The organism is Coprococcus sp. AF99-45 (assembly GCF_027663865.1).
GTDB lineage: Bacteria > Bacillota > Clostridia > Lachnospirales > Lachnospiraceae > Allocoprococcus > Allocoprococcus comes.
In genome coordinates this window covers 57672-115342 of record NZ_JAQDGZ010000003.1, presented here as the reverse complement: position 1 = coordinate 115342, position 57671 = coordinate 57672, and the positions used below count along the sequence as shown (strand labels likewise).

The window sequence follows — 57671 nt, the reverse complement described above, 5'->3', positions numbered from 1 at the left end:
CAAAAAAGCTCATGCTAATTCCTTTCTGATTTTATGAATCCTTTTCTACTCCGAGTGGATTATGACAGGCTACAAAATGTCCCGGTCTCATTTCCACAAGTTCCGGTGTAATATGCTTACAGATTTCTGTACAGTATTTACATCTTGTATGGAACTTACATCCTTTCGGCGGATGAACCGGACTTGGGATATCTCCTTCAAGCGGGATCATCTCTCTGTTAGAATCTACGTCTGTCGTCGGAATTGCTGATAACAGCGCTTCTGTATATGGATGTGTAGGGTGATCAAACATTTCCTGTGACTCTGCAAGCTCTACGATGTTTCCAAGGTACATAACACCAATTCGGTCACTGATATATTTTACAACACTCAAACCATGTGAAATAAATAAGTATGCAAGATTGTCTTCGCTTCCGAGATCTTTCAGAAGGTTGACGATCTGCGACTGAATGGAAACGTCAAGTGCGGAAACCGCCTCATCGCAGACTACGAATCTTGGTTTCAATGCAAGTGCACGTGCAATACCGATTCTCTGTCTCTGTCCACCGGAGAACTGATGTGGATAACGATGGATCATATATGGTGCAAGTCCACATTTTTCCATGACTTCCATAACATACGCCTGCATTTTTTCATCATTTTTCTTAAAAATGCCATGTGCAAGAAGACCTTCTCCGATGATCTGTCCAACTGTCATACGTGGATTCAGTGATGAGTATGGATCCTGGAAGATCATCTGCATATCTTTACGAAGGAAACGCATTTCTTGTGTTTTCAGTCTCGCAAGATCTACTCCATTATCACGGTATGATTCGTATTTTGTAAAAGCTTCATCATTTTTATATTTGCTGCGGAGTTCTTCTAACTTCTTCTCCGCTTTTTCAAGTTCCACTTTCTTCTCTGCGATTTCTTTTGTCTTATCGACACCTTCCATCTGGTTTTCTTCATTTAAACCGCTGATCACTCTGGCAACTTTGAATTTTTCAAGCAGTAACTGTTCTGCTTCTTTTGTGTCATCTAAGCTATAGAATCCACCAATGATCTGAACAAGATTCAGGAATTCCATATTACATTTCTTCTGGATATTTTCATATTCGGCCTGTTTCTGGAATTTTTCCGCAGAATCTTCCATTTTTTCATATTCCGCTTTTAATGCTTCTGCCTTCGCTTCTAATTCGGCAATTTTCTTTTTACCAGAAGAAATATTTTTGATTGTTTCGTCTACATAAAGCGGTGCCATATCGGTAAGAGTTCTGCCGTAATACATTGTCTTACCTTCTGTCTGTTTGTAGATCTGAAGTAAAGTTCTTCCAAATGTTGATTTTCCACATCCGGATTCTCCAACAAGACCAACTGTTTCTCCTTCGTAAATATTCAAAGTAATTCCGTCATTGGCTCTTACATACTCCTGCTCTTTCTGGAATAACTTTGTTTTCTTAAGTGGAAACCACTGTTTCAGATCCGTGACCTTCAAAAGCACTTTCTTTTCATCATTATTTGGCATGGCGTGCCTCCTTATCCGGGTAGAAACAACGAATCAAGTGATTGTCTTCTGCCAACTCTAATTTTGGTTCTTCATTCATACATTTCTCTGTTGCATATTTACAACGCGGAGCAAATTTACATCCCTTCGGAAGATTGAGCGGATGAGGTACTGCTCCCGGAATTGCCTCAAGTCTTGCTCCGACCGGTGTATCCAGACGTGGAATTGAAGTCATAAGTCCTTCCGTATATGGATGTGAACAGGTTGTCTCTTTTGCAAAGATAGTTCTTGCTTTACACATTTCCACAACCTGACCACAATACATAACTGCCACTTCATCTGCCATCTGGTTGATAACTCCAAGGTCATGTGTAATGAACAGAATAGAGGTCCCTTTTTCCTTTTTCAGTTCATTCATCAGCTTTAAGATCTGTGCCTGAATGGTAACGTCCAAAGCAGTAGTCGGTTCGTCAGCGATCAGAAGACTTGGTTCGCAGGCAAGAGCCATGGCGATCATAACTCTCTGACGCATTCCACCTGACAGCTGATGCGGGAACTGTTTCATAACAGATTCCGGATTCGGGATCTTAACAGCTTTTAACATTTCAAGTGATTTCTCACTTGCTTCTTTTTTTGTGATTTTCTGATGGGTTAAATAAACTTCATTTAACTGTTTTTCGATCGTATATACCGGGTTCAAACTTGTCATCGGTTCCTGGAAAATAACGGAAATCTCATTTCCACGAATCTGGTACATATCATTGATTGTACACTCCGCAAGATTTCTTCCCTTGAAAGTAATTGTACCGCTGTCGATATATCCGTTTCCATCCAAAAGTTTTAAGATACTCATTGCCGATACACTCTTTCCACTTCCGGATTCTCCTACGATACCTAATGTTTTCCCAGGCTCTACTCGATAGGAAACACCGTTGACCGCTTTTACAATTCCTTTTTTTGTCTTAAAAAATGTATGTAGATCATCTACTTCCAATAAATATGCCATCGTTATTCCTACCTTTCATTTGCTTTCGGGTCAACTGCTCTACGAAGTCCGTCACCAAACAAGTTGATACTTACAGTACAAAGTCCTAATACAACTGACGGGAATACCCATCTCCACCAGTACTGTGAGATAACTTCTGAAGAACGACAGTTGTTCAGCATATTTCCCCATGAAGGAATTGGCTCTGCAACACCGAATCCTAAGAATGATAATCCGGATTCTGTCAGCATACAGGTTGCAAATGAGATTGTTGCCTGTACGATAATGATCGTCATTACGTTCGGTACGATATGACGGAAAATAATATTCTTTTCTTTTACACCCAGTGCTTTTGCAGCGACAACGAATTCTTTGTTACGTTCTGCAAGCACCTGTGCACGGACAAGACCTGCGATACCGGTCCATCCGAGGAAACCGAGGATCAACATGATCATGATGATTCTTCCGACATCAGATACTTTATTTCCGATCAAAGCAGAAAGGATCAGTGCCAGCGGGATAAACGGAAGGGATCCGACAACCTCTGCCAGACGCATAAGAAGGATATCCACAGTTCCACCGTAGTATCCGGAAATACCCCCTACTAAGATACCGATCGCGAACTGGATGATAACAGCGATGAATCCGACTGTCATAGTCATCTGTCCACCCTTTAAGATACGGTAGAATACGTTTCTTCCAAGATTATCTGTTCCAAGTAAGTAACCTTTCAGTCCCCATGTCACAACAGAGCCGTCTTCTTTGATAATACAGTTCTGATAATAGCCGGAAGCTAATTTTGCAATATTGGTTGCCTTAGCAGGAACCTTTGCCTGATTATTTTCATTTCCGCCCCAGGCTACTGCGTTTCCATCTTCTGTCACAACAACAAGATGGTTACGTCCACCTGAAATATCCACTGCTTTGCCCTGCACTTCTTCCGGTACGGAGAAAATATGGTTGTGATTGTTTCCCCAGACTTTTACAGTACCATCTTTTAATACAGCTGCTGCTGCTTTATCTGTTAAAGCGATTTTTTCTACTTTTCCCTGAATCTCTTCCGGTACATTATCTAAAGCAGTTTCTTTCTTTGCAAGCGAGATGACTTTTCCATCCTTTGTAAGGGCAATGGCTGTCTGAATATTTGCTTTTACTTCTTTGACTTTTTCATCCTTTACATTAGCTGTAGAAATATCAACTGCACTTGTATTTCCCCATGAAACAACTTTTCCGTCTTCTGTTACAACAACGGATACCTGATATCCTGCTTCAATGTCAGCAATCTTTTTGCCTTTCAGTTCCGGCGGAATCACATTAAGACCCATTCGGTTGAAGCCCCAGGTGTATAAGGTACCTTTATCGTTGATTGCCAGCACGTGGTCCTGACCAACTGCGATATCAACAACTTTTCCCATATCAGCCGGAATTTTTTTCAGGTTTTTCGTTAACTGTCCCCACTCATAAACGTAACCGTCTTTGTCTACTCCTACACCATATGTCGGACCAAATTCAATCACTTCGGCATTGTCTTTTAAATCTGACGGAACCGAAAGGAATGAAAATCCCGGTGCGATATTTTTCTGTGTTGGATCCTGATAGTTTAAATCCTGGTGAAACCAGATCGGAAGGATGAAGCACATTGCAAAAATTGATACAAATACGATCAATCCTCCCATAGCCAGTTTGTTTTCCAGCAGATTTTTTATAATCGTACGAAAAGGACTTTGCATCTGTTCTTCTTCAAGAACGGAACGCTGCTCTTTTTCTTTCTTCTTTCCAAATAACATTTGTCTTCCTCCTAATCGAGTTTAATTCTTGGATCAACGATACAGTAACATAAGTCTGTGATCAGGTTTGCAGCAAGTCCTAACAAAATGTAAAACATCTGCATGGACAGTGCGACTGTATAGTCATGCTGGTTCAAGGAATCGATCAGAAGTTTTCCGACACCTTTCCATGAGAACAGAGTCTCAATGATAACCGCTCCACCAAAGATACCTACGATAGAGCCTACGATCCAGCCTGTGATCGGGATCATCGCGTTACGGAACGCATGTTTGTAAATAACAGTTTTTTCTTTCAGACCTTTGGCACGGGCTGTTCTTACATAATCCATAGATAATGCATCAAGAAGAGCTCCTCTGACATAACGGATCAGACCACCGATACCTGTCAGACATACAATAATAGGAAGTGCCATATGATATAAATAATCTAAGAATGCACGGAAGCCTGTAAAATTTGCACCCGTTGTGACCATTCCACTGATTGGAAAGATCGGAATTTTAATTGCAAACAGGTAGATAAAGATCAGCGCCGAAATAAATGAAGGAATACTGATACCGATCATAGTTGCTACCTGGAGTGATGTATCAAACACCGTGTCTTTTTTTACCGCACATTTGATTCCCAGCGGAATTCCGATTGCGAAAAGGAAAATATAATATACAACGTTCAGGGCGATTGTATTTTTCATCGGAGGTCCGATCAGTTCTTTAACCGGAATACGATATACGGTAGAGTAACCGAAATCTCCCTGTAAGATATTTCCCATCCAGCTTAAATACTGAACCGGAATCGGTTTATCAAGTCCGAGACGTACTCTTGCCTGTTGATAAAGCATCTCATACTGTTCCGGTGAAACACTCTGCTTTTGTCCCTCGACCATAAGTCTGGCAGGGTCACCAGGTACCATTTTAAAAATACCAAACAGTAAGATGGAAAGCAGGAAGAATACTATAATAATATAACCAAGTCTTTTCAATATGTATTTTGCCATAATGTAGTTTTCTCCTTCTGGATGAAATAGTTATTCCTGAATTATTCATGACATGTGATTCTGTCTGAACCATTACCATAATTTTGTTTTCGTATAAAGAAAAGATACGGGAAGACAGAACATTTGCCTTTGTTCTGTCCTCCCTGTTTTGTCATGCATATCAAAAGTTAATAGAATTGATCTATTCTGATGAATCCTTTATGCTTATTCTTCAAAGTATGCATCTAATACCATTGCTCCCCATCCCACATGAGCTCTAGGAACGAAATTCTTAAGCTTCGGATTGAAGAACATATAAGAAACTCCTGATCCCATTGGAAGACTTGGAAGTTTTTTGTTGTATGCCAGCTGGAATTCTCCATATAATTTTCTGAATCCGTCAATGTCTTCAGGATCAACTTTCTGCATCTCTTTACCGATTGCTTTTAATTCCGGATCGGAAATGTAGTTAACATTCCAGCTTCCCATTAAACTCGGATCGTCATCGAAGCAGTTCCAGTAGAAGAGAATTTCCGGAATTCCGATACTACTGTAGAAAATGTTATATTCTGGTTCATCGATACCCTGGCGATTCAAATGGTTGATCATAAGTGCAAAGTCCATAGATGTGTATTTGTATTCCATACCGATCTTTTCTGCTTCCGGTGGGATTACTGTGTTGTAAAGTTTTGAGTAGTCATCTTCACAGCATGCTACTTCAACTTTTAATTTCATCAATTCACCATCTACTTCTTTATAACGGTATTTGTCTGTACCTTCTTTGTACTCTTCACCTTTTTCGTTCAGTGTCCAACCACCATCGATGAGTTCCTGTTTTGCTTTATCAAGGTCATATGAGTAGTGAATCAGTTCAGATTCAATATCATCTTTGATTGCTGCAAAATCTGTTGTAGCATCTGTTGCATAACAGTCTACCACTGTACCGTATCCGCCTGTTAACTGTTTGTTGATTTCATCACGGTCTACGATATAAGCGATTGCACGTCTTACTTCTTCAAACTGTGTCGGTCCAAAGTCACACATATAACGCATCTCGTTGATACGTGTTCCCGGTACAAGACCATAGTTTGCATCTAATTTTCCTTCTTCTACTTTTGTTAAAGCAGCTTCGATCTTTTCTCCTGTACCTGCCGAGTAGAAATCAATTGTTCCTTTTTCAAATTCGTCACGGATTGTTTCATCTGCAACCGGTTTGGAAATAATTGTCTGGATATGTGGTTTTGTTCCATCATATGTTCCAAGGTATTCTTCGTTGATTTCAAGTTCAACAGTTTCAGTTGTAAGGTCAACACTCTTTAATTTGTAAGGTCCGCATACAACCGGTGCTTTGTAACGGAATCCTTTATCCGGATCAAGCAAGGTTTCTCTGATGAGATCTTCTGTAAATCCGTCTGTAAGGTATGCTCCGTTTCCATCATCTTTCACGTCGCATCCAGGAGCGATTGCTGCAAGCGGTTCCGGTCCATAGGCAACATTTGCCATCTCATAATAGTTCGGAAGCTGATCTGCACTGATTGTCATAGAAAATTCGTAATCCCCAAGAAGGTTAACACCTGCGAATTCTTTTGTTGTTCCCTGTACATGATCGTTGTATCCAACTAAAGCCCATCCGTATGTTGCATCACCTTCACAGGCTGCAAATTCCGGAGAAGAATGAAGCAGAAGACTGAATACATAATCTTTTGCTGTAATCGGAGAACCGTCACTCCATTTCAGGTTATCATTGATTTCAAAACGGTATGTCTTGCTTCCGTCATCGTTTTCGATTACTTCGTGATCTTTAACAACAACCGGGTCCCAATCAAGAACATAATCACGATTGTAATCAGCGAGGGCGTAACCACTCATCAATCCAATGAATCCGGAGTTTGTTGCATTGTTTGACCATCCGCCGTACATATCCGGTGATAAGGTACCTGGTGAGATCGCAACTACAACCTGTCCTCCTACAGGTGCATCTTCCGGCGGTGCACTCTGCATGTCCTCGGTTACCTCAACTCCAACCTGTTTGCTTTCACCATCATCCTGATTATTCTGGTTCTTGCTGGAAGCTCCTCCACCGCCACAGGCTGTGACCGAGAGTACCATGATACCAGCCAGCATGAGGGCTATCATTCTCTTTTTCATTTTGCATTCCTCCATAAATGTAAACTTTGTGTTAAGACAATTATAACATTTTACCAATTAAACATCTATTATCGTTTTCGTTTTTGTGCATTTTTGTGGAATACGACGTATTTTTATTGTATACAAAAAAAACAAGTCTTTCGTGGACGGATTTTACTACATATATGAACGATATCTGTTTTTCATTCACACACATTCAGATTGTTAACAGTCTACAATTTGTGCATTTTTAACAAATTGTTAAATGTTGACATTTGACTAAAAACAAAAAAAATCTTGTTGCAACAAAATCATTTCAATATCGTTTTTTTATTAAATTAAAAAGTCTATCTGCAGTATCCGGTCCTGTTTTGCCAGTTTGCTTTGATTGATTAACTCCTACAAATGAATTCTTCGAAAGCCTTGTTGCAAACACAAGATAATCCTTAAACAACTCGACAGCTTCATTCTGAATAACATTTGCAGCGATAATAACGTCAATGCCTGGATTATGATTCTTTAACTCATCAATAATCCTCATTATTGATTTTCCAGTATTAATCACACTATCAACAATAACTACTCTCTCTGTATTAATCACAGGAGCATCATCTTGCTTCGGGTTCATCGAATAAAAAATGCCGCCTGCTCCCATATATACTCCGTCACCAAAAAACCTGCCACCTCGTTCCAAAACTAAGATTGATGTATTTTTCTCTGGGAATACGGCAGCAATGTGCCTTCCTATTTTTTCTCCTAAACGCACATGTGCTGCTGCCAGCCTACTTCCACTTATTCCTGAATTCGATTTGCAGATAGCAATATCAGCTTGTACTTCTTCGTCCTCATCAGCCAATATCACCAAAGAATGATCGTAAATCGGCACCAAGCCTGATAAGCTTTCATTCTTCAATGATCTGCTTATTCGCTTACCAATATACAGAAATCCTTTATCAGCCTCGCGTAACATATATAAATCAATCTTGCTATCTCCATAGGCAAAAATAGTGTATCCATGTTCTCGCAATTGCTTTACGACATAATACTTAACATCTGCACTTATGTATGGACTAGCAAATATAGTTCCAAGATTCTTAGCATTAGCAATATCGCTCCACAAATCTTTTATTCCAGAAGAAAGTACAACATAATTATTCGATGCAACTATGTCATACACTTCATTATTAATTGTTATCTCTGCAATTTTAGATTTGTCAATAGACGCGGTTTGTAATTCCTTTTCAAAAAGAAATGATTGATAGCCAGTATAAAAATCTCCATCGAAGATCTTTGTCTTGCCATTACAACAGAACCTATATGAATCTTGAATAATAATGGTTTTATCTCCGTCAACTATATACAAGATATCCTGCTTGTTGAACTGCTCCATTATTTGATTACAGATATCTGTCGCTAAATCGTAGGAGCTGAAACCTTCTCGAAGTAAAGATAAGAAATCAAAAAACTTATTCTGTTCTTCTTCATTATCACTGACAACGTAAAAGTCCTTATTTCGCCTATGACATTCCTCTCTAAGATTATTTATTTCAAATTCCTGCCATTGTCTTAACGACTCAATGGACTCGCCAGCAAACTTACCATTTTTCTCTGACAAAGCATATCTTTCCTTAAGATTTTCCGGAGAACAATACAGATAAATAAAGATATCGTACAACTCTCCGTCAGCCTCAGTAAATGCAACAGTTTCCATAAATGAATAGTGTCCATCTGAAACAATTACTTCATCATTCAAACCATTAATATATTCTGTGTATTTAATTCTAACTTGATGTTTCTCTTCTTCTGATAGTTCCAAAAAGGAACCACCGCAAATACGTCTCAACTCCTGGCTGCCATTAATAACCTTTGCATCAGTGATTCTATCCATCAATGTACTTTTGCCTGCACAAGGCATTCCATATAATGCTATCTTCAACCAGTAAACACCTCCTTGAAACAACAGCTTCTGTCAAAATCGATAACGTCAAAACTGACCTCATTTAGAGGTGTGTCGTAAGGCATTGAAAAAGGTAAATCGATACAATTACCACATATGAATATCTTTCCATTTGCGTAAAAAATATTATCCATTCCTGCACCACACATACCACCATACATGGTACAGTCGTAGCCACCAGTTCTAACATTCAATCGTTCCATCGCCTTATTCAAGAACGCATTAAAATCAGGTAACGATATCCCCTGTTTTCCAATCATCCTAGAAAACGTGATCCTATTACCAAATTGTTCAAAGAACCCTATGGTCGCTTCCGGATTATCAATGATCTCTTTTCCAACAGTACAATTCATAGAAGGATACTTTCCATTCACTTCTTTGTATAAAGCTATATTTGCCATCACTCGCTCATGAGTTCCACATCTATACTTGTCGTGAATAGCAGAGATTCCATCTACTGAAAAGCCAACATTTACATTGTATTCTTTGAAGAATTCTAACTTCTCACGATCAACTAAAAGACCGTTTGTAATGGTGTATGCAGCAATTCTTCCAGATTTCAAATAATCTCCAATATGAGCGATATACTGCTTAAATTTTTCATAATCTAACATTGGTTCTCCATTACCCACGAACCCTAACTTAAACAAATCAATATCGTTGTCTTCAATATGCGAAGTAATAATATCAAGGATAGTAATTACATCCATATTGTCCTCTTGAATGTAATCCTTCTTCTCATGAAAATGGCAATAAGTACAATTGAGATTGCATCGATTATTTATCGATATACAAGCTCGTGTTACCATCTTCTATTCCCCCTCTTCTGACTATTCGTATTGTTACCTCTATTAAACTGCTTTCTTGTAGGACCAGATTCATGATACTCACTAACCCAATCAGCAGCAGTTTTACCATCAATGTCAACGATCTTCTGATCAGCTCCTGCATCAATGAGTATCTTTCGAATATCCCAAGTATGCTTTTCCTTATTATTTTCAAAGTGACCATTCATGCAGGCCTTCATGAGCGCAGTAAATCCATTAGCGTCCTGCTGGTTAATACTGGTTCTTTCATCCTCACATAAAGCAATTACAAAATCCTTCTTTCCCTCCCAGGCAGCAATCATTAATGGCATATTGCCCTCATTCTTCTGGCGTACTTTTCCGGCATCAAAAGGATTTCTACTTCCAACATTAGGATTTGCCTTACACTCTAAAAGCAAAAACATAAACATCTCATAATCCTTCATCTGCACTGCATGCGATAGAGCAGGGAAATATCTACGACTGCAATCACGCTTATTAACATCTGCACCAAGCTGAATGAGCCATTTGATTTTTTCTTTTCTTTGCTCAATTGTGACCCTATTATTTCTTACAGCAGAAATAATAAGGGTATTTCCATCCTGAAGATATGCATTAACTTCGTCTGCTGTCGGTTCTTCGCATTCCTCATATGAATCTGCGTAATAAGCGTCAATTCTAGCCAATTTAGTCATATTGATAAGATCCTGCTTAGTAGCCATATATTCTCTAAGATGTAATGCTGAAACGGATTCATGCCCTTTAAGATATGCTGAATAATCGGTGTCCTCTGTTATGATATCTACTTTGCAGTGATATGTATCAGAAGCCTCCTGTGCAATATATATTATTTTGCAATCTTCGTTATCTTCATCAGCATCGCCATTATATTCCATAAGAATTGTACGAGAACCATAGCTAATACCACGAATAACTTCCCAAGCCTTTCTCCCAAGAGAACCTGAGTTCTTATTCTTTATATTATCTAATTCATCAACAACTACCTTTGGAATAACTACCTTGCTATATTCCTTGTTCAGTTCATCAATTAACTGTGAATTCTTAAGTAACGCTGAAGTATCTGGAACTGCAGCCTTCTCCCCTCTCAAAAATTGTTCGGTCTGTGATTCTGACATTCCAAAAACCTTACAATATTTTCTTGCCATTTCCAATAGAGTTTTTTCTGCAGTTTTTCCACCTTCAACACGTGAAATAGACGACTTGTTCATACCAGTTCCTGGTTCCAAGCCCTCTAATACATCAATCTTCTTCGCCATGTCAGCCATGGTACAGCCATTCTTTTCACGAAACTCCTTCAATCTCGAACAAAGGAAAGCTATCTGATTATCATTTGCCATAAGTAACGCCCCTTTCACAGGTATGTATGTAATTTGATTATTGGCTTTATCTCATACTCTCATTATATACATCGTTGCATTTTTCACAACGAAAAGGGGTGTTTTTGCAACAAATATTCAAAAGGCGCAACTCATCACTTCATTTACTTAATATATGCAACTAAATGAAGCTACTTGCAACAACACAAATGTGGTTTTTTTCAAAGTTCCGTTTTTCGGATCAACGAAAAACTCCACAATGAAAACAGGTCCTTGGCCTAACAAAAATAACCTTCTGGCGTACCACTGGAACAAGTACGCCAAAAGGCTTTCTGGTGTTAAATCATTTTCAATTTTTCATCACACGCACATATTTTTCCGCACTATTTTGTGAATATGTTTATTAAAATAGTGCTTTCAAACCCGCTTAAACTGGGCATTTCTTTGAAAGGAGACAGACTGTTTCAACGTGTTCCGTAAACGCAAACATTTCCACCGGCTGTATCTTTTTTACCTGATATCCTTTTTTTGTCAGATACTTCAGATCTCTTGCCAGTGTCTCCGGATTGCAGGAAATGTACACGATCTTCTCCGGTCCCATCTTCACTGCAGATGCCATAAATTTTTCATCACTTCCGGCTCTCGGCGGATCCATAAACAGCACATCCATACTATTTCCCTCTGCTGCCATCGTCTCCATAAACTCCCCGGCATCTCCCTGGAAAAATCTCACATTCCGGATCTGATTCTCTTTTGCATTTAATATTGCATCCTTCACGGCATCCTTATTAAGTTCCACACCGACTACTTCTTTTGCATGTCCCGATGCGATCAGACCGATCGTTCCGATTCCGCAATAGGCATCGATCACGCTTTCTTTCCCTGTCAGATGTGCAAATTCAATCGCTTTCTGATAAAGGATCTCCGTCTGCACCGGATTTACTTGATAGAAGGACTTTGGTGAAATCCGGAAAGTACACCCGCAGAGTTCATCCCGGATAAATCCTTTCCCATATAACACTTTTTCTCTCTCCCCAAGGATCATACTGGTCTTTCTGTCGTTGATATTAAGGACAACCGTTGTAATCTCCGGATGCTCTTTTCTGAGTGCTTTTACGAAATTATTAGACGATGGAAAGATTGGTGATCCAAGCACCAGAACCACCATAATCTCTCCGCTTTTAAACCCTCTTCTGATCAGCACATGACGGAACAAGCCATATCCTGTATCTTCATCGTAGGTTTTGATCTTAAAAGATTTCAAAAGTCCCCGGATCGTCCGGATGATCTCCTGACTCTTTTTGTCTTCGATCAGACAGTTTTCAACAGGAACGACCCGGTGTGTCTTCGCTTCATAGGTTCCGGATACGATATTTCCCTTTCGGTCTCTGTCGAATACGGCGTGTACTTTATTTCTGTAATAATACGGATTCTCCATTCCGATGATCGGTTCTACTTTTCCGTATTTTGACAACAGAGCGTTCACCATTTTCTGCTTCTTTTTCAGCTGCTCCTTATATGGCACTCCCTGATACTGGCATCCTCCGCATTTTTTTGCCACTTTACAGGCTTCCGGTTCTGTCTGTTTTTTCTTTTTTTCCATTTTTTACCTCTCTTCTTTTTTTATTCTTTTCTCAAAAGAGATCCGGCATATTATCCAGATACAACTCTTCTCTGACCTGGAGATGGTAATATGCTTTTTTTGTATCTGATGTATTCATTCTTATAACCCTTTTAATCGTTCAGATCCGTCTGGAATCTTGATAAATGTTCATACGGCAGGATCAGTCTCCCCCTGTATAATCCGCATCCGTCATTGATGAGACTATTATTTGCCGCAGCAAACATATTAACTTCCAGATCCTTCAGTTCCAACCCCAGAAGCCGCATTCCTCTTTCGTATGCCTCATCAAAATAAATGCATTCTCCTTCCGGAATAGCTTCTCTTCTTGCCCTGACTTTTTCCTGTTCCTTCTCGTAGGCCTGGTGATTTGCCGCTCCAATCTCCGCTATATCATCCATCTTCTTTGTCCGCAGTTGTACTTCCATGTAACTTCTCGAACAGTTATCATAAAACGTGATGTGGAGTGATTGATAGCTGCCTCCGCTTCCATTGGAAATATAATCCCGATAATAAGGTTTCACCGCCTCATCCATAAAAGGAGATGTACTTTCAAGCACCCCTTTTGCAGGTTCTGCCGTAAATCCTCTTTCCTCCAGAAACACCGGAAGAACATTCGCGATCCTGTATAAATACTTGATTTCCTCTTCTTCTCGCAGTTTGTCATCCCTGATATGGCATTTTGGAAGAGAAATTACCAGACGGTATGCGATAATATCCCGAAAGCAGCTCAGTTTTTCCCTTAGGTCAGGCACCGGCGGATAGGTATGATGTTTTTCATAATAATCATAAATATATTCTACAATATACCCGTTGAATTTTTCCTCTGCGCGGATCAGGGACTTGATCCTTCCTTTAAAAGTAAAAGCAAGCAGAGGATATTCCTGTACCATGTATTTATAAAAATCCCTGATTTTCTGCGACTGTGCAGTAAGGAAATCATTGTGTTCAAGCAGTTCCCTGAACTGGATCAGGAAATTGGAATGGATGAGATCTATTTCATTGTGATTCTTCTTTGCTTCTTTCTTCAGATCCACTGTATAATTTCTTAAAATCCGAAAAATCGTATCACCTGAATATAAATAGTCATTTAATGTGATCATACGTTCCACCCTTTCTATTTGATTTTCTTATACAGTATAGCAGAATCTGGCTGGATTGGATACCGTTTTGTTAAATAGAAGCAGGGATTGATCTGCTGCATATAATCCAGCAAGGTCAATCCCTGATTTATCATATTTCTAAAATAAAAGCTGAAGCCCCATAGCAATGATCCACATATACGCACATGTCTTCAGAATCATCAATAATCTGACTTTTGGTTTTGTTTTACTGAATAGTGTTACCAGAGTGTAGCATCCAAAGGAGATAATGATAGCGGCAATCAAATCAAAAATCAAATATCCGACATCAAATGCTCCTTTCGGATCTGCTTACGAAGAACATACTGCCATCAAGGATACTGCAGCAGAGGTAAGAGTGCTTCGCAAAAGACGTCTGATTCAAAAAGAGATCCGGGAATTATATAGTTAGTTACTTGTGGTTTTCCAGCTCCAGAACAACCACTTCACAACTACGTAAATTCAATGAATCCTTTTCACAATCTACCGTTCCATCTATACGGTTCGATAACCATACTTTTTCGATTTCGCTCTTCAGTTTGATTGTTGCAGCATCCTTTCCGAAATTAGCAGCCACAAGAATGCACTTGGATTCATCTTTACGATAAAATGCCATGACTCCATCCACATTTTCATATTCCGGAAGAAATTCTCCATAGGTAAATACTTCTTTCAGTTCATCCGATTTACGCAGTGCAACCAGTTTGCGATAATAATTCAAAACTGAATCCGGATCCTGTTCCTGAGCTTCCACATTCACGTCTTTAAATAAAGGATTTACCTTTAACCATGGAGTTCCTTTTGTAAAACCGCCATTTTCCCCGCTCGTCCATTGCATCGGTGTTCTTGCATTGTCACGGCTCATACGGCTGCATACTTCCAAGGCTTCCTGATCCGATAATCCAGCTTCACGGGCAGTATGATACTGGTCTTTTGTACTGATATCATCAAATTCCTCCATGCTGTTCCATTTGGCATTTCTCATACCGATTTCCTGCCCCTGGTAAATGAAAGGAATTCCTCTGAGGAGAAGGCTTATGGTACCAAGCATCTTGATTCCGTCCGGTGTCTGAGCATAAGATGGCAAAAATCTGGATGCCCCTCTTGGCTCATCGTGATTTTCAATGATATTCGCCTTAAAGCCATACTTCTGTGTTTCTAATTGTGCCTGAATGATCGCAGCTCTCCATTTCGCAAATTCCAGCTTCGGAGCATCATACCATCCATGTTCTCCATCAGTGAGCGTATGGGCGCTAAAATCAAATATCGTTGAAAAATGACCGGTTTCTCCAATAAATTCCGGTAATTCATCCGGTTTCATGTTAAATACTTCTCCGACTGTAAAGGCATCATACTTTTCAAAAGTTGATTTTTTCAGATCTTCCAACAGCTCTCCTACTCCGTCTACACTTTCAACCATCTTCCAGCAGCTTGCCAGACCATCTTTCCCATCCGGTGCAAAATCAGGAAAGTTCAGATCCTTCTTAATGTTTATGATCGCATCGATTCGAAAACCGGAGAGACCTTTTTCCAGCCACCAGTTGATCATTTTGTACAGTTCCTGCCGTAACTTCGGATTTTCCCAATTCAGATCCGGCTGTTCCTTTGCAAACATGTGAAAATAATATTTGTCCGTTCCCGGTACCTTTTCCCAACAGCTTCCTCCAAAATAGGAACGGTAATTGCTCGGTGGATTGCCGTTTTTTCCCTTGCGGAAATAAAAATAATCCGCAAACGCTCCATCTGGATCAGCAAGTGCTTTCTGAAACCACTCATGTTTATCGGAGCAATGATTAATAACCAGATCCATAATAATATGCATGTCTCGTTTTTTTGCTTCTGCCAGCAGTTCATCAAATTCTTCCATTGTTCCGAATTCTTCTGCAATTGCATAGTAATCCGCAATATCATATCCCTGGTCTACAAATGGTGATTTATAAATAGGTGATAACCAAATAATATCGATTCCTAATTTTTTCAGATAATCCAGTTTAGAAATAATTCCTCTCAGATCTCCGATTCCATCTCCATTTGTATCCAGAAAACTCTTTGGGTAAATCTGATACGCTACTTTGTCATGCCACCACTTTTTTCCCATTTTTATCAACCTCTTTCATATATAATCATAGTATTTGTTCGCCATTGCGTTATTGCTTTAGCTGTATTATACTGCTATTATAAAATCTTATTTTTGACAAATCTTGCATTATTTTTTCATTATATAACACAATACTGCTATTATAGAGAGGACAAAAAATGAAAACGCCACATTCACTTATACCGGAGCAAAAAGAAAATATCAAACATGGAGAAGTTTATTTTCCAATCCAGAAGTATATTACAAAGCTGACAAAAGAAGCACCTGTCATAACAATGCACTGGCACGAGGAAGCAGAGCTTACTCTTATAACAAAAGGTTCCTGTGTCTACCAGATCGATTTAGTTGAATATGAGGCAAGTACCGGGGATATCCTGTTTATTCCTCCCCTGCTGCTGCATTCCATTATCCTGAAAAGCAGTCAGGACTTCTGTTCGGAAACCTATGTATTCCATATGAAGCTTCTGGGAGGAAATACTGCAGACATCTGTTCTACCCGCTACCTTACGCCCCTGGTAAACCACGAATTATCTTTACCCTGTCTCATTACCGCGGATCATCCTGCATATGATTCTCTTTGCAAGTCTTTTGCACAGCTTGCCTCCCTTTACGATACCCGGATGTTTGGATATGAACTCGCCATAAAATCTTATCTGCTGCAGACACTTTTTCTTCTGCTCCAGTACAGTAGCACAAGATTCTCCACGGAATCAGACTCTTCCGACAAATTAAAAATTGTACTTGATCATATTGATCTGCATTATGCAGAAGCTCTGTCGGTTTCTGAACTTGCAAAGCTATGTTATTTCAGCGAGTATCATTTTATGCGCTTTTTCAAAAAACACATGAATATGACCTGCATTCAGTATATTAACAATATCAGACTGGAAAAAGCGGTAGAGTTATTTGAACACGGTAACACCTCCATATTAGAGGTGTCTTTATCTGTTGGCTTTCATAATCTTTCTTATTTTTACAGAGCATTCAAAGCAAAATACCATATGACACCGCTGGCTTTTATAAAAAGATTAGAACTGGATTCTGTATAAGCTCATTCCCTGAGCGATTTTATATTTTCTTTAAATCCTGTTATTTTTTACGATAAATCCGAATCATCAAAGGCGTTTCTACCAAAAGCATGGCAACCCAGCCTGCCAGATAGGAATATGGCAACGCTTCAATTCCAAAGTTCCACAACAAAATCATAGGTGCTGCTGCAATGACTCGGACTGCCATATTGGTAAAACTGCTCATCAGTGTCACCTTCAGGTCTCCGATTCCACGGAAGAATCCTTGAATTGCATTCGTAACGGCCGGAAGAATATACATCACAGCAATCAGATGCAGATAAATGACACCATGTCCTATTACTTCCTCATCTTTTACGAAAAGTGCCATTAGTTCTCCGGCAAATACCTGGCAGATCACCATAACAGCTGCTCCATAAACAATTTCCAGAATCATCCCACAACGAAATCCCTCCCGCATGCGGTCATTTTTTCCGGCTCCCTTATTCTGCGCCATAAGTGCCGTCATGGCATGGGCAATATTCTGTTCCGGTGTAATTGCAAAGTCATCAATCCGATTGACCACCGCAAAAGCTGCAGCCACGGAAACTCCCATAGTATTAACCAGCACCTGGATCGCAATTTTTCCCATTTGCACGGTGGCCTGCTGCATGGCAGATGCCCATCCGTAAGCAATTGTTTTCTTCAGCAAACGTGAATCGAATACCAGCCATTTCTTACCCAGACGAAGAATCGGTACTTTTTTCTGTATATAAATAATACAGAACAGGCAGCACAGTGCCTCACTAAGCACTGTTGAAATGGCGCATCCATTGCTTCCTGCCTTTAGTACAATGACAAAAAACAGATCTCCGAATATATTCAGGACTGCACTGATAATTAAGAAATACAAAGGCGATGCACTGTCTCCCAAAGCTCTTAAGGTACTGGAAAAAAAGTTATACAAAAAGGTGAACATTAGTCCCAGAAAAATAATCCGTAAATACTGCCGCGTCATCTCCATAATCGATGCATCTACCTGCAGCAGATGCAGGATCGGTACAGCAAATACCACGCAAAGTAAAGTCAGAAAAAATGAAAAAACTACTCCCGACAACATGGTTGTACTGATCTGCCTGTGCAAAGTCTTATAATCCTTTGCCCCATACTGAATTCCCATGAGGATACTTGCCCCCATACATAATCCATTTAAAAACAGTATCATAAGCGTACTGATCGGATTACAGATACCAACTGCCGCCAGCGCTTCTTTCCCCACAAAATGCCCTACGATGATGCTGTCCACCGCATTATAAGTCAGCTGAAACAGATTTCCCAAAACAAGCGGCACAGTGAAATTCACAAGAATCGGCATGATTTTCCCGGTTGTCAGATCTTTTGTCATCTCATTCCTCTCCTTCGGTAAAATTTAAAATTAATTCTCTTCCGTTTTCTTTCTTTTTCTTTCAGAAACCCTTGGCACTGACTGAAGAGTAATAGATGGAATTTTTAAACCCATTATTCCCTTCAGAATCCAGGTAAATGATAACATGACCAGAACCGGAATGGCACAGGTTGTCACAAGCAGCACTGCCACGCCCTCTATAATTCTGTTTAATCCATCCTCAAAAGCAGAGAGTTTTTCTGTAGCGACATCACCTACCGCATCAATCGCATCATCAACCTTATCCTTCGCATTATTAAGAAATTCACTGAAAGAAAACTTTTTATCTTTCGTTTCTTGTGCTTCATCCTTCTTGTCTGCGTTTGCAGAGGTATCTCCCTCATCTAATAATTCTTCCGTATCTTCCAGTGTAAAATCAGCTTCATAGGACTTTGCATAGGTTTCATTTACCATATTCGTCACCCATGCACTGGTAGGAACCAGTCCCCACAAAAGAACACCCAGAATGATACTCTTGATTCCGATTCTGTAGATAAATTCTTTCCATCCGTTTTTCAAAAAGTTGCCTGCTGCCAGAAGCACGCATCCGATAGGAAATAAGATTTTAAATGCAATATACCCGGTGATAGTCAGTAAATATTTTTCAACAATGATCACTGCATAAACGATCACCATATAGCCTGCGACATCTGCCAGCTTATTCGCGATCGGAGTTGCGGCTTCTCCCGGTATTGCTGCAGCACCTGTTGCAAGAGCGGTTGCTGTTCCGAAAAGCCCAAGTGCTTTTTTCTGCAATCCATTCAGTGTTTTGATAACCCAACGGTACGATTCGACAGAAGTTGCCCATTTGGAAACAACAAAAAATGATATAAGAGCAATCCCAATGCAGATCAGCATCATGATCAGACGATTTCGCATCGGTTGCTTATAGTTTCTAACTGTGATTTCATGGCTGTCTGCCATCATAGGTTCTTTCATACTTATTTTCCTTTCATGCTATCTATTCTCGATAAAGAAAGGATCGGATACACGCTCCCGATCCTTTCCACCTTTTCAGTTTTCTATTTGTCCAAAACCGCAACCTGAATTGTCTTTACTGCTTCCTCCATACATTTGATGTCCTCGGCACGCAACCTAATATCCAAGCACTTTACAGTATCTTCCACACTGGAAGCTTTTCGCATTCCAACCAGAAGACTCATCCGGTCGTACTGAGATAATGCCCAAGCTTCTACCAGCGTTGCAAAACTGCAATGATATTCCTCACAAAGTGGTTTCCAGATTTCAAAAGCCCTGCGAAGTCCTTCTTTTTTCTCCGGATCTGTCCAAGGTATTCTGGACCGGATATCGGTTTTTGCAAATTCACGGTCCATAAAGGCAGGAGAAGTTAAAAATCCTTCCTCCAACACACCATAGGTCTGAAATACCGTGTTATACTTTTTACACAGATCAAAATATTCTCTGCCATGGAAAGGAGAGAGAATACTGAAAAATTCCTGTACAACAGATACGTTTCCGCCGGCTTCCTGATATGCAGACAGATCTGCCGGCTGACTGTTAGAAAGTCCATAGGTGCGGATCTTTCCTTCGCGAACCAGATTTTCCAATGCTCCTACAGTTTCTTCCACCGGAAAGCTGCCGCAGACATAATGTACGATAACAGAATCCAGATAATCGATTCCCATTCTGCGCAGAGAGTCTTCCACGTCCTTTTTCACTGCTGATGCGCGGGTGTCATTGTTAACGGTATAACCGTCTCGTTTGTAATGGAAATTACCACCCTCATTTCTCCAGTTCAGAGAGCATTTGGTCTGCAAAACAAAATCATTTCTTCTGCCTTTCAGTGCCTTACCAAGCAATTCCTCACTTACTCCTGTGCCATACACCGGTGCGGTATCGATGTAATTCACGCCATGTTCATGACAAATATCAAGCAGACTCTTCGCGTCCTCAACTGTAGAATCTCCGTCTGTCCAGACACTTCCGCCGCCAAGCCCCCAAGTACCTAATGCAACCACAGAAACATCGATGTCCGTGTTGCCAAGCTTTTGAAATTTCATTTTAGTTTCTCCTCTTTTTCATTATTCTTTATTACATTTAAATACATAGGAAATGAGATTTCCTATGTATTAAAATAAAATCACTTTCTGTCATCCTCACGACTTGCTGAAAATGTATTATAATCAACGATTATTGTTACCTTTTCACCAGGTGTAAGCAGATTAATTTCTCCAAAATCTGCATCATGTCCTCCAATTTCTGACGAAATCAGTTTATAAATTCCCGGTGGAAGCAAAATGGTATCATCACCGTTATATAGATCCCCTTCGTACACATTATCATTTCTCAGAAAAATAATATCATCTTCCGGAACATTTTCTCTGCTAATGTAATTTACCGTCACATCTACATAGAATTCTTCTTTTTCCTCTGGACTCATTTTATCTATACGGTCATCGACATTTTTATTATAATAATCCCCTCTATCGTTAATATCTGTATTTTCGGAATTGAGCTTCTTTTCATCCAGACTCTGATATGGCGAGTCTTTTTGATTGCATCCTGTAATAATCGCTGCTATTAATAAGGTCAAAACTATCCATCTTTTGATTTTCATAACAGCCTATATCTCCTTTACTGCTTTTTAGCATAACTAATATACTTTTTCGATATCTGCAAATCATTTCTCATTAAAGAAAAAGAGGGAGAAACCCACAGGCTCTCCCCCGCCTGTAGGCTTCGCAAGTCTCTACAGAACGATCACTGCTCTTAGTATATGTCTTTTTAAATGTTCTGTCAATATACAAAAGTCTTCCGATCACGCCGCTTTTTAACCTTTATTTCTCTTTTCTTGACAGCAAAGATGTATTAATCATTCCTGAAGCGATAAGTGCTGTGACTGTTATAATACATCTTGTCTTTACATCAATATCCTGATTATTCCAGTTTTCTCCAAACAAAACATCATCATTAAAATGTGCAAACTGTGGTGCAAATTCATTCAGTGCGTTTCTTCCTGCTGTCTGTACAATTTTTTTCACTTTAATCACCTGTCCTTATTTTAACTTTGCTCCATCCTTAAAAGCATTTCCCACACGTTCTCCAAGTCTGTAATATCCGTGATGTACCGGGTCATATGTAATTGGTGTAAATTTACTAAGATCAATTTCTCCGTCATCACCAAGATATTTCTCATCTGCACTTACATTTTTGATTTCTGCAAGATACTTGCTTTCATCAATAACTTTTACAAGTTCACACTCAAGAGTCAATGGAAGTTCATTGATGACTGGTGCATTTACATATTCACTCTTCGTTGTAGTAAAACCTGCTTTTTGCATCTTATATGCTTCTTTATTTGCAGAAACAATTCCCACATAATCGCAGGCAACCAGATGTTCAAGATCTGCCACCCCTACTGTAAAAGCCTTATTTTTTATAATATTGTCTGTTGTCTTATGGGCAGACAAATCTACAATAATCTCATTTGCACCTACAATTCCGCCCCATGCAGCGTTCATTGCATTTGCCTTTCCATTTTCATCATAGGTTCCCAGAATCATAACCGGCTGTGGATATAAAAATGGCTTTGCTCCAAAATTTTTTCTCATTGTTTTATCTCTCCTTATGGTTATTTGTTTATATCAGTATTTATCTGCCCAATCCATTCTGTAATCACCTCTTCTGAAGTTTCCAGATGATCTTTTCCTTTGGAATCAAACTGAATCTGCATTTCATGTGCAAAGGTAGCTCCTTTGCAATTTTCCTTCATATCTTTTATAACATGCCCCGGCCATCCACCATTTGTCATAAATGGAATCACTGTCTTTCCTGTAAAATCATTTGTTGTCAAAAATGTAAGCACTGCAGGTGCCATCGTATACCACCACGTTGGGGTTCCGATAGCAATCACATCATAATCAGCAAGATTTACAGATATCGGATTGATCTGAGGCATAAAGCCTGCCTCTACCTCTCTTTTTCCCTGTTCAACCACATCTTCATGACTGCCGCTGTATGGCTCTGCTGTTTCGATTCTCGCAATATCTGCACCTGTCCCATTAGTCAGCTGCTCTGCAATTCTTTTCGTGTTTCCATTTGACCAGGAATAATATACAACTAACATTTTCTTCATTATCTCTATTCTCCTTTACTTATTTTAGCCCCTGTAAACAGATAGATATAACCCACCATGACTACCGCTAAGAAAGCCACTATTACCCCGATGGTTATCTTTTTCCTTGTTTTCATTGCTCACCTCTTTTATTTCTTCTGTATTTTTGAGCCTCCAAACACCTGCGACATCGGCATGTGGGCAAGCATCTCATCAATAGATTTTACTTCATCCTGAGTCAGCTTTATATCTGCTGATTCCATATTTTCTTCCAGTCTATTTACTTTTCTTGTTCCCGGAATTGGTACAATATATGGTTTCTTTGCAAGCATCCAGGCAAGAGAAATCTGTGCAGGCGTGGCATTTTTTTCTTCTGCAATCACTTTCATCCAGGACATAAATTCATTATTTTCCTTTAATCCTTCTTCTGTAAACTGTGGCATTGCGCTTCGATAATCTCCCGGCTTTTCAAATTCCCCATGGGAATGATATGCTGCTGTCAGTAATCCATTTGCAAGCGGCGAAAATGCAACAAATCCTATTTTCAATTCTTCAAGCACCGGGAATAATTTCTCATAATCCCTGTACATCATGGAATATCTGTTCTGAATTGCTGTAACCGGGCATACTTTATGTGCACGTCGAATAATCTCTTCACTGGCTTCTGATAACCCCCAGTGTGTGATTTTTCCCTGCTCCATTAACTCCTTCATAGCTCCTGCCGTCTCTTCAATCGGTACAGTCATGTCAATACGATGAATATAATATAAATCAAGATGGTCTGTATTAAGTCTCATTAAAGATCCCTCAATCGATGCTTTAATCGTCTCCGGTCGTCCATCAGGAATCAAAGGTTTATTTACAGTTGTTGCAGTTTCATCAAAACGTATCCCACACTTTGATGCAAGGACAATTTTGTTTCTATATGGCCTTAACACTTCCCCAAGCAGTTTTTCATTGTGATGAGGGTCTTCTGTTGTTCCGTATATCTCTGCCGTATCAAAAAATGTGCAGCCTTCATCGATTGCTTTTTCAATCAATTCTTCTGCTTCTTTCTGTGTTGAAACAGTTCCATATGCATGACTCATTCCCATACATCCAAATCCGATTTCTGATACTTCTAAGTCTCTTCCTAAAATTCTTTTCTCCATTTTTTCTTCCTTTTCTATATTTCAAACTTTACTGTAAGTATAAGAAAAAGAGACTCCGGACAGAAGTCTCTCTTTGTTACGATTCCTCCAAATATTTTTATATTCTTTTATAATCCAAGACTGTCTATCCATGAACTGATATCTGATTCAGACGCTCCACCATGGAATCGTTCCCCTTCTTTCCAATCACCTGTTCCTGTCATCTCTTCCAGAAGATTACCGCTGTCACCGATTCCCGAGGTCGCTGCTGTACAGAATGGGATGACTGTTTTTCCTGTAAAGTCATTCTCTTTTACAAAGTTATCTACTGGCCATGCTGCAATTCCCCACCAAATAGGGAAGTAAAATGTAGCCAGTTCCCCTCATGCGTTGATTTTACTGGGTTTAACTGTATACAAAACTGTGTTTACTGTTACTATCTTTCATTCTTTTCCAAAATAGCTTTGAAGCATAGGCCACATTATTTTCATATATGACACAAAGCTCAGCTCTACTTGTGCTTCATTAAACCATCCAACCATAAAGCTATTTATCTCTTCAAATAATACTTTTGAAAGTTTCTGAATAATAATTGTGTTATCCACTTCTTCAGTATAATCTTTCGCATACATTTTACATATAGAACGCACTCCAAAATAATTATATAGCACACCTACCGTTGTTTTTAATGCTTCAATATCTCTTGGAAAATCTGTTCTATTCATCATATTCACTACTAATTGATGTCTTGAGTTTAGGTAATTCCTAACTGTACTATTACCTATTTCAACATCAACTGTAAATGAAAAATCTTGAGTTTGTATACTATCTGCTCCTAACATTATCATCAATTCAACTTGTGCTGCATGATATTCTGTATAACCAGACAAAGCCATATATTTCCAAGAATCTTGCTTTGCATACATTTCCGTATCTAAAATATGCGTAAATTCATGAAACACAATATACCTTGGTATTTCCGAACTTTTGCATATCCTTAATATATGTTCATCTGTTTTCGTATTATAGTAAGCTTGGGCGGCTGAAGCGAATCCTGCTGCATCGCTTTCCTCAACATTAATTTCAAAAAAATCTATCTTATACTGTGGTAATTTCTCAATTTCCATAAACTCAATATATTCTTTTTCATATTCTTTAATTAAATTTTTAATTTGTATTTCTGTCATATTGTTTTATACCTCATATCAAAGTTAGCATTTCACTTTTAGTATACCATAAAACAATCCCATTCTCATTCTATATATTTTATCCTCAACGATGAAAAGATGTGTCTGCACACATCTCTTCCATCTTATTATTTTCAATGTTATAAGTTCTTAATAAAATTCAAATCCTGTTTCCGTAATGCCTTCTGTAACTTTTCGTTCTTTCTCTTCAGTTCCTTATTTTCTCTGCTCAGAGCTGCCACCTTCTGGTTCAACAGTTCAATCTGTTTTTCCATCGCCATGTTCAGAATTTCTCTTCTTGGATCTATCATTCCGGCCTGTTGCTCTACTGCTTGGTTCAATGTATCCCGGACGGTTGGATTTTTATAAAAGAATCCTCTCGACAATCCAGTTTTCTTCATCAGCTTTGGAACGCTGATACGTTCTTTATTTGCCAGCATATCTTGTATTGCTTGCAATGCCAGTTCAATTTTCTCTTTACTTTTTCTCTGATTTTCCTCAATCATCTTGTCGTATTTGCTCATATTCTTCACCCCATCTTGCCAGACTCATATATATGATGTCACTCATCCTCTGTCTTACTTCTCTGGTTTCGTCTGCCATTCTTTGATTGCTCATTTTCCGGTAATGCTGTACATTATTCAGTCTTTTATGCCCCAATAGTCTCGCTATCGTCCAGTCATCCAGATGCATTTCTGTAAGTTTGACGCCATAGTAGTGCCGGAACATGTGCGTTCCAAACCCGAATAATTCGCCATGATCATCTTTCAACTGCTTTTCCTGTATCATGGACATGACTTTTGTTTTTATAGCCATATACTGCATCGGGCGGTCAGGTTCTTTTTCATTAACAAATATGTATTCTGTATCACCGAACTTTTCCTGTGTATATTCAATAGAACTCTGTAACAGTTTTGCAAGTTCTTTACTGATCGGTTTTTTATATCTTTTAGTTTTAACTTGATATATTTCAATCATATCTTGGCCATTTTCTCTCGTCAGACAATCTGGTCTCAGTGTAAGGGTATCTGATATCCTAGTTCCAAGCATCTGATGTATCAGAAGACATCTTGCAATCTGTACATCCATCTGTGTAATTTCCGCATTCAGTCGTTTCATTTCATCATCAGAATACACTCTAAATTCTGCATTTACTTCCGGTGGAATATCCGTATTAATAAATAAATGCTCCAATCTTTCATAGCTGTAAATTTTTCCGATTGTCTCTAACTGTCGTCTTAATGAAATTACATAAGAACTATTCGCACTATGGGAAGTATCTTTTGTTGACAGATGTATCAAAAATTCTTCCAACACTTCTCTGTCTATTTCACTGCAGCTTTTTATTTTGGAATACTCTTTTTGGAGATATTCTGAGAATATCCTCATTATTGTCAATTCTCCCTGTACAGTTCCTATTGCTTCATACTGCAGATTCATATAAACAGCTTTCTTACATTCTTCCCTGATATCTGGCTGATATATTTTTCTGAAATCCAGTGTTTTTACATTATAAATTGGATTGGATCTGATTTTAATATCCAGATTTTTTAGTTCCCAAACATCTTTTTCTATCTCATCCCGTAAATCTTCTGGCCCTAAAAATTTCAGTACGTTTCTGAAATATAATATCGTCACTGCTTCGCCATAGCTTACTGTACCATACACACTCTTCTTTTCTTTTACAATAGTTATTCCCTGTTCTAACATCCAGCCTTTTAAAAGTGATATCCATTTTTCTGGATTTCTATCTCCAAGGCTTTTGATTCTCCGATTTATTCTGCTGTTCAAAAACTTTGCAATATGATTATAAGCTGTTCGATCCTGAATCAATGCTCTAAACGTTCCGTTTTTGCAGCGATACATAATATAACCTCGAAACTCTTCCTTTAATTCTTGCGTTGGAAGCAACGTTAAATCAAATTTTCCATTATCCTTACGTGTCCCTGTTTCTTGTAAATTGGGGAAATCGCTGAAGTATATAATATCATTTTCCATCTTTTTCCTCTTTCTTTAGCCATGATGCTAAACTACTTCCTTGCATTTCAAAGAACTCATCATTTGCTTTTGCAATCCTTTGCGGCATATAATCAATATACTGTCTTGTCATCTCTTCATAAGTATGTCCAAGATAATCCCTGATACTTTGCAGTGATACATGACTGTCATAAAACATAGTTGCTACTGTATGTCGATAATCGTGTGATTGAAATAAATATTCTCCATTTGCAATCTTATTTTCCCGGCACGCTTCTATCATCTGAGTTCGGAATGTACCATATAGACAAGCACCACCTCTGCTGTTTTTAAAAATGAATTCTTCAGGCTGAATTTCATGTTTTTTCAAGTATACTTTCATAATCTGATAAAGTGCCTGTGGGATTGGAATCCTTTTATAATTCTTCATTTTGACCTGATACACCTGAATCCAATAATCCTCGCCCTGCTGATAATAAGCATTTCCTTTCAATGTACACACTTCACTCGCCCGTAATCCTAGACACCACAGATGTAGGAACATACATCGTAATCGCTCTGGAAAAAGATATAATTTTTTCAAAATTTCCATATATACTGTTTCCTCAACGCTACGATCATGATGTACTATTACTTCTTTTTGTTGGAAATATTCAATTCGGAATGGCATTCTTGTAATATACTGTTTAACTTCCATGAATTTATAAAAATGACCGATACCGAAAATTCTTTCATTAAATCCCTTTGCCTGTATTCCCCGTTCTCGCAAGCCGTCTGCATACTTTTTTACTTCTGCGACAGTTGCATGAATCGCCAGTATCTTTTCTTGTTCCAGCAGTTCAATAAAATTTCTAATACATACAAATCTTCGTACAATCGTGCTGACTGCCTGTCCAGTAATTCCCAGTTCATATTTCATGTATGCCTGTAAAATTTCTCGATTCTGTATTTCCTTGACTTCCATAAAAGAAATGCTAATTAAGGATTTACTTTCGTCTATCCGATGTTTTCCAAGATGTAATCGTTCCAGATACCATACATTTGCTTCCCATTGGATCTGTTCCTGCTGCATAAACGCATCTCTTCTGCATTCACCTAAAATACTTCGTTGACTCGTTTCGGGAAAATTCTTTAAAATAGTTTCCACTTGTTCCATTTCCAGCAATCCAATATCCGTAATATTTAACTGAACACAAGAATCATAAAGAAGTTTTAAGGATTTTAACCTGACATTTCTATAAGCCTTAGACATTGAAGTATTGGCAATGATACGACTCAACGTATAAAAAATTTGTTTCTTTAAAACTTCTGAACAATTTTGTGTAAAATCCCACACCAATAGGTTTGTTTTATAAGAAGTTTCAAAGGTCTCAGCTATTTCCTTTTCCGGATAATACTTCAGAAAATAAATTTTATTTTGATATTTCCATTCATATATCCGCTTTCCATTTAGCGTCTGCATTTGTTGATAGATATGTTGTTGTTTTACCGTATCATATATTTTCAAATAGAAAGATACAATTTGTGATCGTATCTGTCCTCTTAAATATTGTTCATACGAATTTCGCAAAGGATAATCCATTTCTTCCAGATGCCAGATTTTTCTATCTGCCAAGAACTTTTTCAATTTGTTAATTCTTGAATCGCTTTTTATTCCAAGTGCATCAATTTCTGAATATAGTTCCTGCTTTTTCTTCTCAATATCTACTTCAGATTCTGTTATGTGTTCTGCCTGTTGCAATAAATATATAGGTATTTCTCACACCTCCCTACTCCAGCAGACGTTCCGCCCCATAAATAGCAGTGTGTTGTGCATAAAACTCATTACTTGCTTCTATCAGTTCATCATCCAGCCAGTCCAGATACTTTATAGTCGTATCCAAATGTTTATGCCCCAATGCCTGACTGATCATTTCCAGTTCCCATCCTGCCTGCTTTCGCATATTTGCAAAATAGTGACGTAACATGTGGGGTGTGATTTTAACTCCGGTTTTCTTTTCCATTCGGTCCAACATATCATATACACTGTCCACTCTTAATGGCTTTCCAATGTTCTCACCCATGATATTCACAAACAGGTAATCCTGATGTTGCAGGATTTTCCGATATTTTGCCAGATAATCCATGAGAAATTCAAACGTATCATTACTTATCTTGGCACTTCTGTATTCCGCATTTTTGGCTCTCGCTTCATTTTCATTATCTTCCCGGAAGCATACCCTTATCATGTGATTCCTATAATCAATATCTTTGACATATTTTACTCCCAGTAGTTCCCCAATTCTGTATCCGGTTTCTGCTAACATAAGTAACAGAAGCTGATCTCTTCGGTTCGTACAGGCCTGTAAAATTGTAATAATCTGATTTTCTTTTGCTGTTCTCCCACGATGTTCCTCTTCCTTCAGATAGGCTTTAAAAGAATGATTCCGCAGTACCTTTTTTACTCCCACCTGATTAACCGCTATAATCTGGTTATACGATAAGGTTTTGAGACTTCCGTACTGTTCATATTCTGCCTCTATAAATAAATAGAACCTGAACACATCTTTTAAGTATGCGTTGCAGGTTCCTTCATTCGGACACTTCTTTTCTCCAGCCGTTTGCTCTGTATGGTTTCCGGCTTTAAGCCAGTATAAAAATTCCACAAAGTGTTCTGTCTGTTTTTCATAATCTAACTGATAGACTTCTGTGAGTTCCATTTCTTTCTCTGCCATATATTTCATATAATAGCAGATTGAAAATGCTGTGCGTTTCACTGTATTTGGTGAACGTTTACATTTAATCTTATGCATTAGATATTTACTTGGCAGTTCTTCAATACTCATTGTTTCCAGATTTCTGATGAAAAAATATTTTTCTGTTCCATCTTTTATCGTTTCCACCTTGTATATCATAAGCTGCCTCCTTTCCTCTAACGCTATACACAGTATACCCACTTCATGCCGAAATAGCTATTCATCAATACCAACAATCCCACCGAAAACGCCCTTGAAATACCACCAAACTTTTCGTGCAAAATCTGCTTTTTCTGTAGCAGAACCACGAACGGTTACAGGTAGTATTCCACGCCTTTCCGGTTTCGAATAAAGTGCTGGACATCCTTGATATCTTTTGCCATCTTGCAGCTCGGAAGCGCACACATTACTTCCTCATGATACCTGCCACCTTCTCCTGCACGCTCGTCTAAAATGGACACGACACAAGTATCTGTCTCGGTGCGGAGAGCACGTCCGAATCCCTGTCTTAGTTTTTTCTGCATGTCTGGAACAATCACTGCCTGAATATAATCTTTCAGGCTGGCATATTCCTTCTTCTGTGCTTCACTGATGGGATCAGGAACAGCAAAGGGCAGTTTTACTATAATCAGCGAAGATACCATATCTCCAGGGAAGTCTACTCCTTCCCAACAGGAGCCGGCTGCAAAAAGGACAGCATTGTCCATCTGTTTAAATCTTGTGATCTCTTCCGGTGAATGTCTCCACACCTCTATCATCGGGAACGGAATTTCATCCCTTAACATCTGGTAAACGTTTCCCATCAAATGATAAGATGTAAACAGCACTAGCGTATGCCCGTAAGTCGAACAGATCAGTGAATGGATATGGCCTGCTATCATCTCTGCCTCTTCCTGACTTTCTCTTCTGCATGTCTTCAAATTCTTTGGCAGATATAACAGACAGTTCTTCTGATATTCAAACGGGGAGTCTGCCACATATTCCCGGACTCTCCGCACTCTCTGTAATCCTGTCATTTTCCGAATGTGGGAAAATCCCTGTCCGGTTTTTAAAGTTCCGCTTGTCAGAATCGCTCCCATTCCTCTGCTCCATAACATCTGGTCCAGATACTGTGGAATCCGTCTGCTGGATGCACACAATATAATCCGGTGGTCATGGTCCTGCTTCAGATGCAGCACATACTTCTTATCCTGATGGAAAAAGCATTCCAGCACACTTTTGGTTTCTTCCAGCTTGTTTCTGATCCACTTTGGAATCTTCTTTTCTAATTTTTCTATGATCTTATTCATGGTCTGTATCCCCTCATATAAATACATTGCACACTCTTCTGTCATGTGGAATTCTTCTTTTATCCCATATCTGGTTCTGTGGTTTTCTCCTATGATGTCCAGCACCATCCGGATCGTCCCGGACAGTTTTCTTATCTCCGGGCCTTGGTACTCATTCCCAAGATAAAAGCAGATTTCTCGGATATCGTCATAACAGAGGCTCTTCCCAAACATCTGCTTTGCCGCATCCGGCAGCTTATGTGCTTCATCGACAATCAATGCTCGGTAGTCTTTTAATAACGGGCGGTAATCCTGCAGCCTGTGATAACCATCAGCCAGCAGATAATTGTGATTACAGATCTGAATGAACATTTCATGATCTCTGGAACGCTCCAGATACTGCTGATACCTGCATGAGCCTCTTTTCGGGCAGTCTCCCGAACAGAACTTCGGTACACTCACCATCCTTCTGTCAAACCCACTTAAGTTGGACACTTCGTCCATATCATAATGTTCTTTCAACGACAGCAGAGCTTCTTTCTGCAACGCATTTTTGTTTTTTTCTTCGATTGCAACGATTCGGTGCTCCAACCTCTCATCGCAGACAAAATGCTCTTTCCCTTTTCGTATCACAGCTTTAATAGGGGCCTGAATCGTCCCGTTCTCCTGAAGAATCCGGGAGAGAAAAGGGATATATTCTGTAAGAATTGCTTTCTGGAGTGCAATGCTGGAAGTGGATATCACGACCGGACGCTGCTCATAAGGGGAACATCCTTCTGCAAGGAGGGAATATTTTCTCATCAGAACACAGGCCACCAGATAGGCATACGTCTTGCCGATACCGACACCCGCATCACACAGTGCTATGTTTCTTCCCAGCAGGTTATCCAGCATTTTGTGGCATAACATAATCTGTTCTTCCCTTACTGCCATTCCATGTTCCGGGAACAGCACTCGGAAAATAGTATCAATTTCTCGATGCGCTCTATTGAGATATTCTCTTGTGTAATACATAATTTGTTACCTGATATGCGTGCTGATATCACATCAATACGGCTGTAAAGGATTTCTCCCTACAGCCGTATGTATCTGATATCAACGACACATTCTTCCTTGATTTCTTATACTTTTGATTTTTGGCGTTGTATTTGTCCTCGACTCCCCCATTGCCTTACGGGAACATTACAGGCGGATGCTTGGCATTGCACCGCTCACGGATTTTCTAAAAGTCTTGCTGATTACAACCCAAAGTCCATCCTCTGCTCACTGGCAGTTCCTATGTATCATTATCCCCTCGTAAGTGATCCTCGCAAAAGACCGCCACGGTCCTGTTTCAGTTAAAGATGATTCGCTCGAAACGAAAACGCCACAAAAGAACTCTGCCTCTCACTTTCTGGTCTAATTTCTTCCATGCCCTTTTCATCTGTCCTCGCGTCTTCCTGCCACGCTTCTACTTACGGGAACGTACCTGTAATGCTGGTATGAGGTTGTCAAAGTACACTGGCAAAATTTACCTGCCTATTAAATAGCCGACGAAAAACGCCATAATTATTCAATTTTTGATAAATTTTTTAATTTTTTTCTCAAACGGTTTCTTTTGGTATAAATCGTCTGTTCTGCCATTCCCATAATCTTAGCAACTTCTCTTCCAGAATATCCCCATGTACTGAGTAAGAGGATTTCCAGTGTCTGATGCTCCGTTTCTTTCAATAGTTCATAGATTCGCTTATCACCTATGTGATCCAGAAGCTCCTTTACATCCCTTGCAAACAGCTCGCTGTCCTTTTCTTTTATGGAATCCATATCCTGCATCGTTTCATCCAGATGTTCCCGGTATCTGCGCTCTTCCAGAAAGTCTTCCCTGTCCATCTGGCGCAGCTTTTGGATCTTCTCTTCTTCCATTCCCAGTTCACGCAATTTCTTTTCTTCCTGTTCTTTCCAATAATTCCACTTTCGTTCTTCACTTGTCTTGTTATAAGCCATTTATCTTTCCTCCGATCTGATTTTTGATATAGAAATCAAATCGGAGCATGGCGGTGACCGGATAGGTACGTTATAATGTTCGAAAAATGTCGAAGAAAAAAATGCTGCAACCTCTTCGATTACAGCACTTTTTTCCATCTTACGTGAATATTTCTTGTTGGTTCATAGGAGATTCCTTCTTTTTCTCATAATGAATAAAAGACTCTTGTCATCCATTATTTATTATAATTTTTCTACTATTACAATAGCTTTTTTAACAAGTTTTCTTGTCTTGGAGTTTAAAAGAAAGCTACCAGTTTTTTTCCTCTGATAGCTTTCCATTCATTCTTATTCTGTTGGGAACATCGCTGCTTCCAACTTATTCATCTCTGTATCCAAAAGACCATATTTTCCTGAGTTATCTTTTTCCACGGATACGTTTACAGTAACAGCTTTTCCATATCTGTTCTTTTCAAGACTCTTCTGGACACTTTCTGTTAATACAGCTGCAAAGACTTCCGGATCATTTCCATCCAATCCCTGCTTTATTTTTTCATTGCTTACCTCTGTAGAGCTTTGTTGCAATGTCTGAAATACATTGGATGGTTCAACTTGTACACTTACTGTATAGACTCCATCCTCTTCTTTCACATCTTGTACTTTGTATTTTGCCAGTTTCTTTACTTCTGTCAGTTTTTCCGCATAATCAGCAATTCCTTTATCCGTAATGTTATCGGAATCATCAAATTGCTGTTGGATACTCTCATTAAAATCCTCTTCGATTTCTTTCTTGGCATCTTTTTCCGAGATTTCTAACAGATTCGCATAGTCCTTATATTCTCCATGATAGTGTGCATCAAGAGAACTTTGGACGTAGGATTTGGCATCAAAGTCTGGTTGTCTGGAGCAAGCTGATAACAATATACATACTATAATTCCTATACTTATGCACAAAACACAATTCTTCTTTTGCATATTCTCTCCTTCACGCTTTATTTATCTTCAATTTTTATCGAAAATAACATTTTTAAATACTGTTCTATTGACTCCTTTTGAACTTTTCTTTCAATATTATATGGAATGCACATAAAAAACTCCACATAACCATTATCAATAAAACTCAGCAATACTTCTCCATTTTCTGTTAAAAAATGTACATATTTTTTATTACATTTACTTTCAAATTTAATATTCGACATTTGCTTGTATATTTTTTTGTAATGATTTTTTATGCTTACTTCATCTGTACAATCAGTTCCATCACCTATCAAAAAAGAAATATACAACTTATCATAATCTTCATTTCTATATGTCATATAAGAATCTGTATGACCATCACCAATATTTTTATAATGCTCATTTGGAATCGAATAACTAATTATTTTCCCCTCTAATGTTTCAAATCTTTCTGTTTCATCAATTCTAATTTCACATGGTTCAAACATTTTTTTTATAAACAAGCCCAATTCATAATCCGACATTTCTATAAAATTAATATAATCTTTTTCTTCCGTTTTTCGCGAATATCCCCCTCTATTATTCCGTTCCCATCTTCTAATTTCTAATTCATCTCCATTTTGTTTCAAATCAATTCTTTGATAATTCTTGGAAAATGTTGGAAAACTTTTATATTTTGTTTGTTTCCAAAAATTGTTTAATTGAGATTCGTCTACTTTTGGGGAACTTTCTGCAATTTTTATTCCTTTTCTAATTGCACAGCCTATCTTATCTATTGTTTCTTCAGCCATAATTTCAATTGTAGGTTCGATAGAAATATAACATCCCATAAACCTTTCAATGGCATTAGGCACAATTAAGAAACCATATTTTTGATTATAATATACAGAAATCATATCCGTTTTCTCCTCTCTATTACTTAAGGGGAATAAAATATTCCCCTTAAGCTATTTACTTTGCTATTATTTTCCTACTGTAATAATGAGTTTAACACCTTTATCAATACCATGTTTTGTAGCATTATTAACTGCATTTATCTGAGCTTCGCTTAATGTTACATTTGGAACAACTACTTGTAATTGTCTACCCACTATTTCTTCCGCATTAACAAATTTACCATTAAATGTTTCTCCTATAAATCCTGAAACTTTATTAATGTCCTTGACAATTACCTTTTCCAATTTATTACCATTTTGATAAGTCTTTGCACCTAAGTCTCGGCTTTTAACACTAGTCACAACACCATTTTCTACTTTATCTATGGTCGGGAAATTGTGTCCCAAGTTATTTCCCATAGCTTTGTCAATAATATCTCCTCGCTCTAATGGTGGTTTTTCCCAAGTGCCTTCTGGCAATTTTGTTTCGGTTACTTCTGCAACTAATTTTTTAAACGATTTATCAATCCCATCATTATGGGTACTTCCTGCACTCCTTACTACATTCAAAAGTTTCCCAGCCCCATAACTAAGGCCACCCATAACGCCACCTGTCACTGCTCCTGCAATACCACCGACTAACGTATCTTTTGCTACTTGTTTCAGACTATTTCCAGACAAACCTGAATTCACTGCACTATATGAAGCTCCACCAATAGCTCCAATAACTGCTCCTGAAACCATCGCCGTTCCTAAGCCACCCATTGCTGGCAATGCTGCCAGAACTGCTCCTGCAGCCAAACCGCCTGTTGCAGCAACTACAAGACCAGAAACTGTAACCGCAGTTATACCAATGGCTACTTTTTTCACCGCATTCCAGTCTACTTTTCCAAGCTTATCTGTAATACGATTTGTTGTCGTACACATATGTCGTACCAGTTCTGAGCGGATTTCTGCCGTTCTTTCTGAAACATAGGATTTGAAAGATGTATAAGTTTTTCCAATTTTCTGTACCCCATTGCTTACAGAACGAATAAACTGACTTCCTCTGGATGTGATCTTTTGATATGTACTGCTACTGGTTACACGATTTTTCACAGATTGATATGTCTGTTTTGCATGTTTAGCTGCATTTTTGGCAGTTTTTGCTACCCCCTTCACTGTGTTAACAATAGTTTTTGCTGCTTTCTTAGCTGTATTTACTACTGTTTTGACTACCTTTTTCGCAGTATTAACGATTTTCTTGCCGACACTCTTGACTGCTTTCGCTGCTTTTTTAGCTGTACTCTTAATCCTGCTCCACAATGAATGTCCTGTCGGATCACTGTAATTCAGCGGATTATTGGTCGTATAATCGTAGCGGTTTCTGGTCAATGGATTTTCTGTCGTTCCAAGGTCACTATCTTCAGTTGTAAAGGTTCCGTTCTCTGCGTTATAGTATCTTGCCCGCAGATACTGAAGTCCTGTTTTTACATTTGTGGACTCCCCATTGTAACCGTAGTAATTGACACCGTCTGCTGTTCCTGATGTAAGGTTACCGTATGAATCATACTGATAACTGTTCGTCAGATTAGCTGTTTCGGTCAGGATTCCGGTCACGCTGTTTCTTCCGTCATATAAATAATAACTGCTTTCTTCCGATTTATCAACGCTTACCCGTTCTCCGATTCCACTTTCTCCATAAGTATAAGCCTGACGTACTTTCTCGTCTGCTCCATACTCTGCAAGGACTTCTGTATTCTCGCGATTGATATCGTTGATATACTCTGTCAGTGTGTATCCTTTGGCATTGGAACCGCCTTTTACCAGAGAGGCAAGCTGCTCTTTCGGGCTGTTTCCATCTTCGGTACGCTGGTTCGCCGGGATCAGGACTTCATCGCCATAGCAGTCTTCCCATTTATAGGTGTTATCAAGTTCGAATACCCGGTTGTTATCTCCATCGTACATGGCTGCCATCAGGACTGTTCCACCCTGTTTTACTACTGCCAAACGATTCTCTGCTGTGTATTCATAAGTAACCGGATCTGCACTGTTTGTCTTATCACATTCCTGGATCAGATTGCCATCTTTATCATAGCTGTAGGTTGTTCCCGGATCGCCCCAGATCTTTGCATTGGTGCGTTTGATGAGCTGGTTGGAATCGTTGTACTTATAGTTATATTTTGCTTTGCTGACACCATCCTCGATCTTCTCGTAAGAGGTCCGGTTTCCAATCTTGTCATAAGTATAATTATGGACTGTCTTTTTACCGCCCTCTGCTTTTTCTGTACAGCGTGTCAGTTCCCAGTTGTCATCGTATTCATAGGTACGTGTCGTCTGGATCTCTTTTTCCTGATGCTCACAGTCTGCTTTGTCTGTCTCTTTCTGTGTATCGCCCCAGTTGTACCAGTCTTCCCAGCTTGGCGTCTTTCTTGTTCCAGCTTCCAGTTCCGTAGCTGTTTCTCCAACTACATATCCCTGATCATTGTACTTGTACTCATAAGTACTGATTACTTTGCCGCAGGAACCACAGGTATTCACAATCTTTGTGATATGATCTTCTGCATCGTAAGATACTTCCGTCTTTGTTCCATTACTTCTAGTAACTTCTGTCACACGGTTCAGTGCATCATGCTTGTAAGTGGTTACTTTTCTATTACGGTCTGTCAGTTTTACCAGATTATCATTTAAGTCGTATTCATAGCTGATCTTTGTCCCATCCGGGTATACGATTGCCTGCAGATTATCTGCGTCATCATAAACGTAGCTGACATCCTTTTTCGAACCGCTTGTCACTTTGGTGATTCTTCCAAGTGCATCGTATTCGTAGCTGCTCTTGCCTGTCTGATCCTTCATGGATACCCGTTCCCCGGCACTGTTATATGCGTAGGTCACGTCCTTTTCGGATGTCTCGCCTTTTGCGTCCTGATAAGATTTCTCCAACAGGTCATTCAGTTTGTCGTAATCATACGTGGTTTTCTTGCCGCTTGCCTGTGTATGTCCGGTCAGTCTGCCTTTTTCATCATAGTCGAATTTCTCCGTTCTTCCTGCCGGATCTTTGATGGATGTCAGGTTGCCTTCTAAGTCATAAGTATAATTCGTTGTCTTATTTGCTGCATTGGTGAAGGTCACCAGGTTATCCATGTTGTCGTAACCATAAGTTGTTACACCGCCAAGGGCATCAGTTACTTTGGTCAGGTTGTCATTCTTGTCATATTCCAGATGGCTCTTTAATCCGGTCTTATCTGTAACAACCTGAATATTCCCATGTGCATCGTAATCAAATCCCGTTGTGAATCCACGCTTGTCTGTAATAGAAGTTACCCTGCTGTCCTTATCATAGGTATAGGATTCCTTCTGCCCCAGTGCATCGGTCTCTTCTGTTACACGGTTGTCTTTATCGTAGACTGTCTTTGCAACATAGCCCATCGGATCTGTTACAGATGTAACATTATAATTCTTATCATATCCATAGCTGGTCTTTCTTCCACCCGGTTTGGTGATCTCAGTAATATTTCCTGCCGGGTCGTAAGTGTAAGCAGTTATCTTACCAAGCGGATCAGCTGCAGAAGTCATCTGACCTGCCAGGTCATAACTGTAGGTATTGCTCCGTCCAAGCGGATCTGTCTCCTTCACCAGATTGCCATACTTATCATAAGAAAAGCTGGTTGTTCCATCCAGTGCATTGGTAGAAGACTTCATCTTATGGAGCTTATCGTAAGTATAAGTAGTGGTACTCTTTAAGCTGTCGCTTTCTTTTACCACGTTGTCCACTTTATCATAAGAGAAATTTTTAGTATAACCCAGTGGACTGGTCATACTCTTCAGACGTCCGGCTTTATCATAACTATAGGTATACTCTCCACCATTCGCCTGTGTCATCTTTGTGACATTGTCATTCAGGTCAACACTGTACTGTGTCTCATTTCCCTTTGCATCCGTTACAGAAATGACATTGCCATGCTTGTCGTAATCATATTTGGTAACTGCTCCCTTTGGAGAAATCTGTTCCGTCATGTTACTCAGGCTGTCATATTTGTATTCGGTAATGAGTCCCATCGGATCTTTTGATTTGGTAAGATTTCCAATGGCATCATAACGGTATTCATTTGTTTCTTTTAACGGAGAAGTCTCACCGATCTTGCGGTCCAGTTCATCATACTGGTAGGTTGTCGTATTTCCATTTCCGTCTGTCTGGGATACGAGATTGTCATTTTTATCGTAAGCATACTTGGTAACCGTACCGTTTTCATCGACAGATTCCGTCACATTATCATTTCCGTCATACTTAAAGGTGCTGGATGCTCCCAGTGGATTTGTCTGAGAAATAACCCGGTCTTTCTTATCGTAAGCGTATTTATATGTGGCTTCCTCTTCTTCTGTCATGGATAACTGGTTGCCGACTTTATCGTAGGTAAAGGTTGTTTTATGACCTTCCGCATCCGTTACCGCTGTAATGCGGTCCATAACATCATATTCATAAGATGTGATACTTCCGTCTGCTTCAGTAAGTTTCAGGAGTCTGCCGTACTGATCGTACTTGTATGTTGCTGTCCTGCCAAGTTCATCGGTCTGTGTCAGTACATTTCCGGCACCATCATAAGTATAATCCATACTGTTTCCACCATTGTCGGAGGAATGGATCAGGTTGCCTGCTCCGTCATATTGATAGGTAATTACGAGTCCCTGTGCATCCGTACATTTTACAAGCTGTCCGATGGCATCGTACTCCATCAGCACCTTGTCCCCTGTCGGCAGTATTATGGATGTGTTATTTCCCTCTTTATCATACACATAACTATACGCATTGCCGAGGGCATCTGTCATCTTTGTGCTGTTGCCCTGTGAATCGTATTCGTAAGTGGTCTTTCCTTTCAGGGCATCCACCGTCTGTTCCAGATTGTCGGTGGAATCATATTTCATTGCTGTAATGTTGCCCTTTGCATCGCTTACCGATGTCATGTTTCCATTACCATCGTAAGTCATGGTACTGGTATTTCCATTTTCATCGGTAGAGGATACCAGATTTCCATTTAAGTCATACTTCATGGATACGGTATATCCAAGGGCATCTTTGGATGTAGTCAGATTTCCTGCCTTGTCGTAAGCATAAGTATCTGTTCTTCCCTCTTCATCGGTAGAAGATACCAGATTTCCTGCTTTATCATAAGTATATGTGGTAGTTCCACCTTCTGGGTTGGTTTCACTTAAGCGGTTTCCTGTATTATCGTAGGTATAAGTCCAGGTTCTTCCACTGTCATCTGATTTTGATACCAGATTGTCTGCCGCATCATAAGTATAAGTGGTAACTGCACCTAATTCATCTGTCTCTTTAGCGAGTCTTCCGCAGTTATCATATTCCTTGGAATGGCTGCTTCCATCTCCATAAGTAATCTTGGTTTCATTTCCTAATGCGTCATATTCATATTTGGTTATATTACCAACTGCATCTTTGGACTGAAGCACCTGTCCAAGAGAATCAAACTTGGATACGGTTGCATTTCCATTTCCATCGGTATATTTTTTCAGATTTCCTGCTTTGTCATATTCATAGAGCTTTGTTCCAAAATCTTTATTACTCTCTTCTATGACACGTCCCATGCTGTCATACTTATAAGTAATTGTATTTCCTTTTGCATCGGTTGCTTTGACCTGCTGATAATTCTTATCATAAACGTAGCTGATCTGATTTCCTTTCGGATCTGTACCACTGGTCATGTTGTACATCTTATCATAAGTATAAGTGGTGGTATTCCCCAGTGCGTCAGTACTTGCTGTAATATTTCCCACACCATCCAGCGTATAAGCGGTCACACCGCCATCGGCTGCTGTCTTGGAAGTCAGATTGCCATTCGCATCGTAACTGTTCGAGGTTACATTTCCAAGTGGATCTGTCATGGTAACTGCACGATTCATCGCGTCATACGTGAATCCCCATGCTGCTCCATTTCCATCCACATATCCGGTCATGTTCGGTCCGTCATACGAATACGTTGTTGTGACACCTCTGCCGTCTGTCTGGGATACCATACGATGTTTGTCATCGTAAGTATAGGTAATGGCTGTTCCATCCGGTTTTGTAGATGTGACCATATTTCCATTACCGTCATAACTGTAAGTAACCGTTGCTCCGTTATATCCAGTTGCACTGGTCAGCTTATTCTGCTCATTATAAGTATAAGAGGCTGTCTTTCCATCCTCTCTTGTCTCCGTTGCTACATTGCCAAATGTATCATAAGTGTAAGTTTTTGTTCCGGCTGCTGTCGTTTCGGAAGCAAGCTGATTCTCTGCATTATAAGTCTTTTCACAGGTTGTTCCATCCGGATATTCAATGGATGTTGTGCGGTACTGATCATCATAATGATAAACGGTCTTATTTCCTTCGTTATCCGTTGTTGTAGTAGAACTCTTTCCGTACTTGAAAGTTGCCGTTCCTTTTTCTGCATCAGTCTGCTCTACAACTCTTCCTTCTTTATCGTAAGTATTCTTTACAACCGTATTGCCATTCTCATCTTTCCAGCTTGTCATACGGCTGTCATCATCATATTTGTACTCTTTTGTTGTTCCATTCGGATCTGTTACAGATATCAGATTTCCCTGCTCATCATATTTGTAAGAAACTTTTCCACCATCTGGAAGAGACAGTTCCTTGATATGCCCGAATTTATCCTGTTTTACCCCGAATGTTTTTCCGGATGGTGTTGTAATCTTACTCAGATTATAATCATCGTCATAATCTAATACTGTCTTAAATCCATTCACATCCGTTACATAACGTAAAATTCCATATTTATCAAATGACCAGACGCTCTGATCCGCATCTGTCAGTTCCCATCCGATGTAGTCATGGTCTGTATCTTTATAGCTGACTGCTTTTAAATCATATACATAACCATCCGGAGTAGTGTAGCTTCCATCTTCATTCTTATCAAAGATCAGATAACTTCCGTCCCCTCTCATATACAGAAGACTTCCGTCCTCCATTTGAGAAAGTGACTGGTCATAGTTAAAGCTCCATCCACGTCCGAACATGGAATGCTGGTCTGTTCCTTTGGAATTGTAGCTTCTTGTAATGGAGAATTCTCCATTCAGTTCATTCATCGTCGCATCGGACTGATCCATGTAGAAGTTACCAGTATTTAAGTTGACTGGTTCAAATCCAAATTCACAGTGCAGGCCTCTTCCCATCAATGCTCCGTCAATCCGCATCTTATCCTGATCGGTAAGCGGTGCAGGACTATATGGAACATTTGTCTGTGGGTTACGGATAAAGATCGTGTTATTTGCGACTACCAGTGCGTCCATAACCTGATTGTCTTTCATAATGTTCTTAAGCGGAACACCATAATATTTTGCAATCTTCGGGAATGTATCAAACTGCTTCACTTCATAGATCACAAAGCTGTCACTGGTCACTTCTTTTCCTGTTTCCAGCTTTCCATCAATCTCTTTCGATGCTTTTGCTTTGATCTTATAAAGCTTGTCCTTCGTCAGCCCTGAATACAGTGCACTCTGCCAGTTGGAATCTTTGCTGTAATACTTATTCGCCTCCGGGAACTGCTTATTGTATTCAGTACTGTCTGGATAGGAATACAATGGTTTTGCATCTGTTTCGTGATGTTCTTCATTTTCCTCATCTGGAAGCAGATAATATTCTACTGTAGATTTGCTCTTTGCAATTCCGTCTGCAAATACGGCATCAAACTTCAGCTTTCCATTTGTATTCTTTTCTGTCATCGGGCGAAGCAGGATCGTTGTTTCATCCAGTGACATATCTCGCAGATATGGATCTTCAGCCGGTGACCACTGGATGCTGAGTTTCGGTCCATAAACGGATGCCCTGTTATTCAGTACCTCACACTGCATAGAAGCTCCAAGGTTATTTGCCTCGGCAATGGCTACCAGTGCAAATCCGTTATTCGCATGAGTTCCCTGCACCCAGTCATTGACCAGATCTTTGACGTCATAATTGATATAGCTGTTCCTGCTGGTACTTGCATTCTGTACATCCTGAAACGTAAGATTTACTGGTTTTGTTTTCCATGTGATGGAGGTGTTCCACGACTGATCTACACGATAAAGTCCAAACTGGGATGCACCACCACTGTATGCAGTTTTCTGACTGACTGCAAATGTTGCACTGTCAATTTTGGAATCTTTCGGAATCTGACTAAAATTTGAATTTACTTTGATATAAGTCCGGCAGTTCTGGTGTGCAGTACCAAATCCTGCAAGGTTCCCAGACTTAATACCATCATCAAATCCGACATACGGATAATTGTTGTCACCAATCTGACTGGTAGGACTTCCCTCTTCCACACCGATCATGTTAAAGGAACTCTTCTGAATCTCTACTGGTGTCGGATCGATCCTGACCGGATACTGACGTTCTTCTGCCGAAAGCCAATCCCTATCTGGTTTTACGGTCAGGATTGTTTTTCCATCTTCTTCCCGAAGTTCCAATGTGATCAGGAAACTGATTTCCCCGGCAGCATCTTCCATTGATGGCGTCTCCAGAAGATACTTCGCATCTTTGATTGTCTTCCCTTCCGGATAGATATAGACCTGATTGTCTTTTACTTCTGCCTGATACCCCGGAATCTGCAGCTCGTATTCATAGACTTCCCTGTCTGTTGGCTGCTGAAGTACGATATCTTCCTTAATGCTGGAATCCAGTACTGTATACTGAACATCTGCGCCCTCGTAAACTTCATTATAAAGGATCGCATTGTCTTTAATAACGGAATGTGTATAATCTCCATCTACCGGAATGATCCCGATTCTGGTCTTTCCATTTTCAATCGTTACACCATTCTCTTCTGACATCTGTTCCGGAAGAAGGATAGCATAATCGTTTGCCTTGTTCTGATAAACTTCTGTTTTCTCTTCCTTTTCTTCAGTTGCCACTACACTGCTGGCTTCCTGTGCTTCTTCGGATGCCGGAGTATCTGCTTCTTCTGGTTTTACAAGTGTATTATCAACCAGCTCGGTATCTCCATCCTCATTCTTATAAGTTCCGACATAACCTCCATAAACGGTTGTATACTGCTTGTCCCCTGTCTTATAAGTCTTGGAAATGGCATCATAATCAATCAGTTCACCTTCCGGTTCTTCTGGAATCGGATAGTAATCCTGTGGTTCTTTCAACTCCACTTCTTTTTCCTGCGGATTTTCTTCTGTTTCTTCCGCTGGAGTTGTCTGTTCTTCCTGCGTCTCTGTATCTTCTGATGGCGTCGTTTCATTTTGTACGTCCGCATCAGACTGCTGACTCTTATCTTGTTCTCCAGATGTGGAATCTGTAATCCCTGCTTCCTCTTCCGTCAAAGCCTCTGGTCTGGAGAAATCTGCATTCTTCTGTACATCCTCAATGGCCTCTTTTGCCTGTACAAAAATAGGCTCTGTTCCCTGTAGTGCCATCAGGAGTGCAAGTACTAAGGCTATAGCCGACTTTCGAAATCTCTTCATAGTCTCTTTCTCCCTCTTGTAATCTTTTTCTATAATTCCTTTACAAAATAACCGCTACCCTCCTTTTTTCTGACTTTGGCACTACTATAATCTAAAAAATCACAAAATTTTCATAAATGGTAAAAATGCCCCTTGAGGTGGCAAAAATAGACGAAATCGGTCGAAAAAAATAGTAAGACACCATCGCCTTACTATTTTTCATCTAATTTCATATATAATAATATTTTCACTTGAAAGGATTTCTCCGTATGGCAGATCTCCATCTGACCATGATATTTTTCTACTACGAGTTTCACATTTTGTAATCCTATTCCATGTCCTTCTTTCCTGCTTTTCGTTGTCAGATAAATTCCATTCCGCACTTTTGGTGTATCTTTTATGCTATTCTCAATCTGGATATTCATGATTCCTTTTCCATAATACATCTGAAACGATAATCTCCTTTCATCTGAAGCTGCTGTCCCACGAATAGCATTATCCATAAGATTTCCCACTATTATACTTATATCAAATAATTCTTCCCCTATATGATTCGGTATTTCTACAGAAATCTCCGGATTTTCAATTACTGATTTCGAATCTTCCAAAATATAATTCAGCAGATTATTCATATTACGGTTTTCTGTATATAAATGATGACATAAGGCTGTTCCGGCTATATTCTCCATTTGTTTCAGATACGATAGAATCTCTTCATTTCCTCCCGTTTTTGCCATTGCCCCTATTGTTGTAAGATGGTGCTTGTAATCATGATGTATCTTATTCAGCCTGTCCTGTGATTTCATCATCATCTCCAGTTCTTTTGCATACTGGCTCATCTGAATTTTCATCTCTTCCTGTTTTGCTGTTTCAATATAACTTTTCTGAACCTCATCGTGCAGATAGAAAATAAACACATTGATAAACAGTAAGAATAATACAATCGTAGACCGCACACCTCTTCTGTCTGGCAGCAATATCCTGATACAGACTATAATGCTGATCACCGGGACAGAAAGCATAGCAAGCCAATGACGGTTCTTTATATAATAACTTCTCTTTACACCTACTTTTCTTTCAATAATGACTTCCAGTAAAAAGAATATAAAATTTCCCATTACAATAGTTCCCGGTCCCATGTGATGATGCACCGGATTTCTTGCTACCGCATACCGTTGAAAGAACACGATTGGAATCCCATCACATAAAATTCCCATAATATATACCATAAGTGTATTCCAGACATGATGTTGCCAGTCTGCCTGATATGCCACTGTTATAATTAACAGAGCTATCAGCTCAAAGATCAGATCTCCGTACATCGTTCCCCACTGCATGCTTCCCCAGCATGAAAGCAGATATGCACAAAAATATGCAAATAGCTTTTGTGTATCCTCATTTTTTGGATACAGGATGGTATTGTAACGGAACACAGTATAAATCCAGAATAATTTACTTGTCAGATAAGTGATCAAATGGATATTCATAATCTTTTCTTCTCCGTTTGTAATAGTCTTTCCCTGACCTTCTTGCGATTTGCTTTACTGATACTGAGACGTGTCTTGTCTTTCATAACCACGTTGTCATATTCGTAATGCTCCACGTGTTCCATATTGATGAGATAGGACTTGTGAATCAGTAAGAAATATTCTTCTGTTACATCCGCTACATCCTTTAATTTTCCTCGATATTCATATTCTTTTTCCGATGTCACGATATGTACTCTTTTTCCCAGACTATAAAAATACAGGATCTTGTCATAAGAAATCTTGTGGATTCCTTTTGTATCCGTATATTCAAATATTTTCTTCCGTTCTTTTAACAGTTCCCGTAATTCACCTATCACCCGGAAAAGTTCTTCCTCTCGGATTGGCTTTACAAGAAAATCAAATGGATGAATACGGAATAATTTCATAGCATATTCCTGATATGTTGAAATATAGGTAATCCGCAGTTCTTTTCCATAATTTTTCTTTCGTATCTCCGTTCCGATATCAATTCCATTCTCATGTTCCAGACAAATATCAAGGAATAACATATCGTAGGATTCTTCTTCCAGCCTGTTAAGAAGCTGCTCCGCAGAATAGTATATTTCTATAGATATCTGACAGTCATTCGCTTTCCCATAATGGAGCAGCTTCTGTTCTAACCAATTACATAGGATGATGTCATCATCACAGATTGCAAGTTCTAGCATATTTTCTTACCCTCAGTCTTTCGTAACACGACAAATGGGGAAAAGAATCCCCTTCAATTCTTTTCCCGAATGGACATCACTAATTTTGTGTCATTTTTCCGATGCAACAGCACCACTTCCTTTGCTGTCTTATTTTGTCCTCTATATAATAAACACTTGAACAAGAAAAAACTGTCGCCATTTTATAATTTATTTATATTTTTTATGTTTTATTTATATTTTATCCAAATATTACAGCGATAACTAATAATGTCACCCCCTGCATTATTCTTTTTATTTTTAGCGTCATTTGATAAAACATCAACGTTTTTGATGGCAAAAAGGGAACCTGCAAAACCAGATTCCCTTTAAAATACATGCTCTTCTCTAAAAGGATGATAAATCCACCATCCTCTGCTTATTTTTAAAAACTTTTTCCTTTTTTACAATACTTATAAATATTAAATGGTTTTTCTTTTTTTTCAAATAAAATCCCTGTTGTTTTAATAATTTTTATAAGTTCATCCGACTCCATATCTGTCGTTTTAAATATAAATATTTTCTTTTCATTTGTTATGAAAAAAAAGAAGTTTTTATATAAGAACATTCTATCAATATTTTTAAATTCATAAATTTGATCTTCATCTATTTTAATTGCGTTTTCATCGATATCCACCGTTTCATATCCTGATCTACCCCAGACAAATTCATGAACATTTTTTTCAAAATTTTTACCAATCATTTGATACCAAATAATCCAAGCCACACAAGCCACACAAGTTCCAATCCCTATTCCAAACATCAAATAACTTTCCGACAGATAACAATTAATCGACAGTAAAAATTCTACAGGTGTAAAAATATAGATAATCATTCTACTTTTCTGTCTTGTTTTAAATAATTGATTAGGAATTATAAACCCAAGCGAAAGCATTCTTTCTAATTCTTCCCTATCCTCATCTGACACAATTGATTTAATATGCATTCTTCTTAATCCCCCTTTTGCCAGAGGTCCTCTTTATAAAATCGAACCTCTGGCCATTGTCTCTTTTATTCTTTTACAATTTACAGCGCTTGAATCAACAAACCAAAAACAGTACCTGCTCCAGCTGAAAATAAAGCAATAATTGACGGAATTGCATTTACAACTAATGCACCCGCAAGAACTAATATTACGGCTCCTGCCAGTATATTACTATGCTCTTTTGTGAATTCTACAACATTAAATTCAAGACCACTATTAGAATTTAATGTCATTGTAAAAATCAAAGCAACCGATATTGTCCACTCTTTTTCCTCTTCTGGCAGCAAATCTGATGTACTAAATACAATGGAAAACTCTACACTATTGGCAAAAACATTATTTATTTCAAAAGCAATATTACCAGATTTAACCGATAAAGCAATTTTTTCTATCGTATTTCCAAAGTTATCTGCTCCCTCTATACCTGTATCTGATAAATTTGATGAAATCTCCATAATTTGATTTTTGCAAGTTTGTGTCAATTCTCCATCATTTCCTATATCCACTTTTATATTATAAATTTTACCAGTTGAACTTTCAAGCGATGTGGATATTTTAGTAGAAATATCAATTGCTCCTTGAGGACTCATCATTGTTCCCAGTGAAATTTCCTTATCATACTCCACACCCACATCCATAATTTTATTCAGATAACCAAGCGGCTCCATTACATTATAGACATATTGATTTCGTGCTATTTTTACCTTTGCCCGAAGATTTTCTTGCGCTATTTCCTCATCTGTTTTTGTCGATACGGCATCGAACTTTTTAAATCCAGTATCTCTCCCTGAATATGCATCTTTATCCAGTGGGAACGAAGGTGATGAAGAAAATGAGTTCAACTCACAAAATTGATCAAATGCCCAGTTCTTCGGCATCGAATATCCCAAATTACAGCTAAATCCAGTTGACATATCTGCCACAAATGATTTACTTGCCAATCCTGCTTCATAAACTTTAGTACATACATATCTTGGTGCATAAATGCCGACTTTATAATTTTTATCATTTGTCGAACTGAAAAAGATCATGTGAATCTGTTCAAAATAAGGTATAATAAATGTATCAATCTGATATGAATAACAATCAAAATCCACTGCAAAGTATATAGTCGTTCCACTTGGTATACCGATTCTCTCGGCTGCTAAAATTGCTGTCTGTGCATCAACACTTCCCTGGGACGGATCCTTAAAATAGTTTAATTCATATCCTCCATCCTGATATATCGGGAATACCGATAATCCTGCATTTTCAATGTTTTTCACTTCTGTTGATGTCAAATATTTCGGTGTATGTTCTTTTCCAACAGAACCTGTCAGATAACGTCCTACATGAGTATACCCTGCATTTTTTATATCTAATGCCTGTTGTTTATTTAATACTGTTGCACAGTCACACGCTTTTGCTGCCCTGTTTGTATCGCCTTTACTCGTAAGCAATGATTTCATAGTAGAAACATTTACTTTTCCTTTTGTTACAAGTCCAATTCCTGTCAGACCATAAAACTCCTGAAATTCTGACACCTTTGACTCTGTAGTCGAATCAAACACGCCATCGAATCTTCCCGGATTATATCCGTTAAAATATAGTCCGTATTGAGCAATCTTATTAAATGGAACATATTTCGTCGAGTTCTGTCCGTTCTGTAATGTACCCGGAAACGCATTTGTTGTTGCATCGCCAAAATTAACTGAATTCAAATCTGTAATTAATTCAGTTGTAACTCCTTCAGCCGCCTGCAATGCACCAACTAAAGACAAAATTGTCTGTCTTGAGGCAATTCCATCACAAGGTCCAACACCAATAACATCTGACCAGTCACTATTTAATTGCTGTTGAATAAGAACAATATTGGAATCCCCACCAGAAACCTTTGTAAACCAGTTTAGGGATAACAATCCAGACCAAACTTTCCAATCAATTTTGCCCGTAACTTCCAGTCCTGCATTTTCCTGCATCTTTTTAACTGCATTTACTCCTGATGTATAATAAATTCCAGTAATTCCTCCAGCAGCATATCCTTTGCAAAACAGAGCACACTGAATCAAGCATACATTAACCTGCGGAGTATCATTCGGATCCATTTTTGTAATAATGGCTAACTTCTTCATGGTATTAATAGTAAGTGGTCCAACCGTTCCTGTAATCGTTGAGATTCCATTCTGAATCTGAAATGCACGAATGATTCCCTGCATCACGGCTGTTCCGGTCTTTCCATCTTCATCCAGTTTTACCCAATCCTTATGTCCACCAAACATCGCATTTAAATATTTTTGTGCTGCTTTTACATTCTGATCACTCATATTCACTACCTCCTAATTCAAGTCAATTATAAAGATTTCTAACTCTTTATATGTCTATCACTAAAAGTTACAATAACAATTTATCAATCAACTGTGCCTATTTTGTGACTATTTTCCAAAGGATTCATTAACTTCCTTATAAAATCCTTAACAAATTATGAAAGAAACCATCAATTTATCACCCCATATCCCATTATAGAACTGTAATCTACTGCATAATTTCTCTGCCGTACCTGATCACTGGAATTTCCCTCAATCGTGTAAACTCTTCCACCTTCACACTTTTCTACTATTCCTACATGATCCGATGTTCCATCATGATCCCAGTCAAAAAAGATGATCATTCCAGCTGTCGGAGTTGTTCCGCCACTCTGCCACTTATTCTTTCCCTGAAACCAGGACACTCCATCACTGCACAATGAGAATTTAGGAACATTCCCACTTGCAATCAGACCGCTCTGATCCGCACACCAGCTTACAAAACAGGCACACCATTCTACCCGACTGTCAAATCCGTACCAGCTCCAGAACTTCTGACCGCCACTGTTTCCAAGCTGCCCCATTGCAACCGACACAATCTGCTGATTACCAAACAAACCAGCAAACAGGCTGCCACCGGAATAATACCGCATCACATGGGGAACGTATTGGGGATCTCCGTAACTGCTCCATCCATGCGAAGCTGCCTGTTCCTGTGAAAACTGCAATGCATTGGCTTCTGTATAACCGCCTCTTTGCAATGCCCATCCTATGTAGCCATTTCCATAGTTATATCCCTGCCATGCAAGTTTCAGCTTGTCCAGATCCTGTGGACTGCTGCATCCTGCCTGTCTGATACAGTCTGCAAAGGTCTGTACTCCAACCTCTATCGAATAATCCGGATCAGTAATAGAACCAGGAGTGTGTGGGAATCTTGTATTATATGGACTTTCCGAACACTGCATCGGGTCTGTTCCCCTGCCTCCAGATTCCTGCATCATGATGGCCTGTATCGCAGACACATATTCCGGAATGCCGTATTGGGATGCATACTGCTGTATCACAGAAGTATACGCAAGCACTTCTTCACTTAGGGATTCGGAGCTTTCCGAATTACTGCTGAAAGCTGCTCCTGCAATGATTCCCACAATCAGAATAAATACCAGAAGAAATGCACTACCTCCGGCAGCAATCCATTTTCCCATTTTTTCAAGAGCTACTACCCCTTTTTGAATCGCTGCTGTAATTCCCTGTACGGATAACTTTGAACCCTTTCCAGTTACCTGAAGGACTGCTTTTCCACTTTCTGCCGATGCCTGTGCTGACTTTCTTGCCATCTGGGCTGCTCTTGCTTTCTGCATCGCCTGAAGACTTTTTTCCATCTGCTGTTTCTGCATGGATGCCTGTGTCTTTATTTTTTCTTGAGACAGACCGGATACTTTTACCACTCTCGGTGCTGCTTTCACCTGCCGTTTACCATTCTCCTTGGCAAGTGCTGCCTGCTCCGGTTTCAACTTGATTAATTTCTTTCCGCTTTCTGCCCCCTGCTCCATTGCTTCTTCGGCAGCTTTCGCTTCTTCCTGTCTGCTTTTTCTTTCCTTTATCTTCCTGTAGGTCACTCCAGCAAGTTTTTTTCCACCTTGATATGTGGTTTTCCCTATACTTTTTCCTGCCACACTCGCCGCTCTGTACTGTACGGATTCTATTTTTTCAGTTCCATACTGTGTTGGGGATTCTGACTGCCCACTGCTTTTTTCATGTAGTTCCCTTGGCTTTTCTTTTGCTTCCAGAACCGCTGAGCGAACCAGTTCTTTCGGAAGTCGGGCAGCCGGATTTCGAATCTTCGGATTCTTATCCCTTACCCGTTCCTTGATATCTTTCATCCGGTCACCCTCTTTCCGTATCTCTTATCTCATCGGGCAACATCCCGATGTTTCTTTTTTTCCTGCTGTTTCTGCAACTGCTCCACCTGTCTGATTGCCTCATTTACCAGTGGATGTTCGTTGTAATATGGCACAAGTTCCAAGTCTCCCCTGTCTTTTGATGACAACGGTAATGGATATTCCATGTCTGAATAAATTGATTCTGGATCATGAATAGAAAACTCAATAGCCGGACACATATTGGCAGATGTTCTACAATATTTCTGGTACTTTTTATATGCCTCTTCCAGCGTTCTGCATTTTGTATATTCTCCTAAATCATGGAACTCACCGCACTCTGCAGCATAAAAAGTTATCGTTACTTCTTCTTTTTTCTTCATTATGATTCTCCCGGTTTTGTTGTCATTAGTTTATAAAGGTCTGTATTCTTTGGGAACGTATTCTCAAATGGTACGATATTCCCAGAGCAACGGATTAGGCCACTGCCAACCGATACATTTGTAATATAGGACAGTTGGTTTTCGGAAATATTCAAAAGAGCTGCCAATTCTTCCCTGTCTGTACTTGCCTGATTCAAAAGAATCAAAAACTCACTGTTTGCCAACATCAGTCTTGCAGTGTCCGATTTCAGAAGTTCCTCAACATTTTGGGTTAAACCTGTCACGAATCCATTGTATTTTCTGATTCTCTTGTACAGTCGGTAGAAGAAATTTGCACTGTATTCATAGCGGAATAACAGATAGAACTCATCGGCAAATATCCATGTCGTTTTTCCTTCTTTCCAGTTCTGAATTACCCTGTTGAAAATACTGTCTAAGGTAACCAGCATTCCCAGTGGCATAAGCTGTTCCCCCAGTTCCCGGATATCATAATCCATGATCCTGTTCTTCTTATTCACATTGGTCGGCTGTGCAAAGGTGTTCAGGCTTCCATTGATAAAAAGTTCGGATGACAGTGCAAGTCCCCTTGCCTCTTCTTCCGGCTGTAACATCAACTGTCGGTACATATCTTTCAATGTCGGAACTTCTCCGGTATAACCACTTCGGATATAATCCCGGTACACATCTGCAGCACAGCGGTCCAGGATTGACTTTTCTTTTGCTGACAGGTTTCCTGCTCCAACCAACTGTTCAAATACAGACAGAATAAACTCCGATTTTTCAATCAGTGGATTCTTTTCATTGCCGTAGGCTGCGTCCATATCCATTGCATTCAGGTGATTGTCTGATGTCGCAGATACTTTTACAACCTGTCCACCCAGAGCCTCTACTAATTTTGTGAATTCGGACTCCGGATCAAGAATCAGGATATCGTCATCGGTACTCAATGCCAGATGCACAATCTCTTCTTTTGCCGAAAAGCTCTTTCCTGATCCACTGACGCCCAACCGGAAACTGTTTCCATTCATCAGTTTCTTCCGGTCGGCTACCAGAAGGTTCTTGCTGACTGCATTCTGCCCATAATAGATACCGCCCGGCTGCAGGATTTCCTGTGTATGGAACGGGATTAAAACAGCCGTTGATTCCGTTGTCAATGTACGCAGGGCATTGATCTTTCGCAGTCCGTAAGGAAGCACTGTATTGAGTCCGTCCACTTGCTGCCACTTTAATGTTGCCATCTGGCACAGATGCTTTCTTGCTATCGACAATAATAATTCCGTATCGGAATCCAACTGTTTTTTACTGTCTGCCAGATGTACCATTGTCAAAATTCCGAACATCATACGCTGGTCTCTGGTTGTCAGATCATCGAGCATTTCCTTGGTTTCTTTTCTCTGAAGTTCCATATCGTATGGTACGATTGCCGAGAAGTTATTATTAGCGTTCTGCCTTCTCTGCCAGTTGGTCACGTTGGTTTCCACACCAAGCAGTCGGTTCTGGATTTCCCTTACCGCTTCATCCGTAGGGACTGGCAGGATATCAATCGACAATATCAGATTCCGGCTGAAGTCACACAGTTCTGAAATCATGTCATCTTTAACATAACTTGCATAATCCTGCATATACAGGACTCTTCCGTACCTGTCACCGATTTTAAAATGGTCACGTTCAAATTCCATAGAATCCGGACACATCCAGTCCTTGAAACTTGTTCCCTTCTTGGCAAATTGTTTCAGATCAAACGGAAATGCCTGTGGGACATCTCCCTTGAAGAAGTCCCTGAAAATCTGGAGCCGGCTCTCTGCGTCCAGTCCTTCTGCTGTGGACGATAACTTTGCCAGATGTGTTACGATGTCTGTTCCGATACGTGCAAAATAGGTTCTTGCATCGTCAATCGATCTTTTATGTACACTGACAGTCAGATACCGTTCCTGATAGATGCTGTTGTTTGTTCCTGTAATCTTAGACAGGAGCATTTCGTTGTATTCTTCCCGATAGTGGTCCAGTCCATCTTCCTTCATTGGAAGCAGGATTGATTTTTCAAATTCTTCTTTATTGATTCTCCGGTTATTGATGGTAATTTTGGCAGAAATGCCGGAATCCAGTGAATTTAAGAGTTCGGAATAATCCAGAAACATTTCTGTCTTATTGTCCTTACTCGCAATATAATAGTTGATATCTGTAAAACGATATGTTTTTGAGAATTTCGTTCCCTGTTGAAAAATTCCATCCGGCCAGATTCGCTGGATGGGAATTGCCTGTTGGACTGATTTCGGAACTTTGAAGCGTTCCTTATCCATCCGAAGTGCCTGACTTAAGGTTTTAATCAAAGGCATCACTCCTTCCCTTGCGTTTCTTTCTCTGTTTTGCTTCTGCTCTTTGCTCCCGCTCTTTTATGATTTCCGCTCCATCCTTTTGATTCTTTTCTCCCAGCGAGATGGTCTCCTGCATGCAGGAGTAGTGGATATCTTCCGACTGAAACACCAGTTTCTTCGGATACAGCAATTCGGATTTGATCACTGCCCATAAAAACTGTTCGGCTGTCATACCATGATATTTGAAAAAGCCACAGGCAGCAAATGGAGTAGCACCAAGCACACACAGCCATCCGGTTATTTCCTGTCCGGTAATTTCACGCATTCCAAAGTAAATTCCGATTGCTGTAAGAATCGCAAGAACAGAACACACACATTGTCTCAGGTCCAGTCCCATAAACATGGATTCCTGATAGTCCCGGATTTCTTTATTCATCTTGACTTCCATAACTTATCGCTCCTTTCCTCTGCTTTGTTTCTTCGTTTTCTGTGGTTTTTCTTTCGGTACTTCTATCCCGGCAAATCTACAGTGTTCTGCAACGCCTTCCGGATCAAATTCCGCAAGTCTTGCTAGATCAAACGCTACCTTCTGATAGGTTGCATATCCTGATCTTCCTGTTTCATTCAACACTTTTCCTAGTTTATGTTCCTTGATAAAATGAAGCATATCCTTGGTAAAATCTCCTGTTATAAAAGCCTCATTTGGCTCTAAGAACTGATAGGGCAGATTAATGGTTACATCTCCAAAATCTTCCCATTCTCTCCCTTCCTTATGGCAGAGTCCTACATATAAATTTCCATTGTTCCGATAAGAGCTCACTCGTATTGCTACTGTCTCACGTCCAAATTCCCAGTTATATCTTAATGTTTTCTTTATATCCATATTTTTAACCTCCAAGTCCCATCATTTCTCTGACAATACGGTCAGATGCCTTAATTGCTCCAACCAGCACCAGTAAATTAAATACCAGTTCTCCGACATAGTTCCACACGATTGTAACTGCACTCAACTCCGTATCTCCGACAGCCGGAGGGCTTGCTGCATAAGCAGAAAAGATAATACATGCCAGTGCAATAATTGCCCCTTCCAGACATACGCCTACATAAGAACGGATAAAGTTCTTTCCAATGGACTGCGTGGGTTCTCCTGCAAATGAGGAAATCGGAATCGGGGCGATTGCCGTATACATATAGATTTTGAACATTCTGCCATACACTGTCAGGATCATTACAAATGACAATACAGTGATCAGCAGACTGCCAAGCAGTGTAACAATCCACAACGGAATGGATTCCAGCATTCCCACGCTCTCAATCTTATCTACAATCTCCGTTGGCAGTTCCGTCACGCTTCCTGCCATACTGGAGCCACTCATTACGGTTGTCACGATTCCCTGCACAATGGAAAACAGTGCCTGCATAAGTTCCATCCCGTATGTAATTGCTCCCTGAGCAAGTGCAAACCGGATAAATGCTTTTAGCACATGTTCCGGCTTTTTCAGATCTGTAAAACTGCCACACGTTTTAATGATTCCGGCTGCGAAAAATAATACCAGTAATCCATAAGCAATGGCTGTCAGTGCATCATTAATATTTACCATAATCCGCCAGATGCCGCCGCCCTTAAAAGTTGCCGGATTTTCGGTCAGCAGAGTCCACAGTTCTGCCATCTTTTCACTCCATGTGGATAGTGCTGAGTTTAGATTCTGTACAATCCAGTTATCACTCAAAAACTCTCACCTCCTTAAACATATTTTTGAATACAGGAGTACCTTCCGGCACTCCTGCTGTTTCCTGATATATTTTTTCAAAGAGGCTTACGCCATAATCAAATCGAGGATTTCTTTGGCGAACGTAATAATTACCCCTCCGGCCAGTGTCAGAAATCCATTTGCCCTCTGGCTTGGATCATGGCTTTTTAAAGACAGACCAACCTGCACAACACCAAATCCAAGCAAAATCAAACCGATCGCACGAATCAGAGAAAAAATAAAGGTAGACAGGTTATTGATAACGGACAACGGATCTCCGGCTGCGAATGCGGTCGTTGCTCCAACCGTTACGGTCAGTACCAGTGCCATATAAAGGCTCATCCACTTTTTCTGTTTTCTCCCCATCGGCATCGGGGTTATCATTTTTTCAGTTGTATTCTTTTTTGTTCTATTTTTTTCTCCTGTGAGAAGTTTCTTCAATACACATCACTCCAATCCATCAAAAAACTGCTATTCACCAAGGATGTCCTCGGTAGACAGCAGTTCGTAATCGTCTAATCTGTTAATGTCAATCTTTAGGTCGTCGTGAGCCAGTGGTGTTTTCGCATAATCATAAGGCGATGCACCACCGTCCTCTGTGTATCTGAAATTCACATGCTTTTTTAAATCATATTTATCGTCCATGATCGGACGCTCCCCACGAATAAACAAAATCGCTTTGCGGTTATCTAAAAGCCGTATTTCATCCGGTGTTAAAAGTTCCCTTCCTGTCTGCTGATAATTCACCGAATAGCTGCCGCTACGCCCTTTTGTCTGTCCGTAGGTATTGGTATCCAATGTCTCTTTTCCCAATAATTCCGAGACATACTTATGTCCTTCTTTTTCATTTCCACCCAGATATAAAAATTCATCGCAGTTGCCGATCAGACTCTCATACGAGTCTTTAAATAAGGCTTTCATCTGTGCAATGTTCTGGATGATGATACTGCAGGAAATCCCTCTGGACCGCATGGTTGCCAGAATCTTGTCAAAATCATCCGGCAAGGCTACGTTTGGCCATTCATCCATAATGCAGTGTACCGGAATCGGAAGCCTTCCTCCGTACTTCCGATCTGCCACATAATACAGTGTCTGAAACAGATTACTGTAAATCATGCCGACCAGATAATTCATGCTGGTGTCTGCATCCGGAATACAGCAAAACAGTGCTACTTTTTTCTCCCCAATACTGTATAAGTCCAGTTCGTCCGTACAGGTCAGGTTGGCGATTTGTTTCAGATTGAACGCTGCCAGACGGACACCAACCGATATCAAAATAGACTTTGCGGTCTTTCCGGCCGCCTGCTTATAAATGGCATACTGCTTGACCGCAATACTCTCTGGGTCCCGCATTTCCAGTCTTTCAAACAAAATGTCCAATGGTGACTGGTAATCCTCATCATCTTCTTTGACCTGTGCGCTTCCAAGCATTTCCATAATCATCGGGAAGTTCTGTTCTTCCGGTGGAGCTTCATGCAGTAAATACAGCATAAGTGCCTGTAAAAGTGCAGTCTCTGACTTTTCCCA

Annotated in this window: 44 protein-coding genes and 1 pseudogene (2 of these 45 cut by a window edge); 2 read left to right on the top strand and 43 right to left on the bottom strand. The window is 39.5% G+C overall.

All coding sequences use genetic code 11. The features are described 5' to 3' along the window. The 11 genes from PGR14_RS03575 to PGR14_RS03520 form a co-directional block, all read right to left on the bottom strand. Positions 1 to 13 carry the beginning of a hypothetical protein gene (locus tag PGR14_RS03575; RefSeq protein WP_008369357.1) on the bottom strand. It extends 200 nt beyond the left edge of the window, so only the first 13 of its 213 coding nucleotides appear in the window; its start codon is at positions 11 to 13; its stop codon lies beyond the left edge, outside the window. An 18-nt stretch (positions 14 to 31) separates the two neighbouring features. After that, complete coding sequence (locus PGR14_RS16080) at positions 32 to 1504, bottom strand: ABC transporter ATP-binding protein (protein WP_055155822.1); 1473 nt, start codon at positions 1502 to 1504, stop codon at positions 32 to 34. Then, the gene (locus PGR14_RS03560) at positions 1494 to 2489 is read right to left on the bottom strand and encodes an ABC transporter ATP-binding protein (RefSeq protein ID WP_008369363.1); all 996 of its coding nucleotides are present in this window, start codon (positions 2487 to 2489) and stop codon (positions 1494 to 1496) included. The genes PGR14_RS16080 and PGR14_RS03560 overlap by 11 nt, the downstream gene beginning before the upstream one ends. An 8-nt stretch (positions 2490 to 2497) precedes the next feature. Continuing rightward, positions 2498 to 4255: an ABC transporter permease subunit gene (locus PGR14_RS03555; RefSeq protein WP_008369364.1), complete on the bottom strand. Its 1758-nt coding sequence runs from the start codon at positions 4253 to 4255 to the stop codon at positions 2498 to 2500. 11 nt (positions 4256 to 4266) lie between these two features. Beyond that, positions 4267 to 5247 carry an ABC transporter permease gene (locus tag PGR14_RS03550; RefSeq protein ID WP_008369366.1) on the bottom strand — a complete coding sequence of 327 codons (981 nt, stop codon included), beginning with the start codon at positions 5245 to 5247 and terminating at the stop codon, positions 4267 to 4269. Positions 5248 to 5451: 204 nt separating this feature from the next. Then, the gene (locus PGR14_RS03545; protein ID WP_227084606.1) at positions 5452 to 7374 is read right to left on the bottom strand and encodes an ABC transporter substrate-binding protein; all 1923 of its coding nucleotides are present in this window, start codon (positions 7372 to 7374) and stop codon (positions 5452 to 5454) included. A 295-nt stretch (positions 7375 to 7669) separates the two neighbouring features. Then, positions 7670 to 9289, bottom strand: coding sequence for an AAA family ATPase (locus tag PGR14_RS03540; protein ID WP_055260746.1), 1620 nt, complete (start codon positions 9287 to 9289; stop codon positions 7670 to 7672). Continuing rightward, positions 9286 to 10119: a radical SAM protein gene (locus PGR14_RS03535; RefSeq protein ID WP_195434444.1), complete on the bottom strand. Its 834-nt coding sequence runs from the start codon at positions 10117 to 10119 to the stop codon at positions 9286 to 9288. The genes PGR14_RS03540 and PGR14_RS03535 overlap by 4 nt, the downstream gene beginning before the upstream one ends. Beyond that, positions 10113 to 11474 carry an ankyrin repeat domain-containing protein gene (locus PGR14_RS03530; protein WP_055297412.1) on the bottom strand — a complete coding sequence of 454 codons (1362 nt, stop codon included), beginning with the start codon at positions 11472 to 11474 and terminating at the stop codon, positions 10113 to 10115. The genes PGR14_RS03535 and PGR14_RS03530 overlap by 7 nt, the downstream gene beginning before the upstream one ends. Positions 11475 to 11880: 406 nt before the next feature. After that, positions 11881 to 13056 (bottom strand): 23S rRNA (uracil(1939)-C(5))-methyltransferase RlmD, encoded by a 1176-nt coding sequence (gene rlmD / locus PGR14_RS03525; RefSeq protein ID WP_055260742.1) that lies wholly within the window; start codon positions 13054 to 13056, stop codon positions 11881 to 11883. Positions 13057 to 13187: 131 nt separating this feature from the next. Next, complete coding sequence (locus PGR14_RS03520) at positions 13188 to 14177, bottom strand: guanosine polyphosphate pyrophosphohydrolase (RefSeq protein ID WP_055260740.1); 990 nt, start codon at positions 14175 to 14177, stop codon at positions 13188 to 13190. A 268-nt stretch (positions 14178 to 14445) separates the two neighbouring features. Here PGR14_RS03520 and PGR14_RS03515 point away from each other — a divergent pair, with 268 nt between their 5' ends. Then, a complete protein-coding gene (locus PGR14_RS03515; protein WP_156339405.1) occupies positions 14446 to 14607 on the top strand; it encodes a hypothetical protein in 162 nt (53 codons plus the stop codon). Here PGR14_RS03515 and PGR14_RS03510 read toward each other — a convergent pair whose 3' ends face one another. Beyond that, positions 14608 to 16293: an alpha-glucosidase gene (locus tag PGR14_RS03510; protein ID WP_055260738.1), complete on the bottom strand. Its 1686-nt coding sequence runs from the start codon at positions 16291 to 16293 to the stop codon at positions 14608 to 14610. It lies immediately after the preceding gene. A 158-nt stretch (positions 16294 to 16451) separates the two neighbouring features. Between PGR14_RS03510 and PGR14_RS03505 the strand changes: the two genes are divergently transcribed. Continuing rightward, positions 16452 to 17342, top strand: coding sequence for an AraC family transcriptional regulator (locus PGR14_RS03505; RefSeq protein WP_055260736.1), 891 nt, complete (start codon positions 16452 to 16454; stop codon positions 17340 to 17342). A gap of 40 nt (positions 17343 to 17382) precedes the next feature. Here PGR14_RS03505 and PGR14_RS03500 read toward each other — a convergent pair whose 3' ends face one another. The 31 genes and pseudogenes from PGR14_RS03500 to PGR14_RS03350 form a co-directional block, all read right to left on the bottom strand. Next, a complete protein-coding gene (locus PGR14_RS03500) occupies positions 17383 to 18705 on the bottom strand; it encodes an MATE family efflux transporter (RefSeq protein WP_055260734.1) in 1323 nt (440 codons plus the stop codon). A gap of 30 nt (positions 18706 to 18735) precedes the next feature. Next, positions 18736 to 19683: a hypothetical protein gene (locus PGR14_RS03495; protein WP_270222976.1), complete on the bottom strand. Its 948-nt coding sequence runs from the start codon at positions 19681 to 19683 to the stop codon at positions 18736 to 18738. 83 nt (positions 19684 to 19766) lie between these two features. Beyond that, complete coding sequence (locus tag PGR14_RS03490; RefSeq protein WP_270222975.1) at positions 19767 to 20765, bottom strand: aldo/keto reductase; 999 nt, start codon at positions 20763 to 20765, stop codon at positions 19767 to 19769. An 80-nt stretch (positions 20766 to 20845) separates the two neighbouring features. Continuing rightward, complete coding sequence (locus tag PGR14_RS03485) at positions 20846 to 21322, bottom strand: hypothetical protein (protein WP_173692018.1); 477 nt, start codon at positions 21320 to 21322, stop codon at positions 20846 to 20848. A 241-nt stretch (positions 21323 to 21563) separates the two neighbouring features. After that, positions 21564 to 21746: pseudogene (locus PGR14_RS03480) on the bottom strand (carboxymuconolactone decarboxylase family protein); the annotation flags it as partial. A gap of 15 nt (positions 21747 to 21761) precedes the next feature. After that, entirely contained in the window at positions 21762 to 22316 is a 555-nt protein-coding gene (locus tag PGR14_RS03475) for a flavin reductase family protein (protein ID WP_055281470.1), read from the bottom strand. 20 nt (positions 22317 to 22336) lie between these two features. Then, entirely contained in the window at positions 22337 to 22840 is a 504-nt protein-coding gene (locus PGR14_RS03470; protein ID WP_270222974.1) for a flavodoxin, read from the bottom strand. Positions 22841 to 22968: 128 nt separating this feature from the next. Beyond that, entirely contained in the window at positions 22969 to 23970 is a 1002-nt protein-coding gene (locus PGR14_RS03465; RefSeq protein WP_270222973.1) for an aldo/keto reductase, read from the bottom strand. A 107-nt stretch (positions 23971 to 24077) separates the two neighbouring features. Next, on the bottom strand, positions 24078 to 24305 hold the full coding sequence (locus PGR14_RS16215) for a flavodoxin (protein ID WP_080543125.1): 228 nt from the start codon (positions 24303 to 24305) through the stop codon (positions 24078 to 24080). A gap of 87 nt (positions 24306 to 24392) precedes the next feature. Next, a complete protein-coding gene (locus tag PGR14_RS03455) occupies positions 24393 to 25136 on the bottom strand; it encodes a hypothetical protein (protein ID WP_006426953.1) in 744 nt (247 codons plus the stop codon). 140 nt (positions 25137 to 25276) lie between these two features. Continuing rightward, the gene (locus PGR14_RS03450) at positions 25277 to 25660 is read right to left on the bottom strand and encodes a DUF6262 family protein (RefSeq protein ID WP_015513361.1); all 384 of its coding nucleotides are present in this window, start codon (positions 25658 to 25660) and stop codon (positions 25277 to 25279) included. Further along, entirely contained in the window at positions 25635 to 27002 is a 1368-nt protein-coding gene (locus PGR14_RS03445) for a tyrosine-type recombinase/integrase (RefSeq protein ID WP_226853055.1), read from the bottom strand. Before PGR14_RS03445 ends, PGR14_RS03450 begins: the two co-directional genes overlap by 26 nt. Before the next feature lie 121 nt (positions 27003 to 27123). Beyond that, entirely contained in the window at positions 27124 to 28854 is a 1731-nt protein-coding gene (locus PGR14_RS03440; protein ID WP_007886448.1) for a tyrosine-type recombinase/integrase, read from the bottom strand. Positions 28855 to 28882: 28 nt separating this feature from the next. Further along, positions 28883 to 30007, bottom strand: coding sequence for a tyrosine-type recombinase/integrase (locus PGR14_RS03435; protein ID WP_006426957.1), 1125 nt, complete (start codon positions 30005 to 30007; stop codon positions 28883 to 28885). Positions 30008 to 30162: 155 nt separating this feature from the next. Next, positions 30163 to 32130 carry an ATP-dependent DNA helicase gene (locus tag PGR14_RS03430; protein ID WP_007886452.1) on the bottom strand — a complete coding sequence of 656 codons (1968 nt, stop codon included), beginning with the start codon at positions 32128 to 32130 and terminating at the stop codon, positions 30163 to 30165. Positions 32131 to 32664: 534 nt separating this feature from the next. Next, positions 32665 to 33099: a helix-turn-helix transcriptional regulator gene (locus PGR14_RS03425; protein ID WP_007886453.1), complete on the bottom strand. Its 435-nt coding sequence runs from the start codon at positions 33097 to 33099 to the stop codon at positions 32665 to 32667. A 327-nt stretch (positions 33100 to 33426) separates the two neighbouring features. Beyond that, on the bottom strand, positions 33427 to 34053 hold the full coding sequence (locus tag PGR14_RS03420) for a hypothetical protein (protein ID WP_007884654.1): 627 nt from the start codon (positions 34051 to 34053) through the stop codon (positions 33427 to 33429). 17 nt (positions 34054 to 34070) lie between these two features. Beyond that, the gene (locus tag PGR14_RS03415) at positions 34071 to 34931 is read right to left on the bottom strand and encodes a contact-dependent growth inhibition system immunity protein (RefSeq protein WP_007884653.1); all 861 of its coding nucleotides are present in this window, start codon (positions 34929 to 34931) and stop codon (positions 34071 to 34073) included. A gap of 66 nt (positions 34932 to 34997) precedes the next feature. After that, on the bottom strand, positions 34998 to 44354 hold the full coding sequence (locus PGR14_RS03410) for a DUF6531 domain-containing protein (RefSeq protein WP_270222972.1): 9357 nt from the start codon (positions 44352 to 44354) through the stop codon (positions 34998 to 35000). Between the two features lie 191 nt (positions 44355 to 44545). Further along, positions 44546 to 45820 (bottom strand): sensor histidine kinase, encoded by a 1275-nt coding sequence (locus tag PGR14_RS03405; RefSeq protein ID WP_055215245.1) that lies wholly within the window; start codon positions 45818 to 45820, stop codon positions 44546 to 44548. Further along, positions 45817 to 46530, bottom strand: a complete 714-nt coding sequence (locus PGR14_RS03400) for a LytR/AlgR family response regulator transcription factor (RefSeq protein ID WP_015513340.1) — start codon at positions 46528 to 46530, stop codon at positions 45817 to 45819. Before PGR14_RS03400 ends, PGR14_RS03405 begins: the two co-directional genes overlap by 4 nt. Before the next feature lie 403 nt (positions 46531 to 46933). Then, complete coding sequence (locus PGR14_RS03395; RefSeq protein ID WP_006426967.1) at positions 46934 to 47494, bottom strand: hypothetical protein; 561 nt, start codon at positions 47492 to 47494, stop codon at positions 46934 to 46936. Positions 47495 to 47574: 80 nt separating this feature from the next. Continuing rightward, positions 47575 to 49836, bottom strand: coding sequence for a glycoside hydrolase domain-containing protein (locus PGR14_RS03390; protein ID WP_007884642.1), 2262 nt, complete (start codon positions 49834 to 49836; stop codon positions 47575 to 47577). Positions 49837 to 50006: 170 nt separating this feature from the next. After that, the gene (locus tag PGR14_RS03385; RefSeq protein ID WP_006426969.1) at positions 50007 to 51698 is read right to left on the bottom strand and encodes a lysozyme family protein; all 1692 of its coding nucleotides are present in this window, start codon (positions 51696 to 51698) and stop codon (positions 50007 to 50009) included. A 29-nt stretch (positions 51699 to 51727) separates the two neighbouring features. Further along, on the bottom strand, positions 51728 to 52078 hold the full coding sequence (locus PGR14_RS03380; RefSeq protein ID WP_006426970.1) for a hypothetical protein: 351 nt from the start codon (positions 52076 to 52078) through the stop codon (positions 51728 to 51730). After that, positions 52078 to 54408, bottom strand: coding sequence for a VirB4-like conjugal transfer ATPase, CD1110 family (locus PGR14_RS03375; RefSeq protein WP_199596345.1), 2331 nt, complete (start codon positions 54406 to 54408; stop codon positions 52078 to 52080). The genes PGR14_RS03380 and PGR14_RS03375 overlap by 1 nt, the downstream gene beginning before the upstream one ends. Further along, positions 54401 to 54841, bottom strand: coding sequence for a PrgI family protein (locus PGR14_RS03370; RefSeq protein WP_007884640.1), 441 nt, complete (start codon positions 54839 to 54841; stop codon positions 54401 to 54403). Before PGR14_RS03370 ends, PGR14_RS03375 begins: the two co-directional genes overlap by 8 nt. Before the next feature lie 3 nt (positions 54842 to 54844). Further along, complete coding sequence (locus PGR14_RS03365) at positions 54845 to 55276, bottom strand: DUF4313 domain-containing protein (RefSeq protein WP_007884639.1); 432 nt, start codon at positions 55274 to 55276, stop codon at positions 54845 to 54847. A gap of 4 nt (positions 55277 to 55280) precedes the next feature. Further along, the gene (locus PGR14_RS03360) at positions 55281 to 56123 is read right to left on the bottom strand and encodes a hypothetical protein (protein WP_172590441.1); all 843 of its coding nucleotides are present in this window, start codon (positions 56121 to 56123) and stop codon (positions 55281 to 55283) included. Between the two features lie 87 nt (positions 56124 to 56210). Next, positions 56211 to 56528 (bottom strand): glutamyl-tRNA amidotransferase, encoded by a 318-nt coding sequence (locus PGR14_RS03355; RefSeq protein WP_044927371.1) that lies wholly within the window; start codon positions 56526 to 56528, stop codon positions 56211 to 56213. An 87-nt stretch (positions 56529 to 56615) separates the two neighbouring features. Continuing rightward, on the bottom strand, positions 56616 to 57671 hold the 3' portion of the coding sequence (locus PGR14_RS03350) for a VirD4-like conjugal transfer protein, CD1115 family (protein ID WP_154301185.1). Its footprint extends 669 nt past the window's final position; only the last 1056 of its 1725 coding nucleotides appear in the window; the start codon falls outside the window, past its right edge; its stop codon occupies positions 56616 to 56618.

Bases quoted from the DNA above. Each gene is read 5' to 3' on its own strand.
- PGR14_RS16080 (WP_055155822.1), bottom strand. From the start codon at position 1,504: ATGCCAAATAATGATGAAAAGAAAGTGCTTTTGAAGGTCACGGATCTG.
- PGR14_RS03560 (WP_008369363.1), bottom strand. From the start codon at position 2,489: ATGGCATATTTATTGGAAGTAGATGATCTACATACATTTTTTAAGACA.
- PGR14_RS03555 (WP_008369364.1), bottom strand. From the start codon at position 4,255: ATGTTATTTGGAAAGAAGAAAGAAAAAGAGCAGCGTTCCGTTCTTGAA.
- PGR14_RS03550 (WP_008369366.1), bottom strand. From the start codon at position 5,247: ATGGCAAAATACATATTGAAAAGACTTGGTTATATTATTATAGTATTC.
- PGR14_RS03545 (WP_227084606.1), bottom strand. From the start codon at position 7,374: ATGAAAAAGAGAATGATAGCCCTCATGCTGGCTGGTATCATGGTACTC.
- PGR14_RS03535 (WP_195434444.1), bottom strand. From the start codon at position 10,119: ATGGTAACACGAGCTTGTATATCGATAAATAATCGATGCAATCTCAAT.
- PGR14_RS03530 (WP_055297412.1), bottom strand. From the start codon at position 11,474: ATGGCAAATGATAATCAGATAGCTTTCCTTTGTTCGAGATTGAAGGAG.
- rlmD (WP_055260742.1), bottom strand. From the start codon at position 13,056: ATGGAAAAAAAGAAAAAACAGACAGAACCGGAAGCCTGTAAAGTGGCA.
- PGR14_RS03520 (WP_055260740.1), bottom strand. From the start codon at position 14,177: ATGATCACATTAAATGACTATTTATATTCAGGTGATACGATTTTTCGG.
- PGR14_RS03515 (WP_156339405.1), top strand. From the start codon at position 14,446: ATGATAGCGGCAATCAAATCAAAAATCAAATATCCGACATCAAATGCT.
- PGR14_RS03510 (WP_055260738.1), bottom strand. From the start codon at position 16,293: ATGGGAAAAAAGTGGTGGCATGACAAAGTAGCGTATCAGATTTACCCA.
- PGR14_RS03505 (WP_055260736.1), top strand. From the start codon at position 16,452: ATGAAAACGCCACATTCACTTATACCGGAGCAAAAAGAAAATATCAAA.
- PGR14_RS03500 (WP_055260734.1), bottom strand. From the start codon at position 18,705: ATGACAAAAGATCTGACAACCGGGAAAATCATGCCGATTCTTGTGAAT.
- PGR14_RS03495 (WP_270222976.1), bottom strand. From the start codon at position 19,683: ATGAAAGAACCTATGATGGCAGACAGCCATGAAATCACAGTTAGAAAC.
- PGR14_RS03490 (WP_270222975.1), bottom strand. From the start codon at position 20,765: ATGAAATTTCAAAAGCTTGGCAACACGGACATCGATGTTTCTGTGGTT.
- PGR14_RS03485 (WP_173692018.1), bottom strand. From the start codon at position 21,322: ATGAAAATCAAAAGATGGATAGTTTTGACCTTATTAATAGCAGCGATT.
- PGR14_RS03475 (WP_055281470.1), bottom strand. From the start codon at position 22,316: ATGAGAAAAAATTTTGGAGCAAAGCCATTTTTATATCCACAGCCGGTT.
- PGR14_RS03470 (WP_270222974.1), bottom strand. From the start codon at position 22,840: ATGAAGAAAATGTTAGTTGTATATTATTCCTGGTCAAATGGAAACACG.
- PGR14_RS03465 (WP_270222973.1), bottom strand. From the start codon at position 23,970: ATGGAGAAAAGAATTTTAGGAAGAGACTTAGAAGTATCAGAAATCGGA.
- PGR14_RS03455 (WP_006426953.1), bottom strand. From the start codon at position 25,136: ATGACAGAAATACAAATTAAAAATTTAATTAAAGAATATGAAAAAGAA.
- PGR14_RS03450 (WP_015513361.1), bottom strand. From the start codon at position 25,660: ATGAGCAAATACGACAAGATGATTGAGGAAAATCAGAGAAAAAGTAAA.
- PGR14_RS03445 (WP_226853055.1), bottom strand. From the start codon at position 27,002: ATGTATCGCTGCAAAAACGGAACGTTTAGAGCATTGATTCAGGATCGA.
- PGR14_RS03435 (WP_006426957.1), bottom strand. From the start codon at position 30,007: ATGATATACAAGGTGGAAACGATAAAAGATGGAACAGAAAAATATTTT.
- PGR14_RS03430 (WP_007886452.1), bottom strand. From the start codon at position 32,130: ATGTATTACACAAGAGAATATCTCAATAGAGCGCATCGAGAAATTGAT.
- PGR14_RS03425 (WP_007886453.1), bottom strand. From the start codon at position 33,099: ATGGCTTATAACAAGACAAGTGAAGAACGAAAGTGGAATTATTGGAAA.
- PGR14_RS03420 (WP_007884654.1), bottom strand. From the start codon at position 34,053: ATGCAAAAGAAGAATTGTGTTTTGTGCATAAGTATAGGAATTATAGTA.
- PGR14_RS03415 (WP_007884653.1), bottom strand. From the start codon at position 34,931: ATGATTTCTGTATATTATAATCAAAAATATGGTTTCTTAATTGTGCCT.
- PGR14_RS03410 (WP_270222972.1), bottom strand. From the start codon at position 44,354: ATGAAGAGATTTCGAAAGTCGGCTATAGCCTTAGTACTTGCACTCCTG.
- PGR14_RS03405 (WP_055215245.1), bottom strand. From the start codon at position 45,820: ATGAATATCCATTTGATCACTTATCTGACAAGTAAATTATTCTGGATT.
- PGR14_RS03400 (WP_015513340.1), bottom strand. From the start codon at position 46,530: ATGCTAGAACTTGCAATCTGTGATGATGACATCATCCTATGTAATTGG.
- PGR14_RS03395 (WP_006426967.1), bottom strand. From the start codon at position 47,494: ATGCATATTAAATCAATTGTGTCAGATGAGGATAGGGAAGAATTAGAA.
- PGR14_RS03390 (WP_007884642.1), bottom strand. From the start codon at position 49,836: ATGAGTGATCAGAATGTAAAAGCAGCACAAAAATATTTAAATGCGATG.
- PGR14_RS03385 (WP_006426969.1), bottom strand. From the start codon at position 51,698: ATGAAAGATATCAAGGAACGGGTAAGGGATAAGAATCCGAAGATTCGA.
- PGR14_RS03380 (WP_006426970.1), bottom strand. From the start codon at position 52,078: ATGAAGAAAAAAGAAGAAGTAACGATAACTTTTTATGCTGCAGAGTGC.
- PGR14_RS03370 (WP_007884640.1), bottom strand. From the start codon at position 54,841: ATGGAAGTCAAGATGAATAAAGAAATCCGGGACTATCAGGAATCCATG.
- PGR14_RS03365 (WP_007884639.1), bottom strand. From the start codon at position 55,276: ATGGATATAAAGAAAACATTAAGATATAACTGGGAATTTGGACGTGAG.
- PGR14_RS03355 (WP_044927371.1), bottom strand. From the start codon at position 56,528: ATGATAACCCCGATGCCGATGGGGAGAAAACAGAAAAAGTGGATGAGC.